55 protein-coding genes and 1 pseudogene (1 of these 56 only partly in view) are annotated in these 56868 nt (G+C 56.8%); 22 read left to right on the forward strand and 34 right to left on the reverse strand.

Translation table 11 applies throughout. The annotated features are described in order from the left end of the window. Positions 1-194, forward strand: a pseudogene (locus DIT72_RS08285) (carboxylate--amine ligase); the annotation flags it as partial. Positions 195-285: 91 nt separating this feature from the next. Here DIT72_RS08285 and DIT72_RS08290 read toward each other — a convergent pair. After that, positions 286-1002: a DUF6639 family protein gene (locus DIT72_RS08290; protein ID WP_323053138.1), complete on the reverse strand. Its 717-nt coding sequence runs from the start codon at positions 1000-1002 to the stop codon at positions 286-288. Positions 1003-1136: 134 nt separating this feature from the next. On the opposite strand from DIT72_RS08290, the gene DIT72_RS08295 reads away from it, so the two are divergent. Next, complete coding sequence (locus DIT72_RS08295; protein ID WP_168355041.1) at positions 1137-1487, forward strand: c-type cytochrome; 351 nt, start codon at positions 1137-1139, stop codon at positions 1485-1487. 92 nt (positions 1488-1579) lie between these two features. On the opposite strand, the gene DIT72_RS08300 is transcribed toward DIT72_RS08295, so the two are convergent. From DIT72_RS08300 to soxC, 12 genes are all read right to left on the reverse strand, one after another. After that, complete coding sequence (locus tag DIT72_RS08300) at positions 1580-2515, reverse strand: MBL fold metallo-hydrolase (protein ID WP_135954780.1); 936 nt, start codon at positions 2513-2515, stop codon at positions 1580-1582. Positions 2516-2556: 41 nt separating this feature from the next. Next, positions 2557-3315 carry a thiol:disulfide interchange protein DsbG gene (dsbG, locus tag DIT72_RS08305; protein ID WP_135954781.1) on the reverse strand — a complete coding sequence of 253 codons (759 nt, stop codon included), beginning with the start codon at positions 3313-3315 and terminating at the stop codon, positions 2557-2559. A gap of 31 nt (positions 3316-3346) precedes the next feature. Further along, positions 3347-3862, reverse strand: coding sequence for a GlcG/HbpS family heme-binding protein (locus tag DIT72_RS08310; RefSeq protein ID WP_135954782.1), 516 nt, complete (start codon positions 3860-3862; stop codon positions 3347-3349). A 28-nt stretch (positions 3863-3890) separates the two neighbouring features. Further along, the gene (locus DIT72_RS08315) at positions 3891-4352 is read right to left on the reverse strand and encodes a DsrE family protein (protein ID WP_135954783.1); all 462 of its coding nucleotides are present in this window, start codon (positions 4350-4352) and stop codon (positions 3891-3893) included. 3 nt (positions 4353-4355) lie between these two features. After that, positions 4356-6113 (reverse strand): thiosulfohydrolase SoxB, encoded by a 1758-nt coding sequence (gene soxB, locus DIT72_RS08320; RefSeq protein ID WP_135954784.1) that lies wholly within the window; start codon positions 6111-6113, stop codon positions 4356-4358. Positions 6114-6202: 89 nt separating this feature from the next. After that, a complete protein-coding gene (locus tag DIT72_RS08325; RefSeq protein WP_135954785.1) occupies positions 6203-6508 on the reverse strand; it encodes a hypothetical protein in 306 nt (101 codons plus the stop codon). Between the two features lie 25 nt (positions 6509-6533). Beyond that, on the reverse strand, positions 6534-7373 hold the full coding sequence (soxA, locus tag DIT72_RS08330; RefSeq protein WP_135954786.1) for a sulfur oxidation c-type cytochrome SoxA: 840 nt from the start codon (positions 7371-7373) through the stop codon (positions 6534-6536). Between the two features lie 51 nt (positions 7374-7424). After that, a complete protein-coding gene (gene soxZ / locus DIT72_RS08335; RefSeq protein ID WP_135954787.1) occupies positions 7425-7736 on the reverse strand; it encodes a thiosulfate oxidation carrier complex protein SoxZ in 312 nt (103 codons plus the stop codon). Between the two features lie 25 nt (positions 7737-7761). After that, positions 7762-8250 (reverse strand): thiosulfate oxidation carrier protein SoxY, encoded by a 489-nt coding sequence (gene soxY / locus DIT72_RS08340; protein WP_206081082.1) that lies wholly within the window; start codon positions 8248-8250, stop codon positions 7762-7764. A 19-nt stretch (positions 8251-8269) separates the two neighbouring features. After that, complete coding sequence (gene soxX / locus DIT72_RS08345) at positions 8270-8623, reverse strand: sulfur oxidation c-type cytochrome SoxX (RefSeq protein ID WP_135954788.1); 354 nt, start codon at positions 8621-8623, stop codon at positions 8270-8272. Positions 8624-8675: 52 nt separating this feature from the next. Further along, positions 8676-9353, reverse strand: a complete 678-nt coding sequence (locus tag DIT72_RS08350) for a c-type cytochrome (RefSeq protein ID WP_135954789.1) — start codon at positions 9351-9353, stop codon at positions 8676-8678. Continuing rightward, entirely contained in the window at positions 9337-10668 is a 1332-nt protein-coding gene (gene soxC / locus DIT72_RS08355; RefSeq protein ID WP_135954790.1) for a sulfite dehydrogenase, read from the reverse strand. The genes DIT72_RS08350 and soxC overlap by 17 nt, the downstream gene beginning before the upstream one ends. A gap of 261 nt (positions 10669-10929) precedes the next feature. Here soxC and DIT72_RS08360 point away from each other — a divergent pair, with 261 nt between their 5' ends. Then, entirely contained in the window at positions 10930-11934 is a 1005-nt protein-coding gene (locus DIT72_RS08360; protein WP_206081083.1) for an MBL fold metallo-hydrolase, read from the forward strand. Positions 11935-11954: 20 nt separating this feature from the next. Here the strand turns inward: DIT72_RS08360 and DIT72_RS08365 are convergent, their stop codons facing one another. The 5 genes from DIT72_RS08365 to DIT72_RS08385 all read right to left on the reverse strand — a co-directional run bounded on the left by DIT72_RS08365 (position 11955) and on the right by DIT72_RS08385 (position 14935). Beyond that, the gene (locus tag DIT72_RS08365) at positions 11955-12659 is read right to left on the reverse strand and encodes an RES family NAD+ phosphorylase (protein WP_135954791.1); all 705 of its coding nucleotides are present in this window, start codon (positions 12657-12659) and stop codon (positions 11955-11957) included. Beyond that, positions 12656-13057, reverse strand: a complete 402-nt coding sequence (locus tag DIT72_RS08370) for an antitoxin Xre-like helix-turn-helix domain-containing protein (protein ID WP_135954792.1) — start codon at positions 13055-13057, stop codon at positions 12656-12658. Before DIT72_RS08370 ends, DIT72_RS08365 begins: the two co-directional genes overlap by 4 nt. A gap of 97 nt (positions 13058-13154) precedes the next feature. Next, positions 13155-13745 (reverse strand): ATP-dependent zinc protease family protein, encoded by a 591-nt coding sequence (locus tag DIT72_RS08375; protein ID WP_135954793.1) that lies wholly within the window; start codon positions 13743-13745, stop codon positions 13155-13157. After that, the gene (locus tag DIT72_RS08380) at positions 13745-14320 is read right to left on the reverse strand and encodes an acyl carrier protein phosphodiesterase (protein ID WP_135954794.1); all 576 of its coding nucleotides are present in this window, start codon (positions 14318-14320) and stop codon (positions 13745-13747) included. Before DIT72_RS08380 ends, DIT72_RS08375 begins: the two co-directional genes overlap by 1 nt. 69 nt (positions 14321-14389) lie before the next feature. Next, positions 14390-14935 (reverse strand): porin family protein, encoded by a 546-nt coding sequence (locus tag DIT72_RS08385; RefSeq protein ID WP_135954795.1) that lies wholly within the window; start codon positions 14933-14935, stop codon positions 14390-14392. Positions 14936-15188: 253 nt separating this feature from the next. Here DIT72_RS08385 and DIT72_RS08390 point away from each other — a divergent pair, with 253 nt between their 5' ends. Next, positions 15189-16604: a TrkH family potassium uptake protein gene (locus DIT72_RS08390; RefSeq protein WP_135955147.1), complete on the forward strand. Its 1416-nt coding sequence runs from the start codon at positions 15189-15191 to the stop codon at positions 16602-16604. A 3-nt stretch (positions 16605-16607) separates the two neighbouring features. On the opposite strand, the gene glgP (DIT72_RS08395) is transcribed toward DIT72_RS08390, so the two are convergent. The 6 genes from glgP (DIT72_RS08395) to glgC form a co-directional block, all read right to left on the reverse strand. Beyond that, a complete protein-coding gene (gene glgP, locus DIT72_RS08395) occupies positions 16608-19136 on the reverse strand; it encodes an alpha-glucan family phosphorylase (protein ID WP_135954796.1) in 2529 nt (842 codons plus the stop codon). A 30-nt stretch (positions 19137-19166) separates the two neighbouring features. Beyond that, positions 19167-19937 (reverse strand): SDR family NAD(P)-dependent oxidoreductase, encoded by a 771-nt coding sequence (locus DIT72_RS08400; RefSeq protein WP_135954797.1) that lies wholly within the window; start codon positions 19935-19937, stop codon positions 19167-19169. After that, positions 19918-20316 carry a PilZ domain-containing protein gene (locus tag DIT72_RS08405; RefSeq protein ID WP_135954798.1) on the reverse strand — a complete coding sequence of 133 codons (399 nt, stop codon included), beginning with the start codon at positions 20314-20316 and terminating at the stop codon, positions 19918-19920. Before DIT72_RS08405 ends, DIT72_RS08400 begins: the two co-directional genes overlap by 20 nt. A 103-nt stretch (positions 20317-20419) precedes the next feature. Beyond that, the gene (gene malQ / locus DIT72_RS08410) at positions 20420-21910 is read right to left on the reverse strand and encodes a 4-alpha-glucanotransferase (RefSeq protein ID WP_135954799.1); all 1491 of its coding nucleotides are present in this window, start codon (positions 21908-21910) and stop codon (positions 20420-20422) included. Continuing rightward, positions 21907-23634: a glycoside hydrolase family 57 protein gene (locus tag DIT72_RS08415; RefSeq protein ID WP_135954800.1), complete on the reverse strand. Its 1728-nt coding sequence runs from the start codon at positions 23632-23634 to the stop codon at positions 21907-21909. The genes malQ and DIT72_RS08415 overlap by 4 nt, the downstream gene beginning before the upstream one ends. Further along, complete coding sequence (gene glgC / locus DIT72_RS08420) at positions 23624-24889, reverse strand: glucose-1-phosphate adenylyltransferase (RefSeq protein WP_135954801.1); 1266 nt, start codon at positions 24887-24889, stop codon at positions 23624-23626. The genes DIT72_RS08415 and glgC overlap by 11 nt, the downstream gene beginning before the upstream one ends. Positions 24890-25079: 190 nt before the next feature. Between glgC and glgB the strand changes: the two genes are divergently transcribed. The 3 genes from glgB to glgP (DIT72_RS08435) are packed head-to-tail and all read left to right on the forward strand — an operon-like array spanning position 25080 to position 31010. Continuing rightward, positions 25080-26966, forward strand: a complete 1887-nt coding sequence (gene glgB, locus DIT72_RS08425) for a 1,4-alpha-glucan branching protein GlgB (RefSeq protein WP_135954802.1) — start codon at positions 25080-25082, stop codon at positions 26964-26966. Next, on the forward strand, positions 26963-28414 hold the full coding sequence (glgA, locus tag DIT72_RS08430) for a glycogen synthase GlgA (RefSeq protein WP_135954803.1): 1452 nt from the start codon (positions 26963-26965) through the stop codon (positions 28412-28414). Before glgB ends, glgA begins: the two co-directional genes overlap by 4 nt. Before the next feature lie 43 nt (positions 28415-28457). Next, complete coding sequence (glgP, locus tag DIT72_RS08435; RefSeq protein WP_135954804.1) at positions 28458-31010, forward strand: alpha-glucan family phosphorylase; 2553 nt, start codon at positions 28458-28460, stop codon at positions 31008-31010. Positions 31011-31029: 19 nt separating this feature from the next. On the opposite strand, the gene DIT72_RS08440 is transcribed toward glgP (DIT72_RS08435), so the two are convergent. Together DIT72_RS08440 and DIT72_RS08445 are read right to left on the reverse strand one after the other, a co-directional pair. Continuing rightward, the gene (locus DIT72_RS08440; protein ID WP_135954805.1) at positions 31030-31689 is read right to left on the reverse strand and encodes an alpha/beta hydrolase; all 660 of its coding nucleotides are present in this window, start codon (positions 31687-31689) and stop codon (positions 31030-31032) included. A 15-nt stretch (positions 31690-31704) separates the two neighbouring features. Then, positions 31705-32910 carry a 1-acyl-sn-glycerol-3-phosphate acyltransferase gene (locus tag DIT72_RS08445; RefSeq protein ID WP_135954806.1) on the reverse strand — a complete coding sequence of 402 codons (1206 nt, stop codon included), beginning with the start codon at positions 32908-32910 and terminating at the stop codon, positions 31705-31707. Positions 32911-33062: 152 nt separating this feature from the next. Here DIT72_RS08445 and recQ point away from each other — a divergent pair, with 152 nt between their 5' ends. Then, a complete protein-coding gene (gene recQ / locus DIT72_RS08450) occupies positions 33063-34922 on the forward strand; it encodes a DNA helicase RecQ (protein ID WP_135954807.1) in 1860 nt (619 codons plus the stop codon). Between the two features lie 9 nt (positions 34923-34931). On the opposite strand, the gene DIT72_RS08455 is transcribed toward recQ, so the two are convergent. Beyond that, complete coding sequence (locus DIT72_RS08455; RefSeq protein WP_135954808.1) at positions 34932-35483, reverse strand: DUF4442 domain-containing protein; 552 nt, start codon at positions 35481-35483, stop codon at positions 34932-34934. 211 nt (positions 35484-35694) lie between these two features. Between DIT72_RS08455 and DIT72_RS08460 the strand changes: the two genes are divergently transcribed. From DIT72_RS08460 to selD, 4 genes are all read left to right on the forward strand, one after another. Then, the gene (locus DIT72_RS08460; RefSeq protein WP_135954809.1) at positions 35695-37242 is read left to right on the forward strand and encodes a bifunctional GNAT family N-acetyltransferase/carbon-nitrogen hydrolase family protein; all 1548 of its coding nucleotides are present in this window, start codon (positions 35695-35697) and stop codon (positions 37240-37242) included. Between the two features lie 144 nt (positions 37243-37386). After that, on the forward strand, positions 37387-37785 hold the full coding sequence (locus DIT72_RS08465) for a hypothetical protein (protein ID WP_135954810.1): 399 nt from the start codon (positions 37387-37389) through the stop codon (positions 37783-37785). A gap of 46 nt (positions 37786-37831) precedes the next feature. After that, positions 37832-38488 (forward strand): helix-hairpin-helix domain-containing protein, encoded by a 657-nt coding sequence (locus DIT72_RS08470; protein WP_135954811.1) that lies wholly within the window; start codon positions 37832-37834, stop codon positions 38486-38488. Then, positions 38488-40764 (forward strand): selenide, water dikinase SelD, encoded by a 2277-nt coding sequence (gene selD, locus DIT72_RS08475; RefSeq protein ID WP_135954812.1) that lies wholly within the window; start codon positions 38488-38490, stop codon positions 40762-40764. Before DIT72_RS08470 ends, selD begins: the two co-directional genes overlap by 1 nt. Here the strand turns inward: selD and senB are convergent. Further along, a complete protein-coding gene (senB, locus tag DIT72_RS08480; protein ID WP_135954813.1) occupies positions 40754-41728 on the reverse strand; it encodes a selenoneine biosynthesis selenosugar synthase SenB in 975 nt (324 codons plus the stop codon). The two genes, selD and senB, sit on opposite strands and share 11 nt — an antisense overlap. A 178-nt stretch (positions 41729-41906) precedes the next feature. Here senB and DIT72_RS08485 point away from each other — a divergent pair, with 178 nt between their 5' ends. From DIT72_RS08485 to DIT72_RS08495, 3 genes are read left to right on the forward strand one after another with little or no spacing between them, the layout of a single operon-like run. Beyond that, positions 41907-42776, forward strand: coding sequence for a putative selenate ABC transporter substrate-binding protein (locus DIT72_RS08485; RefSeq protein ID WP_135954814.1), 870 nt, complete (start codon positions 41907-41909; stop codon positions 42774-42776). Beyond that, complete coding sequence (locus tag DIT72_RS08490) at positions 42776-43426, forward strand: ATP-binding cassette domain-containing protein (protein ID WP_135954815.1); 651 nt, start codon at positions 42776-42778, stop codon at positions 43424-43426. Before DIT72_RS08485 ends, DIT72_RS08490 begins: the two co-directional genes overlap by 1 nt. A 16-nt stretch (positions 43427-43442) precedes the next feature. Beyond that, positions 43443-44909, forward strand: a complete 1467-nt coding sequence (locus DIT72_RS08495; RefSeq protein ID WP_135954816.1) for a PhnE/PtxC family ABC transporter permease — start codon at positions 43443-43445, stop codon at positions 44907-44909. 5 nt (positions 44910-44914) lie between these two features. On the opposite strand, the gene DIT72_RS08500 is transcribed toward DIT72_RS08495, so the two are convergent. Continuing rightward, positions 44915-45397 (reverse strand): hypothetical protein, encoded by a 483-nt coding sequence (locus DIT72_RS08500; protein ID WP_228260769.1) that lies wholly within the window; start codon positions 45395-45397, stop codon positions 44915-44917. Positions 45398-45518: 121 nt separating this feature from the next. Here DIT72_RS08500 and DIT72_RS08505 point away from each other — a divergent pair, with 121 nt between their 5' ends. Genes DIT72_RS08505 through DIT72_RS08515 form a run of 3 tightly spaced genes read left to right on the forward strand, consistent with a single transcriptional unit; the run spans position 45519 to position 47719 of the window. Further along, positions 45519-46439, forward strand: coding sequence for an ABC transporter ATP-binding protein (locus tag DIT72_RS08505; RefSeq protein WP_135954818.1), 921 nt, complete (start codon positions 45519-45521; stop codon positions 46437-46439). Between the two features lie 15 nt (positions 46440-46454). Further along, positions 46455-47216 (forward strand): ABC transporter permease, encoded by a 762-nt coding sequence (locus DIT72_RS08510; protein WP_135954819.1) that lies wholly within the window; start codon positions 46455-46457, stop codon positions 47214-47216. Then, entirely contained in the window at positions 47216-47719 is a 504-nt protein-coding gene (locus DIT72_RS08515) for a DUF192 domain-containing protein (protein ID WP_135954820.1), read from the forward strand. The genes DIT72_RS08510 and DIT72_RS08515 overlap by 1 nt, the downstream gene beginning before the upstream one ends. Before the next feature lie 6 nt (positions 47720-47725). On the opposite strand, the gene DIT72_RS08520 is transcribed toward DIT72_RS08515, so the two are convergent. Continuing rightward, the gene (locus DIT72_RS08520; protein WP_135954821.1) at positions 47726-48517 is read right to left on the reverse strand and encodes an enoyl-CoA hydratase; all 792 of its coding nucleotides are present in this window, start codon (positions 48515-48517) and stop codon (positions 47726-47728) included. A 125-nt stretch (positions 48518-48642) separates the two neighbouring features. On the opposite strand from DIT72_RS08520, the gene DIT72_RS08525 reads away from it, so the two are divergent. The 3 genes from DIT72_RS08525 to DIT72_RS08535 are packed head-to-tail and all read left to right on the forward strand — an operon-like array spanning position 48643 to position 51849. Further along, positions 48643-50109 carry a patatin-like phospholipase family protein gene (locus tag DIT72_RS08525; RefSeq protein ID WP_135954822.1) on the forward strand — a complete coding sequence of 489 codons (1467 nt, stop codon included), beginning with the start codon at positions 48643-48645 and terminating at the stop codon, positions 50107-50109. Between the two features lie 4 nt (positions 50110-50113). Then, positions 50114-50992, forward strand: coding sequence for a DMT family transporter (locus tag DIT72_RS08530; RefSeq protein ID WP_135954823.1), 879 nt, complete (start codon positions 50114-50116; stop codon positions 50990-50992). Between the two features lie 53 nt (positions 50993-51045). Beyond that, positions 51046-51849: an enoyl-CoA hydratase-related protein gene (locus DIT72_RS08535; RefSeq protein ID WP_135954824.1), complete on the forward strand. Its 804-nt coding sequence runs from the start codon at positions 51046-51048 to the stop codon at positions 51847-51849. Between the two features lie 134 nt (positions 51850-51983). Here DIT72_RS08535 and DIT72_RS08540 read toward each other — a convergent pair whose 3' ends face one another. The 3 genes from DIT72_RS08540 to DIT72_RS08550 form a co-directional block, all read right to left on the reverse strand. Continuing rightward, a complete protein-coding gene (locus DIT72_RS08540) occupies positions 51984-52871 on the reverse strand; it encodes a hypothetical protein (protein ID WP_135954825.1) in 888 nt (295 codons plus the stop codon). Positions 52872-53217: 346 nt separating this feature from the next. Next, entirely contained in the window at positions 53218-53991 is a 774-nt protein-coding gene (locus DIT72_RS08545; protein WP_206081084.1) for a hypothetical protein, read from the reverse strand. Between the two features lie 215 nt (positions 53992-54206). Beyond that, a complete protein-coding gene (locus tag DIT72_RS08550) occupies positions 54207-56330 on the reverse strand; it encodes a putative bifunctional diguanylate cyclase/phosphodiesterase (RefSeq protein ID WP_168355042.1) in 2124 nt (707 codons plus the stop codon). Positions 56331-56641: 311 nt separating this feature from the next. On the opposite strand from DIT72_RS08550, the gene DIT72_RS18480 reads away from it, so the two are divergent. After that, positions 56642-56776 carry a hypothetical protein gene (locus DIT72_RS18480; RefSeq protein WP_265937498.1) on the forward strand — a complete coding sequence of 45 codons (135 nt, stop codon included), beginning with the start codon at positions 56642-56644 and terminating at the stop codon, positions 56774-56776. A gap of 76 nt (positions 56777-56852) precedes the next feature. On the opposite strand, the gene DIT72_RS08555 is transcribed toward DIT72_RS18480, so the two are convergent. Beyond that, positions 56853-56868: the end of a M1 family metallopeptidase gene (locus DIT72_RS08555; protein ID WP_135954827.1), read on the reverse strand. It continues 2141 nt past the right edge of the window; the window shows 16 of its 2157 coding nt (coding positions 2142-2157); the start codon falls outside the window, past its right edge; its stop codon occupies positions 56853-56855.

Below are 56868 nucleotides of genomic sequence, written 5' to 3' on the forward strand. Positions count from 1 at the left end.
AGCTGGAAATGCCCAAGGAAACCATTGAGCATCCCTATTTCGTGTCACACGAATTGCATGAGCCGACAGAAGAGACCGTTCCGGATCGGTCAGCCTTCGGCACTCATTGGGGCCTGGTGTTCTTCTTCGGCGACGACCCCATCACGATGCGGGATCTGCTGAAAGCTCAGGAGGATCTGGACTTCTACGTCTAGCGTCCGCCTCGAGCATCGCAACAAGTGTCCACTTATTCTTTAGTGGACACTTATTTTAACCACCTAATTGAATGCCACATCTAACCCCCCATTAATGAGGCGAACTGAGCCTTCTGTTCAGCAGGCGCTGAAAAAATGCCTGCGGATCGGGCTGGGCAACATAGTGCCGGTACGCCTTCACTGCAAAGATTTCCGGGGCCAGCTGCAAAAAGATCCGGCTGATCTGCCTCTCATGCCGGAACGCCGGATTATCGAACGCCTCCAGCAACTGCTCCCTAAGCGCTTCGGGAAGGGTCGCGAGCTGCACCACGTAGGCGATGTATTCATGGGCCTCAAGAGAGGGCTTTGGCACCTGGAAGTTGGCTTGTGCTACCGCGTGAGCTACCTCGTGTGCCACGAAGCTTTGCCACATCGTGTGGCACATGCTCATCCGGAATGGCGGGTGGCGGTGAGCCATCAACTGCGCCTGGCTGAAGTTGGGAACCTCGATATGAAAGCTTCTGGAATCGTAGGTGCCCTTCACTTCCGTGCCATGCAGGCTCAAAGGGCGATCCACCACATCGATGGTAAACACAGTATTGACGAGGAAACCCTGACTGCCCATAAATTCCAGTGTTTTACCAACTGCCTGGCACGCCAACTCGCCGTCCTCCGCCTGGTCGCTGAACACGGTGACGCCCGGAACAGGGCACGCAACTCTGGTGGCAGAGTAGCCGGGAGCATTTACCAGCCACAACAGGGCAACCAGCAGCAACCGCATGCTTATGTCCATACACCTCTTGTTAGCAATTTCGCCGACCTGGCGCATATGATCTCCTTTCCGATTTTTCTACAACTACCACGCTTCCTGGTCTACGTTTATTAAAGAGATGGCAGTATTGGTTAAGACCATTGGCAGTAATCTCGGACGATAAATCGATGATCGAACGAAAGGAAGCCGATATGAAATGGACAATCGTATCAACCGCGCTTGTGAGCTGCCTCTCCATTGGCTCTGCGATGGCACTGGCAGATTCTCACGGTAAGGACATTATGAAACTGGCCGAAGAAAAACAGTGCACGGCCTGTCATTCCGCCAGCGACGATGTGCCCCGCTCGCCCTCTTTCAAGAGCATTGCACAGAAATACACAAAGGACGATGCAGACCGACTGGTTCAGGTCGTTCTCAAAGGTGGCGAAGATCACTGGGGTTCAGCAAAGATGCCTGAAATGGATGATCGCGCTGAAGTCAGCGAGAAAGAGGCAAGAAAGCTGGTGAACTGGATCCTGGACATGCGTTCAGAAAAAATGTGAGTTTCCGGAGAAACTGTAACTGAATCAGGTCAGGCCGGTGGCAAATCAATTGTCCCCGGCCTGAATTTCCACTCAGCAGATTTGATTGAAAATCAGAAATACTCAAACTCCAGGTCCTGATAGACCCGCCCTGCATTCTTTGCAGCAAGCTCTTCGAAGGTATCGAGGTAGGACCACTGGGACTGGTCGATGTTATAGGCATCGTCCAGCCCACCACCCTGCTCCAGAATTTCAATCACAGCGTTGCGCAGGAACACGAGATACCCGCGGGTTTCTTTGGTCACTACATCAATGGTGGTCGGATCCCCATGCCCGGGTATCACAACTTCCGGGTCCAGTTGCGCTGTCATCTTGTCGAAAGACTCCACCCATGAGCCGGTGTCGGTGTCTTCAAACACGGCGAGTAAGCGCTGGTGGAAGCCGAGGTCACCGGTGATCAGCAGTTTTTCCTCGGGAATCCAGAGGGCCAGGTCACCCGGTGCGTGTCCCGGACCGAAATAATGCAGCTCGATCTTTACGTCGCCCATGTCCAGGTCGTACCGGTCTTCGAAACCAATATCGGGTACAGCAACATAGGTGCCTTTGGCTTTATCCTTGTTTCTGCGCTGCATGGAAGCCAGTTTGGCTTCACCCTCGTGTCTGAACTCCTCGATTGCCTCGTTCTGGGCAATGGCCGGAACGCCCTGGTCCCTCCAGTAGCTGTTGCCCAGCATGGAATGGCCCTGGGCATTTTCATTGACCACGTATTTGACGTCTTTGTCGGTGATGCTACGAACTGAGTTGTGGAAGGCTTTCGCCAAAAGGTAATTGTCACCGCCATTGAACACAACCACACCCTCCTGCGTGATGATGAAACTGAGGTTGTTGTTATGGCCGTGGTTTTCGTATGTGCCCGGAGCGGTTGCACCGATAGCCGAATAGACCCGGTCCGTTACTCTGGTAAGCTCCAGCTGCTCAGGAATGCCATTATCTGCGGCAACAAACCCCGGGAGTACCAATAAAGCCAGGAAAAGCCCTCGAAAATTCATAATTGTTCTCCGTTTTGAGCACATTGGAGCGAACGGCGAAGCTATTCAGGATGCCTGAAAACTGCCTCGGACAATGCCGAGTCATCCGGTAGCCCAACGATCTTGCGTAAGTCTCCATCCGGGTCTTTATAAAATACCGACGGTGTTACTGCGACAGCCAGACTTTCCATCAGTTGGTTATTGCTCTGGACCAGTTTCCGAAGCTCCTGCGGTACATTTTCTTCGGATTCCAGCCAGTCTCGCGGGAACTGGCTGTCGTGGAAATCGAGTTTACTGACCGGATCATCCGCGCCGAGCACGCTGGCTGCCTTGGCCAGACTGGAGGGTTGAATGATGCCGACCATGATATGCCGCAACTCGATGCCCCGCTCCAGATAGCGCTGGGCCTTCTCCCGGAAGGTCACACAGTAACCGCAATTGGGATCTGTAAAGGCATAGACAATACGTTCGGCGTCGCTGGGGCCTTCCGATACCCAGGCCGCATCCGCCAGTTTTTGCCAGGCTCCGCTCAAATCCGGCCCGGGCAGCCATTTTCTTATGTGATCAGCGCTGAGGTCCTGGCCAAAACCATCGGCCATCCTGCCGATGACGACGTGCTCGCCGTCCGGCATGAGGTAAAGGGAGACCGGATGTCCGTTCCTGCGGCCGACAAAGCCTTTCACTCCCCCCGGTGCCTCGAAGCTGGCTTCCACTTCCAGACCCTCATCAACCAGTACCTGAACAGCATCCGGATAGGCCGCAAAAGCCATGGAAGGCAACAGTAATAACGCGGAAAAAACTTTAATTATGGAACGTAACATATTGATAACCAATTATTTCCAAAAAGGAAGATCAAAACGACGCCATTTCCAGATCCATTTCCACTGCAGCAACGCCGGCCAGAGCGCAGTTTTCATCAGTCTCGCCGGAAGGTGCGCCACTCACGCCGACACCACCGATGGTTTCACCGCTTGCCTGGATGGGCACTCCTCCGGCGGAGAGCAGAACCTTCTCGACCTTGCCCACGGAAAACGGACCGGTAAAGCGGTCTTCCAGGGCCGAGGTCGGGCTGGTGAACGTCATGGCGGTGTAAGCCTTTCTGTAGCTCACCTCCAGAGACAGATCCATAGCCAGTACATCCCGCAATACGACCTGTGGGTGCCCGCCCCGGTCCACCACCGTAACCGAGACCTGAACGCCCTCCTCCCGGCAGGTGTCGATTGCGGTTTTCGCGATGGTCAGAGCGGTATCCATGGACAGTTTCTTGATCTCAACCATCACCGGCTGTTCGCTCTCCTGCGCAGCGACAATACCAGTGGCAGCAAGGGCTGAGACGAACATCAGGGATTTTGACAGCTTGGTCTTCATGTCACGTTTCCTTTTCAGAGCCAGACGATCATGGGCGAACGAGAACATAGCCTTTCTCAACCTCGTCCAGGATATGGGCCACCCCCACGTCGACCGGGATGCTTTCAGGGTGGAGATCCGGATCGCTTCCGGTTTCTCTCTCGATGGTATTAATGGTGTTCATGCACACGGTGAACCGGACGCCTTGGGCCATAAGGCTGCTGATTCTTTCCCGCCGGCTGTTGTCTGCATACATCAGGCGCACTCCCGGCCCGAAGGTGGTTATCTCGATATCAATCGCGTCCGGGCCGTAGTGTTCCAGAAGGTTGGCAGCAACACTGAGCACCTTGTTCTGCTTCTCCGCTTCTCCATCACTCAGTTGAAGCAGCAGGAATTTCTCGGCAAAAGGCTTGCTCTCGCTCATCGGTTCCGCATAAAGGGTGCCCGCCTCTACCAGAAGCGCCAGGCCCAGCATCACTACCATTGATCCGGTAACGGGGTATCGGTTCATCACTTATCCTGCGTAGTCTTCAATACCCGGATTGCCCGCGACATTCTTGAGGGTCGGTGTATTGAATTTGTCGATCCTGACTGTCTTCTCCGACCTCAGGTAGTCAGCAACCACGTCCCAGATTGGTCGGCCGGGTGCCCGCGAATTCACGGTGGCCCAACCAGCGACCTTGTACATCTTGCTGGCTTCGATCGGCTCGCCGTTATTCAGACGCATGTCCGAAATCCGACTGTTCATGCTGGCCGTTGGATCACAGGTATAATCCATGCCGCCGACACGCACCATGTCACCGCCCTGCTGGTAATACGGATCCTTGTTGAACAGGTTGTCGGCCACATCTTCCATGATCAGCATAAGATCGGCGCCCGACATTTCCCGGACATAGGTTTCCGGATAGGTGATGGCGGTGGCGTTCATGACATCGTCCATGGTGATTGCGTCGCCTGGTAGCACGGTGGTTCCCCAACGGAATCCCGGTGACAGCGATATCTGTGCATCGAGCACCTTTCTCTGGGCGTCGCAGATTACCTGGTCCATGGTGCCATTGAAGTTGCCCCGGCGATAAAGCAGATCGTCGGTGATAGCCAGTTTTTCACCCAGTTTGTCCAGGTACGGTGCCCGGACTTCCTCGATAAAGCTGGTCATGGACGGATCGGGCTTGATCAGATCGGAGAAAACCGGCAAGAGCTTGTATTCGTAGCCCCGGACACCGTTATTGCCAATATCCAGATCCAGTACGGCAACGTATTTGCCGTTGGTACCGGCATTGCCTACCAGGGTTGTACCGCCGGGATTTTTCACTTCGGTGGGTTGCGGGACCGCGTCATGGGTGTGACCGCCCAGGATGGCGTCGATGCCGGTCACACGGCTTGCCATTTTGAGGTCCACGTCCATACCGTTATGGGAAAGCACTACGACCGCATTGACTCTTTCGTTGTCCCGGATTTCGTTGACCAGTGCCTGCATCTCGCCTTCGCGGATTCCCATACGCCAGTCAGGGATGAAATACGATGGATTGGCAATCGGTGTATAGGGGAAGGCCTGGCCGATGATCGCAACGCGCTTGCCACCCAGTTCGCGGATGGTATATGGCTTGAAAACGCGCCCACTGGCCTCGTCGTAGGCTTCCGCACCCATGAACATGGCTTCATCGGACAGGAAAACGTTCTGCGCCAGGAACTCTCCCTTGAAAGCACTCAGATTCTTGCGAATCTGCTCTTCCGGATAGGTGAATTCCCAGTGTGCCGTCAGGATATCAATGCCAAGGCGGTTACTGGCTTCCACCATATCCTCGCCCTGGGTCCAGAACGCGGTGCCGGAGCCCTGCCAGAGATCACCGCCGTCAAGAAGCAGCGAGTTACCCTCACCAGCCTGTTCCCGCAACTGATCAATGAGGGTCTTGAGATGGGCGAAACCGCCCAATCTTCCGTATTCCTGCGCTGCCTCGGTGTAATTGAGATAGGTGAACGCGTGGGACCGCCGGGTATCTGACGGAATACCGAAATGATCCAGGAAGTGGCTTCCGACCAGGTGCGGGACCCTGCCCTTGCTGGGCCCAACCCCCAGGTTCACGTTGGGTTCGCGGAAATGTACCGGTAACAACTGGCCATGAATATCGGTGAGATGAAGCAATCGGACATTGCCGAACTTCGGAGCGTCGTACAGTCCCTCGCCGCCTTTGGCCAACGCAAGTTTCGGAGCAAGCCCTGCTAAGGCTGCCGCTTGCATTGCCATCAGGAAGTCTCTGCGGGAAATTGTCACTGCAGTCTCCTTTCTTTTGTCGTTGTTGGAGTTACCCCGACTGGCCTCCTGCCGTCTCGGGGAAAGCCGGACAGGTCCGGCGTGAGAGGTCAGTTACCAATGGCGACGTTGCGCCAGGCCTCCTGTTGCTTTTTGCGCTGAGCGACCGACTCCTCGGCAAGTTCCAGAGCTTCTTTGGCCATGGCTTTGGCTTTCTCATAGTCGCCGTTGTCGGCAGCGGACTCTGCTGCCGACAACCGGTCCGAAGTGACCGTCCACTGGAAGGTTCCAGCGTCCTTATGGGTGCTTTGTGCCTTCGCGAAGAGATCATTGAAGTCCTCTTCGGGGCCCGCCTGGGCGGCCAGCGGCACAGACAGCCCAAGCGAGATACCGATTGTCAGTAAAGCCTTGTTCATTGCGATTCTCCCTCTCCATTCCCGGCTAAGGCCGGGTTGCCGGTCCGACCACTGGCAGGCCATTGCTCATGTAAGTCAGGAAATACTCAAGATTACGGTATTCCTCGCTTTGCGCCGGCAACGGTTCCGCGCGGACGTTGTTGTTACAGCCGGCGAAACGGCGATGCAGCGTACCCAGCTCACCCCATTTGGAGCGATGTACCGGGAAGTTTGCCGGCTGCCCAAGGGTCGGAGACAGCAGGTCTGCCCGAATCCACTTTCCCGGATTCTGGACATGGCAACTGGCGCAGGAGAAGTTGAGCTGGCCACGCCGGCTGTAATAGAACTCCTTGCCATCCTGGTAGGCAACCTGCGCCTCGGCATCATCCGGGACCTTGATATCAAAGGGTTTGCCCTGGGAGGTGGATGCCATGTAAGCGGAAATTGACGCAATCGGCCCCTTCTTCCACCCCAGAGGCGGCTCGCCGTTGGCTTCGCGGCACCGATTTATAGCAAGTTCAAGCGTGATGACCTCATTCTTCACCGTGTCGAAGTACGGATAGTTCTGACGAATACCAATGCCGTTATTTGCAAAACAGCTGGCGTACGTCTTGCCATTGGCAAAGGGCGTCTCGAACATCACCTTCCCTTCAGCAACCGCAAATTCATAGGGCGGAAAATCCTGCATGGATGCCCACTGTTTGCGGCGATCTTCATCCAGGGCGTACTGGCCGTTGACGAATTCCTCGATCGCAACGTCCGGGAACATCTGCTTGAAGTACTCAACCGTCTCTTTCCGGTCTTCTTCCGGTGTGGAGCCCGCCTGTACCTGAGGCACTGCGAGCGCTACCCCGATAGCCACCAGAATGACTTTCGCTTTAAGCATGTCCAATTCTCCTTTTCGGCGATTCAGGACGTACCCGCCCGCCGACAATCTTCAGGCGATCGTTGCGGTAGTTGAATCGCTTTCGCCTTCGTTATCGATCCAGCTGATGGTCAGCTCGTCACCTTTTTTGGCGCCCTTGAATCGACACTCAAGGAATGGATCTTTGGATACTGCCGGTCCCCAGTTGGCAACAACTACATCCTTGCCTTTGTGGGAAATGGTCAGAACCTTGATAAAATGAGGGGGAATAACATTACCTTCCGAATCCTTTACAAACCCTGAATCCATCGGGTGTCGAACCAGGGCTTTCAGCGACGTCACATCGCCATTCTGTACTGCACGAACTCTGATACTGGAAGCCATTCTTGTTCTCCTGTCCGGTTAGCTGTCAGCCGCCGCAGCCGCCAACGGTCACTTTCACGTTCTGGGTTGCCTTGTAGGCCTTACCATCAGAAATAACGACTGCCACCACATCCGTTGTCTCGGCCATTTTCAGGCGATTCGATATGAAGGGCAGTGCGCCCTCGGATATATCGAAGTAGGCAGCCAGGGCATTCGGATTCTTGGCTACCAGCAACGCGATGCCGGTCACATTGGGGAGCGTAGTTTCGACAGTCACGGGTACTACGGCGCCGTTCTGTGCAATGGTCGGCAGATCCATGGTGATCTGGTCCGATTCACTCGCTTCCATCCCGTACAGTTCAGCAATGGTTTCATCCACCCCCGGGGTATTGAATGCCTTCTCCGGCCAGCCGGACGCATCGGGGGCGGTTGCCGCCTCCACTCTCAGTGGCACGATGCCGGAACCCAGCGCAAAGCCGGCAACTCCTACGCCCAGCATCCCTTTCAAAAAGCCTCTTCGCCTTTGGTCAGTCACGGTAACTCCTCCTCAGCATTTAGAGCGTATACAGGTAATCCATGATCCGGTTGATTTCCTGTTCGCTCAGGATCATGTGTCGTCCGAATGGCGGCATCACCGTCACCGGGTTGAACTGGGTTTCGTCCCAGATGCGTTTGAACAGAATCTCACGGTCGGGAAAGCGTGATTTCATACCCACAAGTTCCGGGCCGATGTTGCCAGTCAGCTTGCCGTCATCCATCTGGTGGCAGGCCAGGCAATTACCATCGGTCCGGCTGAAAGCGAGCTCCTTTCCCCGGTCAATGTCAGCCTGGGTCGGTTCGGCAAACACCGGCCCGGTGGCACTCAGTGCAAGTGTGGTCAAGCACACGAAAATTAATCCTTGGCGCATCACGCAGTCCTCCTCGGCACTCGTTGTGGAGCCTTGCGCTCCTGGTCAGCCTTCACTCTGTTATCCCCTCATCGAGGGGGCCTGTCGTGCTTGGTGTCAGGTTCTTGCCCTCCGCCGAGTCGGATACGGTCACCTCATCTTTGCAATCCTTCATGCAACGCTCGTTGTTCACAACCGGCCGCGGATCGTCCCAGATAAAGCCATCCTGATTGGGCATCTCCACTTTCGGGAGTGTCTCCCTGTTGGCAACAAAGTCCCCGTCCACGATGTAATTGAGATTCAGAACATAGGCGGTCAGGGCATAAACCTGGTCATCCGACAGCGATTGAGGCGCAAAGAAAGGCATGGCTCTGTGGATGTAGTCCCAGAGCGTTGAGGCGTAGGGCCAGTAACTTCCCACCGTTTTTTCCGGGCGGTCTTGGTCGAGGCTGCCCTCGCCGCCCGCAAGCTTGGGGTAGCGCCCCATGCCCTCTCCGAAGGAACCATGGCAGGACGCACAATGAGTCTCGTAAACAGCCATGCCTTCATCGACAGAACCGCTTCCCTCGGGCAGACCCATGCCGTCAGGGCGAATATCAATGTCCCAGGCGGCGATCTGTTCATCCGTCGCGGATTCGCCATACCCATAGTGTCCCGCCTGCTCTGCAGAACCGACAACGGGCACTGAAGCCAACAGGATGCCGCAACAGGTTGCGGCGAACAGGCGTGGTGATTTATGAAAGCTGAACATTGACCACACTCCCGTCTGCGTTGACTTGCCAGGTCTGGATCGAGTTCTTGTGATAAATAGAGTTGGTGCCACGAACCTGCCTGAGCTGAGCCAGAGTCGGTTGCACATACCCGGTTTCATCAATGACCCGGGATTGCAGCAGTGCGGGATTGCCGTCCCACTTCCACTCCAGCGAGAACCGGGTCAGAGATTTGGACATAACCGGCTCCCGCAGTTGCGCCTGCTGCCAGTTCTGGCCGCCATCGACGGAAACGTCGACAGCTTTTACCTTCCCGCTGCCGCTCCATGCGAGCCCTTCAATCTGGTTAATACCCTTGCCACGCAATGGCATTTCCGGGCACGGCGATGTGATAACCGACTTGGCTTCCATAACCCAGGTAAAACCATGGGCTGTGCCGTCTGGCATCAGATCGGTGTACTTGGATGTTTCTTCGCGCTGCATCCACGGCTTGTCGCCCACTTCCAGCCGGCGCAGCCACTTCACGTGGGTATTACCCTCCCAGCCCGGCACTACCAGGCGGATGGGATAGCCCTGCTCGCGACGCAGCGCCTCACCATTCTGGGCATAAGCCACAATGACATCATCAAGGGCTTTCTCGATCGGAATGCTCCGGGTCATGGCGGCACCGTCTGCACCCTCCGCCAACAACCACTTGCCCTCCGTCTTGATGCCGACATCCTGAAGCAGCGTGGAGAGTCGGACACCGGTCCATTCGGCACAGCTCACCATACCGTGCAGGAACTGGAGTGAATTGAGCTGGGCACCCCGCCATTCCATGCCGCCGTTGGCCGGGCACTCGATAAAGTTGACCTGTGAAACACTGGGAAATCGCTGCAGATCTTCCATGGAGAGGATGATCGGGCGCTCCACAAGGCCATGAATCATCAGGCGGTGTTGCTGAGGATCAATTTCCGGTCGGCCAGCATGATGGCGCTCGAAGAAAAGACCGTTCGGCGTGATGATGCCTTTGAGGTGTTGAAGTGGGGTAAAGCTGATTGACGAGACTTTGTCGGCGGTCAGCCAGGGAACATTCCTGCGGATGACCTCTTTTTCAAAGGGCGATGGAACACCGTACGGATCGGCAACCACGCCCGGCCCAAGAGTCCGGGTCCACGCTGGTATCTCGGGCGGATACTGTGTCCCCGCCAGGGCCTTCGGAGCGATGCCTGCGAGGGCACCTCCCACCATGACACCACCGGCGGTGAACAGGCCGCTTCTGAGAAAACGTCTGCGTTCTGCTGAGGGTAAGCGTTCTGACTCTTCCAGGACCACTTTGGACATGTCCCGGTTAAGTCGGCGGAGTTTGCCGAACATATTGGTTTTCTCCTCCTTCGATGCCCTTTCGGAACAGTGGGCCGGCACTCGGTGCGCGGGACTGGCGGGCAATCTTGTTGTTTGTGTTATAAGGATATAACTTATGTATAAACCTCTCAGTGCCAGCTTACAAGTGGTTTTTTATCCGGAGGGGGTACGATCTTCGCTGTAAAACTGTCTTTTTAATGCAGCTAATTTGACATGAAACAAGGCAAATACAGACACTTATATGCTGCGAAAAAACTCCAGGGAGAGGCTGAAATGACGGCAAAAAAAATTAAAACCGCTATCAGATCTACCGGTATGGCTGTCGCAATCCTGATCGGAACAGGAACGCTGGCGGCCGAATCCTCGCCGGGCTACCCCCCGCTCTCGATTACGTTTGAGGCAGAACCAGTGAGCGTGGACAACGTTTACTGGTTTTCCGGCCAATCGGGAGTGCCTGGAAAGCAGAACCAAGGCTTCACAGCCAACGCCGGATTTGTAATCACTGATGAAGGTGTGGTGGTATTCGATGCCCTGGGGACGCCAAGCCTGGGTGCCGCAATGGTTGATAAAATACGCGAACTGACGGAATTACCCATCACTCACGTTGTTATCAGTCATTATCATGCGGACCATGTTTATGGGCTCCAGGCCCTGAAGGATCTGACCGGAGCGCAGGTCATCGCCCACGAAGCATCCTCTGTCTATATCAATAGTCCGGACGCAGGCCAGCGCCTCGAACAACGCAGGCAAGCTCTGTCGCCGTGGGTAGATGACAACACCAGGTTGGTCGCCCCTGATGTCACCTTTGAGGAGGAAACAGTGCTGGAATCCGAACATTACCGATTCCGTATCGTGCATGCAGGGCCCGCCCACGCGCCGGATGACAGCCTGATGATGGTGGAGCCCGCCGGTGTTCTGTTTTCCGGGGATATTATCCAGAATGACCGTGTTCCATACCTTGCCAGCTCCGAGGTGAACACCGGTAACTGGATGAGCGCCATTGATAAAGTCAGGGAGCTGAATCCCCGAATCCTGATACCCGGGCATGGCCAGGCATCGGAAAACGCCATGGAGGCCCTCAACTTCACCTATGACTATCTGGCGTACGTCAGGGATCGCATGGGGGCAGCGGTTGAGGAGTGGACCGAGTTCGAAGATGCCTATGAACAGACGGACTGGTCCCGTTACCAAAATCTGCCGGCGTTCGATGCGTCCAACAAGGCCAACGCCTATCGCGTTTACCTTGAAATGGAAAAGGCTGCACTGGGTGGCGGCTAGGAAATCAGCGCACAGTACGATCAGCCCAAAGTAGTTGCCCGGGTGAACCTGTTCACTGAGCTGATTTCCTTCCCATTCCAGATAAACTCGAAATGGGCACTCTGGACAATACTGCGAACGTGCCTGGGCGTGAACAGCCCCCAACAGGTTGCACCGGGCTTTCTCACCGAGTGATATTGCAGCCCTTCTGAACCTGCCTGGTAAAGCTTGCGCCCGAAAAGCCGTGAAGCTGCATAACTCTCAGCGTGGTAAATCGGGTCTGCAAAGGAAATGGTGGTGGCATCGTGGAGTGCTGTCTGCCCTACTCTGCACTTCAGCCCCCGGAAAACCAGCCTGTCGTAATCCAGGCCATGAACGCCCTGCCAGTAACGTGACTGGTGATAGGCCACTTCGGCAATGGCAGTATCGATGCTGTCGCCCATATACAGAACACCGTACTGGCCATCGCTGAAGCGGCTGCCCTCCGGGTTCACATGGGTGAACGGGCCGGTGGCGTAGGAGCACCCGGGGATTCCGAAGGGGATATCTTCTTTTCGCACCAGGTTGAGGTTGCCCAGCTCGGTCTGCAATCGGGGGTTGGTCATCGCCTGAAGCTCATAAAGAGCCTCGAACTCGTCCTCATCCGCGACATCGTCAAACAGGCTGATGGGCGGGTATTTGGAATTGATCAGGCGATAACCGCTGATGCTGTCGGCTTTGATCAGCGGTGGCAGCTCCTGGCTCACCAAAGCCCCCCGCGCAGTATGTCGATACGCTTGAAGGTTTCATAAAGCGCTGAGAACTGGCCTGTACTGATGATTTCCAGGGGGCTCCTGCCATTAAAGAACGGATTGTCGTTCTTCAGGGCCATAAAACCGTAGACGTTCTTCGGATTCTCGAAGATCGTGCGCAGGCACCCGTGAATATTCACAAGGTAGCTCAGCCGCTCGATCTGGTCGTGGGTCAGGTTGGCCTGCTGCGGATTCTTGCGGTACTTGTAGTACGCCGGGCGTGAAATCTGCAGGATTTTCTGAACCTGTTCCGGCGTACAGCCCCACCGGTCCAGAATTGTGAACACCGTTTTCAGGCCAACGCCAGGCGCTCTGCTTTTCTCAATAGGTTCAAGCTTCTGTGCATGGTTCATGGATATCACCAATATCTGTCTGACCGAATCGATAATCTTTGTATCAGTGTAGACTTTAATTAAAAATTAGTCTACTGGAAGACAGTTCTTGGAAGCCTCAGTCTACATATTTATCGGCCAGTTCGGAGAGGCTTTTGTGTTCGCACTCTTTCTCTGCAAGGAACGAGTCCGATGAGTCGATCAGGATATTGTCGTCACTCATGAAGCGACGACCCAACAGCGCCGGATAGGAAAACTTGCTGCGGTCTGTCAGGGAAAATTCGGTTGTGTGTGAGGTCCCGGCAATACAGAACTCCATATTGACCACGTAACGGTTCTGGGAGGACGCACCCTTGCGTTTGATTTTAACCGTACGTTCAACCGGCAAATTGAATTCCAGGATGACTTCGTCCACCTCTGCCCCGTTGGCATCATCCTGGTCCTTATGGTCAGCCAGCGGTAACTGGAAACTCACCCATTCCTCTTCGCCTTTCCTGAAAGGCTCTACATTAACGGCGTGCAGGGATGACGTTTTGGCACCCGTATCGAGGCGGGCTTTCAGTCGCAGGCCCGTTTCTTCCAGAACAACCCATTCTACAAACCCGAGTGTCTCGGGAACGCTGTTTTGATCAGCCTGTGTTTTGGCCATGACAATTGCAGGGCTTAGCAGAAGCGCTGCAAGAATAAAGGTTATGGGTTTTGACGGCATCACGGGTTCTCTTTGGCAAAGTGTTTGAGTTCGGGAAAGAATCGCAGGAAACGGTGTTCCAGTTCGTCGTTGTGTTCCTCGATTTCTTCAATAATGCCGCTGAAAGCGTTCCTGAAACGGATGCGGCCGGCTACGCGGTCCAGAGCATATCCGATGTTCTCCAACTCCATGTACGAGTGGAACCAGTCGTGACGTACAATCTGTTGGGTCACCCGTTGCATGTGTTCAGGCATCAGTGACGAATGGGCATCCAGTTCCCCGTAGACCTGACTGATAAAGGTATCCGGGTCCAGATGGCTGAATTGCTCCCAGTTTCTTAACAGATAGTGGTCATAAAGGATGTCCAGGGCAACGCCGGCAAAACGCCGCCGCTGGGAGGAAAACAGTTGCTTGCTGGCGATGACCTCAGGGTGGCGATCGGTGAACGCATCCACCGCGCGATGATGGTACAGCCCTGCCCTGACTCTGGCAGGAAGGTCCGCTGGAACGATACCGCGGGCGAAATCCCCGAGCAGGCTTCCGACCCGGGCCTGCGCGGAATCTGGCGAAAGGAAGAGATGGGCAAGGTGGTTCAAACTAACTCCTGCAATAATGGCGGCAGACAGGCGCCTGCCGCCAGAAAACCGGATCCGGAATCGACCGGATCAGAAGCTGAAGGTTATCCCAAGCCCCAGGCCATCAACGGTGGCACCGTTTTTGTCATAGTAACGCATGTATTCAAGGTTGCCAGCCACTTCTGGAGTAAGCTCGACATTGACACCTGCGCCGTATGAGAAGTCGGTTTCATCTTCGGTCGTTGTTCCCAGCACTGATTGTGCCTCCAGTTCGATACGGGTGAAACCGAAAACCAGATAGGGCGTCGCCGGGGATTCATTGGCCAGGTTGAGGGTAGCGTAGCCGCCGAAAAAATTGTCCAGCGAATATTCAACGCCATCAATCCGGTCGTCATCAACGCCAAAGCCTGCCCGGGCTTCCAGTCCGAAATATGGCGATACCAGTCCTCCCACCCTGGCTGAAAGCGCGCCAACATCCACGTCGTCACGGCCGCTTTCAATGTCCATAAAGCTGTAGTTCAGGCCTGCGTACAGGCTGCCACCACCGGATTTGTAGATGTCGGCAGTGGCGGTCTGGGAAACCGCGAGGGTCGAAACAGAGGCAAGGCCTAACATCAGTGCAACTGGCTTCTTCATGATCACTACTCCTTTTGATTTTATAGCCACACTTATAAACGGACAGTGTATCAGCCTGACGATAAACACCCGCCTCAAGATCCCGATTTACGTGGAATTTACAGTGATTTAATTTACCGGTAAGGCCCTGACACAACGGGGGTTCTACCTTGCGAAAGCGCGGGGCCGCCTGTATTCTGTCGCGATCTCTCTGTTCAGCCGGCTTGGGCATCCTTTGAGAAACCTGAACCCCGTCATCTATATCATCAGCGTCATGTTTATACTTCTGAGTATTTTCATGGTGTTGCCAGTGCTTCTTCTGGCAAACTCTCACGCGCCAAACTCCCTTGCGTTTGCCGAGTCTGCAAGTATCTGCTTCGGTGTGGGCCTGCTGGGCATCGTGACCACCTACCGTCAGCCCAGAGACCTCAAGCCCCGGTACATGTTTGTTCTGACGGTATCCAGCTGGTTCATCATTGCCCTTCTATCCTCTATTCCCTTCTATCTCAGTGGCCTGGAGCTGACCGTGGCCGAGGCGGTGTTTGAAGGCACCTCCGGCATCACCACCACTGGTGCAACGGTACTCACGGGCCTGGACACCATGGACAGGGATCTTCTGCTATGGCGCTCGATACTGCAGTGGATCGGGGGCATAGGGATCATCGGTATGTTCGTTGCTGTCATGCCTTTCCTTCGTGTTGGCGGGATGCGGCTGTTCGCGACGGAGTCGTCGGAATGGACGGACAAGGCTTTACCACGGATGAAGACACTCAGCCGCGGCCTGCTTTTCGTCTACGTCGCTTTTACGGCTATTGCAGTGACCACCTATTCGTTCTCCGGAATGAGCCTTTTTGACGCCTTCAACCACGGCCTGACCAGCATCGCCACCGGGGGCTTTTCCACCTCGGATATGTCCATGGGCAAATTCGATTCGAACCTGATTCTGCTACAGGCAACGCTGTTCATGATGATTGGCAGTCTGCCCTTCTTCCTGTTTGTGCGGGAGCTGCACGGCCAGCACGGGGTACTGTTCCGCGACCAGCAGGTGCGTCTGTTCCTGACCATACTGCTGGTCATTCCTGCCTTGCTTACGGTTTATCGCTGGTATGTGGCTCCGGGGGAGTTCGACCCTGTAAACGGTTATGTATCGACTCTGTTCAACGTGACGTCCGTGGTCACCACAACCGGGTATGCCTCCGAGGATTACTCTGCCTGGGGACCTCTGGCTTTTGTGCTTTTCTTCTTCCTGATGTTTGTGGGCGGGTGTTCAGGGTCTACCGCCGGCGGCATGAAAATTTTCCGCTTCCAGCTGTCGCTGATTGTTCTGCGGGAACAGTTAATGCGCCTGCTGCATCCAAGAGCGGTGTTTACCCGCAACTACAACGGCCGCGCTGTGAGTGACGAGATCATCTCGTCAATGATCGCCTACACCTTTATTTTCCTGCTGTGTCTGCTGATCATAACGATTGCGCTGGCAGCGCTGCAGCTCGACTTCATAACCAGTCTGTCCGGAGCCCTGACCGTCCTCACTAACGTGGGCCCCGCGCTCGGTGACACCATTGGTCCGGCCGGCACATTTGCGCCCCTGCCCGAAGCCGCCAAATGGATTCTGTCCGTGGGTATGCTGATGGGACGTCTCGAGATTCTCAGTGTGGTGATTGTTCTTTCGCCGGCGTTCTGGCGCAGTTGATCTCTATTTCAGCCATAGCACGGCAGGGTTCTCCAGGGGCAGATTCAGGCGCTCATCGCACACCCTCAGTCGTGGGGTATAGTGCCCTTCCGGACGTGACGGCACTGAGCATTCGTAAAGGTAGCTGTGGGCGGATCCACTCAGCGGGTGCTGCATTGGCATGGCAGTCACTGTTCTTGGGCCGTATTCAGAGGCCTCGGCCACCAGTTCCACGGCAATTCTCTGTTCATCAATGCCGTCCAGGTAGACCTCTACTGTGTAAGTCTGGTTATCATCTGAACCAGTAACATGAAAAGAGCTGAAGCGCAGGTGTGGCCAGCGCTTTCTCAACTCCCGCTGCTCACCGAGAATTTCTGCCGCCGTCTCCGGGCTTCGCAGCTTCCCCTGTTCCGCCATCGGCAGATAGAACCGCTCCACGTATTCACGAACCATACGGTTAGCTGAATAGGTGGCAGTGAGCCGGTCCATGCTGGCGCGGATCTGCTGTAACCATTTGCGCGGCAGGCCTTGCCTGTCCACATCGTAGAAACCGGGAATCACCTGGTGCTCCAGCAAATCAAACAGTTCCCGTGAGTCCGCAAGATCATGCTCGTTCGAACTGCGCAGTTCCTCGAAAGTGGCGCCAGGGCGAATGGCCCAACCCACGTCAGCATTCCAGGCCTCTGCCCACCAACCATCGTATTGGGACAGGTTGAGTCCGCCATTGACCAGCACTTTCATGCCGCTGGTGCCGCAGGCTTCCCATGGGTGGCGGGGGGAATTCAGCCAGACATCCACACCCTGGATCAGCTGGCTGGCCACGCCCAGATCGTAGTCTTCGATAAAAACCACTTTGCCTTCCACATCCGGGCGCCTTGAAAAGGCCTTCCATCGCCGGATGATCTCCTTACCCCGGTGGTCATAAGGGTGGGCCTTGCCTGCAAGGACGATCTGTAATGGCTGGTCGCGGCTTGCCAACAGCCTGAGCAAACGCTCCTGGTCCTTCAGCAGCAGGTCGGGCCGTTTGTACTCTGTGAAACGCCTGGCAAAACCGAGCGTCAGCGTTTCATGATCCAGCAATAACCCACAGGCGGCCGCGTGATTGTTGGCCGGGTTCTGCTCGCAATGCTGGCCTGAAAGCCGTCGGCGGAGGTAATGGATCAGCCGGTTGCGCTGCAGCCGCCTCATTTCCCACAAGTCGTCATCAGATACTGCCGACATCGGGCAGGAGAGCTGTAACGGATGGCGCCATCGATCTTTGCCACAGGCCCGTGTCCAGACAGCATCCGATTCCGGTGAATCCCAGCTCGGCGTGTGTACCCCATTGGTCACGAAGTCAGTTGGAATATCCTCGGCCGGCCAGCGCGGGAAAAACGGCTGAAAAATTCTTTGCGAAGCTTTTTGATGGATGCGGCTGACGCCGTTGATCCGACCGCTCATATTCAGTGCAAGCAGGGCCATATTCAGGCATTGTCCGTCAGCATCAACTCCGGCTATGGCGCTCTCACTACCCAGGTTGACCAATTGCTCAGTGGTCAGGTCCCAGGCTTCCAGCCAGGGGGCCAGGTAGAGCCGCAGGAGGGACCGCGGAAAATGATCGAACCCGGAGGCCACCGAAGTATGGGTAGTGAACAGGTTGGTCGCACGGGTCGCTGTACGGGCAGTCTCAAAATCTGTCTGGTGTTCCTGCTGCCAGCTGAGTGCCCGCTCAATGAGCGCCAGCGCACAATGTCCTTCGTTGAGGTGGCATACGGTCGGATTAATGCGCAGTTGGCTTAACAAACGCCAGCCACCGATCCCCAGCACCATTTCCTGTTGCAGTCGTTTTTCAGGGTCACCGGTATACAGTTCGCTGGTGATTCCCCGGTCGCCGGGTTCATTGCGTGGGTCATTACTATCAAGCAGTAACAGCTGGCAACGGCCCACCTGGGCTTTCCATGCCCTCAGTCGCACGCTTCGGCCCGGAAACGGGACAACCACCCTCACCCATTGGCCGTCCACGTCCCGTAACGGCGAAACAGGTAACATCGTTGGATCATTGTAGGGGTAGAATTCAAGCTGCTCGCCATCGTTGCTGATGGCCTGGCGGAAATAGCCTTGTTGGTAGAGCAGTCCCACTGCCGTTACCGGCACGCCCAGATCACTGGCGGCCTTGAGGTAATCCCCGGCAAGAACCCCCAGCCCGCCGCTGTACAGGGGTAGAGATTCACTGATGCCGTATTCCATGCAGAAATAGGCGACGCCCTGGCCCAGATCGCCGGTGCAATCGTCTGAATACCAGGTGTTGGCATGAACAAACTGGTGATGGGCTGCGACCTGTTCTCGGTAGCGTTCCTGAAAGGATGGCTCTTCAGCGAGCTCTTCCAGCCTGTCCCAGGACACACTGTTCAGCACCAGCCAGGCATTGCGGGTGGTTTCCCAGGTCTCTTCGTCCAGCGCCCGCCACAGCTCGTCGCTGCCGTGATGCCAGGTCCACCGCAGATCCAGTGCCAGCTGGAACAGCCCGCTCAGGGCCTCAGGCAGGGATCGCGGTGAGTAGGCTGCCAGCGTCACAAATCAACTCCGATCATGCCCGCGAAGGCATCAACGAGCGGTGTAACCGCCATCAATGACCAGTTCGCTGCCGGTCATAAACTTTGACTCATCCGAGGCAAGGTACACTGCGCCCCAGGCAATATCGTCGGGTTCCCCCATATGGCCGACCGGATGAAGAGCGGCTGTGGCTTTCCTTGCTTCCTCAGGATCCTGGCCGGTTGTCTTGAGGTGGCCTTCGACCAGTGGTGTCCAGATAAACCCGGGATGAATGGAGTTGACGCGAATGTTTTCGGTGGCATACATCATGGCATCGGTTTTGGACATCAGCCGCACCGCGCCTTTGGATGCGTGGTAGGGAGGAATGTCCGGGGCGCTGACAATACCGTAGATGGATGACAGGTTGATAATGCTGCCAACACCGGCCTTTTTCATATGGGGGATAGCGTGTTTGGTGCAGAAAAACACGCCCTTCACATTCACGTTCTGCACCTCATCCCACTCTTCTTCGGTAAGTTCGTGGGTGGGTTTGTTCGCCCCCGCGATGCCGGCATTGTTAACCAGCACGGTCAGGCCGCCGAAGGTATCAGCAACCTCGTCCAGTACCTGCTTGACCTGGTGCTCGCTGCTGACATCACAATGCCAGTAGCCGGCCTTGAGACCGCGATCCTTGAGCTCGCTGGCAAGGGCCTCGCCCTTCTGGTCCTGACAGTCAAGAATGGCAACGGCTGCGCCCTCTTCTGCCATGCGGGTTGCGGTGGCGGCTCCGATTCCCACCCCGCCGCCTGTTACGACGGCAACCTTACCTTTGAGTCGTTCCATAAAGACCCTCCCTGAGATTTTCGTTGGCTTGCTGGCGAACGGGGAAATGGCTCGTCAATCTGTGGTGTTGTTTAAGCCATTCGAGCAGTGAAAGTATGGTGAAACTGTCGTTTTCAACTCCATCGAAATCGATGCCAATCCCATTTTCCGACTTGCGGACAACAAGACCTTTAAGCTGGCGAAACTGCTTTTCCTGTTTGTCAGGAAAGTGGAACTCGATATCCAGGGCCTGGTTCAGCTGAACGTCGGTATAGTCCGTGACAATAAAGAGGCCCCGGTTTGATGCATTCCGGATCTGACCGGTTGCCACCGGCATTCCGCGCTTACAAACCAGCACGCCAAGCTTCCCGTTTGTGCGTTTACTCAGTCTGTGTTCCATGTTTCCTCCGTGATTCCGTAAGTCCGTCAATTTCTGACACTGTCTGTACGGTATCGCACATAGAGCAACGGCTTTTTGATGTTGATCAAAAAATCACCTGAGTTCAGGGCATGCGACCATGTCGTTGCACGGATTCCTGAATTTTTTCAGACAGTCCTTGCCAGCAAAGATTCCAGTCCAGTTGCCACACCCAGTTGTTCACCACAGTTCCCGGCGTGTTGAATCTTGCCTCTGATCCAAGCCCCATGAAATCCTGCATGGGGACCATAGCCAGGCAGCAGACCGAACGTAAAGCGGCTTCTATTACCGGCCAGGGCATGTCCTCCTCCCCTGACACGCCCAGGTAAGCATTGACGTAGCGCCGGGTAGTATCGTCAAGGCTCTGGTACCAGCCAAGCGTGGTGTCGTTATCGTGGGTTCCGGTGTACACCAGGTCCCTGCCATGGTGGTTGTGTAACAGGTGGGGGTTATCCGGACTGCCGTCAAAGCCGAATTGCATCACTACCATTCCCGGCAGCCGGAAGCGTTTACGCAGTTCTTCCACTCCGTCGCTGATCATGCCCAGGTTTTCTGCAACCAGTGGCAAGTCCGGAAATCGGTTGAAGCAGGCCTCAAGAAAATCATCCCCCGGGCCCGGCACCCAATAGCCGTTTATGGGCTCCGGTGTTTCTCCGGGAATCTCCCAATAGGCCTCCAGTCCCCGGAAATGATCGATGCGGATCAGATCAAACAGGTGGCGCTGGCTTTCGAGCCGCTCCAGCCACCACTGATAGCCGTCCCGGGCCATCGCCTCCCAGTTGTAAAGCGGGTTTCCCCAGTGCTGGCCATGGGGAGAAAAATAATCCGGTGGAACCCCGGCAACCACCGTGGGCTCGCCCCGTTGATCAAGCTTGAACAGATGCCGGTTGGCCCAGACATCGGCGCTGTCGTGGGCAATAAAGATGGGGATGTCGCCGAACAGTAATACCTCTCTTTGCCGGGCATAATCTCGCAGAGCCTGCCACTGGTGATGGAACATAAACTGCTCAAACCGGATCCGGGCAAGGCGTTCCGGGTTCTGTTCAATAAAGTCCTGAAGTGCGACGGTGTTCCGGTCCCTCAGGGTACCGGGCCACTGAACCCAGCCGGATAACCCCTGAACTTCCCGGATCGCGCAGAACAGGCAGAAGTCATCCAGCCAGTAGTCATTGGCTTCGCCGAAGCGTTGATAGCCGGCCTGGTCGAGGCCTTTCAGGCCCCCGGCACTGTTATCGAAAAATCGTTCCGCAGCGAGGGTCAGCAGGCGCTGGCGCGTCCCGGGTGCGCTTTGTGACAGTTCCCGGGTTGCCAGCAGGCCAGCCTCAACCAGTTCCAGCAGATCGATGAAATCCGGGTTGCCGGCGTGAGCGCTCAGGGACTGATAGGGAGAAAGATCCCGGTGAGTGGGCCCCAGCGGCAGCGTCTGCCAGATACTCAGGCCGCTGTCCGCCATAAAATCGACAAAGGTGCGGGCGCTTGCACCGAGAACACCCCAGTCTGCCGGCAGGCAGGTCGGGTGCAGTAAAACTCCGGCCCGGCGTGTATTGAACAGATCACCGGAGCTGCCGCCAGTCATGCCGGCTTATCCGCTTCGTGGCCGGGCCTCATGGCACCGCCGCGCGCCGGTTCGCCGCTGCCCTGGCTCAACTGCTGGAATACCGAGGCTGGCGCAGGATACCCGATCTTCTCGTACAGGTTCACCAGATGTCGGCGGTAAAGATGTTCAAAATCGCTGACGATCTGGGCCGGGTTGTAGTCTCCGAACCACCAGAACCAGTCGGATCCCTCGCACACCGCCAGTTGTTCCCGCGCAGACTCTTTCCGTTCCGCACTGAGGCTGCCGTTATCCATCACCCGGTCGTAGTGGGTCTTTGCCTCACAGAGCAGATCCCAGGCGCGGTTCTTGTCCGGGTCGCCTATCCAGGTGGAGAAGGTTCCGTAAATCCAGCTGCCGGCCACCAGATGAGGTAGCTGCGTCGGTTCGGCCGGCGGCTGTGCCACCAGATCGCTGTAGGTGGTCAGTTCAAGTCCGGGGTGGTGAGCAAGTACCCGGTAAAGCTCGTCCAGAAAGTGGAAACCATTCTCCGGGTAGTATTCCCAGGCATTCTCGCCGTCCATGATCACGGAAATGACCGGAAAGGACTTGTCTTTGGCCTCGCTGGCGATGTTTTCCATGTGATAGACCAGATCACCCACGGCATCCTCGGCGTGCCAGTCGGCGTAGGTAAAGCCGATGAGATCAGACAGACCATCATCGCGGAAGAAAACGCTTACTGCAGAATCACCAAACGTGTATGGCTGATGAATTCCGCTGTCGGGCAGATCGGGATTCTGTTCCCGGGCCTGGTTGAGGCTGTTATGAATCACTGAATCACCACTGGCGGTCCAGCGGAAGTCCTGGTCATCCAGTAACGCCAGTGTGGCCTGGCTGAGGCCGCCTTCGGAAGCCCAGCACCCGGCAGGCTCAATGCCAAAAAAGCGCTGGAAGACCGTCTTCGCACGCTGGAGCTGCCAGCCAGCACGGGCCTCACCGCCGGGATAATGGCTGTGAGCCGGTAAGGCGATATCCGGCATTGCCTCCCGCGCGGATTCCAGTTCCAGCAGCAGCGGCAGCATGGCGTGGGTATAGGGGCTGACGGAGAGCTCTACCTGGCCTTTCTGGGCCAGGTGCCGGTATCGTGGCCCGATACCGGACAACACCTCGAAAATAACATCCAGCAGGGCACGGCGGTCGTCCATGGTGAAGTTATAGCCTTTCTCCTGAAGGCTCTGAACGCAAAGGTTTTCACGGCGTATGGTTTCACCCATCCAGCCCAGGTGATACCAGACCAGTAGATCCGACAGGAAGCGGCTGGAGATGTATCGCTGCAGTTCCGGTTTCTGTCGGTAGACATCAGCAAGTTCTGCCAGCCGTGCATACGCCGGATAGCGCCTGATAATGCGCTCCGGGTTGGCCCGCAGGCATTTTTCCATCAGGCTCAGAAAAGCCGGTGAGCCGGCCTCCGGCAGCTCATCCGCCACCAGGGCGGCAAGCAGTGGATCACCGATTTGCCCTGCGCCATAGCGCCAGTGCTCGATCTGAACCAGATAGGTTTCAATCTGCTCAAGCAGAATCGGCGCGAAGTTGACCACCGCCCTTGCCCCGGATTCCTTCTCCAGATGGGCCGCCATATCGCTGTAATCCTTGATGGTGTGCAGATACACCCAGGGAAACAGGAAGTGGCCCGTACTCATGTCCTGATAGGAAGGCTGGTGCATGTGCCAGCATAGTACGACCGGTGTTCTGGCGTCAGAGGCCATGAGGGTAATCCTGCCCGAGCATCTCGGGGGTGATCAGCACAATACCTTTGGGAGAAACACGGAACCGCTTGCGGTCTGCCTCCTCATCGAACCCGATCTGTGAACCCTCCGGAATACGGCAGCCACGGTCAATCAGTGCATTGCGGATCCGGCAGTGGCGGCCAATCTCGACATCCGGATAGATGACCGAGTCTGATACCTCACTGAAAGAATGTACCTTGACCTGCGAGAACAGCAGGGAACGTCTCACTATGGAACCCGAGACAATACAGCCTCCAGCGACCATGGAGTCCACCGCCATGCCTCGCCGGTTGCCGTCATCGAACACAAACTTGGCAGGCGGCAGTTGCTCCTGGCAAGTCCATATCGGCCAGTGGTAATCGTAGAGATTGACTTCAGGATTGACCCCGATCAGTTCCAGGTTGGCCAGCCACAAGGCATCGATGGTGCCCACATCCCGCCAGTAGGCAGGCTTGTCCTGAACCGGATCGCGGAATGGAAACGCCACCACCCGCAGGCGGCTGATCACAGACGGAATAATATCCTTGCCGAAATCGTGGGACGATTCGCCATCCAGCCTGCTATCACGTTTCAGTTCATCGAAAAGCACCCGGGTGCTGAATACATAGATGCCCATGGACGCTAACGCCGTGCCGGGCTTGCCCGGCATGTGCTTCGGGTTCTCCGGTTTTTCGAGGAATTCTGTAACGTTGAGCTCATCGTCTACCGACATGACCCCGAATGCCGTTGCCTCCTCGACCGGAACCTCAATGCAGCCGACGGTGATATCGGCTTCACTTTCAACATGGGCGGCCAGCATGGTTCCATAGTCCATCTTGTAGATATGGTCGCCGGCCAGGACCAGCACGTATTCCGGATTGTGGCTGCGGATAATATCGAGATTCTGCAGTACCGCGTCCGCGGTGCCTTCGTACCAGGAGGTCTCGATGCGCTGCTGCGCCGGCCACAACTCGACAAATTCGTTCAGTTCACCGCGCATGAAGCCCCAGCCCCGCTGAATGTGCCGGATCAGCGAGTGGGATTTGTACTGGGTGATCACACCGACCTGACCGATGCCGGAATTGATGCAATTCGACAGTGGAAAATCGATGATACGGAACTTGCCACCAAACGGAACCGCGGGCTTGGCACGCCAATCGGTAAGTTCATGCAGGCGCGAGCCCCGGCCTCCTGCAAGCACCAGGGCAAGAGTCTGGCGAGTAAGACGACTGACATAACGTTTGGCTGTATCCATAACTGTTTCCCTCGAAAAACTTCCCTGAGCCCGGTTATCCAACCGCAGGGAATTCCATGAATTTGACGTCTTTATCCATCTTAGAACACTATCACGGAATTATGACGTAAGATTGCCATGGGTCATTTTTAAAATAGGCCCTGTCGTGTTCAATAGATAAACGTTTCACCGGATCAGGAAAGCAAGGTCTATGGATAGCCCAACGCTCAGCGATTACGACCTTCATCTCTTTGCCGAAGGCCGGCATTGGCACATTTACAATGTTCTTGGCGCCCACGTCTGCAAAAGCCAGGCTACCGAGGGCGTTCGATTTGCGGTCTGGGCTCCGCACGCCCGGGTGGTCAGTGTTGTTGGAGATTTCAATGGCTGGGATCCCGACGCCCATCCCATGAGCCCCCATGACAGCACCGGCGTCTGGTCGTGCTTTATTCCGGGCATCGGCAGTGGAAACCTCTACAAGTTCTCGATCACCACCGAGGCAGGCGAGCAGCTGTTGAAAACCGACCCCTATGGCCAGGCCTTTGAGCTGAGACCCGCTACGGCCGCGATAGTGACCGAGCGCGGTCATTTCTGCTGGGGCGATGGTGACTGGCTGGCCCGGCGTGGCCGTTGGAACTGGCAGCAATCCCCCATTTCGATTTATGAGGTCCATGCCGCTTCCTGGCGCCACCATGGCTCCGGGCGATGGCTGACCTATCGCGAGCTTGCTGACCAGCTGATTCCCTACGTGACCGAGCTGGGCTTCACCCACATTGAGCTGTTGCCGTTGACCGAGCACCCACTGGACGAATCCTGGGGCTATCAGACCACCGGCTACTACGCTCCGACCAGCCGCTTCGGTACACCGGACGACCTGCGCTATCTGGTGGACCAGTGCCACCGGAACAATATTGGCGTTATCCTCGACTGGGTTCCGGGGCACTTCCCCACTGATGAGCACGCCCTCGCCCGCTTCGATGGCAGTGCCCTGTACGAGCACGAAGATCCCCGCCAGGGCCGCCACCAGGACTGGGGCACCCTGATCTATAATTATGGCCGCCATGAAGTCCGCAACTTTCTGATCGGCAGCGCCCTGTTCTGGCTGGAGGCATTCCATATCGATGGTTTGCGCGTGGATGCTGTTGCGTCGATGCTCTACCTGAACTATTCCCGCAAGGAAGGCGAATGGCTGCCCAACATCCATGGTGGCAATGAAAACCTCGAAGCTATCGACTTTCTCAGGGAACTGAACCGCGTCTGCCAGAGTCGTTTCCCGGGAACTCTGGTCTGCGCGGAAGAGTCCACCTCCTGGCCCCAGGTCACCCGCCCGCCGGAAATCGGCGGCCTCGGCTTCAATCTGAAATGGAACATGGGCTGGATGCACGACACCCTGGATTACCTGCAGCAGGATCCGGTATACCGCCAATACCACCACGACAAACTGACCTTTGGCCTGGTCTACGCATTTACCGAGAATTTCCTGCTGCCGTTGTCCCACGATGAGGTTGTGCACGGCAAAGGCAGCCTGATCAACAAGATGACCGGGGACGAGTGGCAGCAGCGCGCTTCCTTACGTACGCTGCTGACCTATATGTATGCTTATCCCGGTGCCAAGCTGCTGTTCATGGGCGGCGAGTTTGGCCAGCGCCGGGAATGGAGTGAAGCCCGCGAGCTGGACTGGTCGCTGTTGGCCTATCCTGAGCACGAGGGCATCAAACGCCTGGTGCAGGACCTCAACGGTCTTTATCGCCGGGAAGTGTCGTTGCACGGCGACTGTTTCCGGCCCCAGGGGTTCGAGTGGATTGACTGCCATGACTCGCCCCAGTCCGTTATCAGCTTCCTGCGCATCGCTAACGGCGAAGCCACGGTAATTGTGGTCAATTTCACTCCGATGCCCCGCCATAACTATCGGATCGGATTACCCGAGGGCGGCACCTGGCGGGAAATTTTCAATTCGGATTCCGAGTACTATGGCGGCAGCAACCTGGGCAATCCCTTGCCCATGCCGGCGGACGAACAACCCTGGATGAACCGGGACTGGTCGCTGGAACTGACTCTGCCACCACTGGGCGCGATTATGCTGAGGCCAGCTCCATGACCCGGGTATTATTCGCCACCAGTGAAGTCTACCCACTGGTGAAAACCGGTGGTCTCGCAGATGTGTCTGCCAGCCTGCCGGAAGCACTTTGCAGGCTGAATTACGATGTCCACATTCTGCTGCCGGGCTATCCCGATGCAATCAAGGCCGCCAGGGCTGCCGGTTCCCGTCGAAAATGCCGGTTCCGGATCGGGCAATACGAGGTCAGCCTCTGGCGGACCCGGCTTCCCGGCACCGCGGTCACTCTCTGGCTGGTGGATTGTCCGCCGCTGTTTGACAGGCCCGGCAATCCCTATCAAAACGAAAAAGGACAGGACTGGTGGGATAACGCCCACCGGTTTGAGTTGTTTGCCAAAGTCGGCGCCATGATGGCCACGGGTGAAGTGGGGCTGAACTGGCGGCCGGACCTGGTGCACTGCAACGACTGGCAGACCGGGCTTATTCCGGTGTTTCTCGAGCACTGCCCCCAGCGGCCAGGCACCGTGTTTACCATCCACAACCTCGCTTACCAGGGCCTGTTCTCCCACGAAACCTTCCGTGCCCTGGGATTGCCGGATTCACTCTGGCACTGGGACCAGCTGGAATTCCATGGTCAGCTGTCCTTTATCAAAGGCGGTCTTGTTTTCAGCGATCGCATTACCACTGTCAGCCCCGGGTATGCGCGGGAGATCCAGACGCCGGAATTCGGTAACGGTCTTGATGGTTTGCTCAGGCACCGGCAATCCCGGTTGACAGGCATACTCAACGGCATTGATACCCGGGTCTGGAACCCGGAAGATGACCCCGAACTTGCATTTCATTACGGGCCCGGTCACCTGAAGAACAAGGCCCAGTGCCAGGCTCATTTGCAGCGGGAACTTGGCCTTGAAGTCAACGGTGGCCCGTTATTGGGCTTTATTGGCCGCCTGGTTGGGCAAAAAGGTGTCGACTGGCTGATTGAAGTGATGCCCGAGTTGCTGGAACGGGGATGCCAGTTTGTCCTCCTCGGTTCCGGTGAGGCAGGCTACCACGAAACTTTAATGGAACTGGCGCGGCAATGGCCTGGACAGATGTCCCTGACAATTGGGTACGACGAGGGGCTTTCCCACCGGATTACCGCCGGATGTGATATGTTCCTGATGCCCTCCCGGTTCGAGCCTTGCGGGCTCAACCAGATGTACAGCCTGCGCTATGGCACGGTGCCCGTGGTTCATGCAGTTGGCGGACTTTCCGACACAGTGCAGGATCCGGAAGAGGCAGGTCTCATCAAGGCCAACGGCTTCCGCTTCAGCGAAGCCAGTGCCCAGGCACTGCTTGCGGCCGTAACCCGCGCTCTGGGCTATTTCAGGAGTCGCAAGCAATGGCGCCGGCTGCAGGAAAACGGAATGGCAGCGGATTATTCCTGGAAACAGCGGGCCCACGACTACAGCGATCTTTACCAGAGCATTCTCAAAGAGCGCGAAACCTAACAGCTGGATCAGTACGAGCGCCCTGCGCCCGGAGACAACCGATATGCACAAAGCAACCGAATTCCGACTTGAAGCCCACCCCCTTATCCCCGAGGCTCTCGAGCGTCTCGAAGAGCTGGCCAATGATCTGTTCTACAGCTGGGATCACGGGGTTCGCAGGCTGTTTGCCCGGATTGACCTTCGGCTGTGGCAGAAAGTCGAGCACAACCCGAAACTGTTTCTCCGGCGTGTTGCCCAGGACAGGCTTGATGAAGCGTCGGAAGACCGGGCATTCCTGTCCGAATACCGGCAGGTTCTGAGTAGTTATGATGCCTACCTGGAAGCAGGTCCCGGGCCGGAAGTGACCGAAAAACTGGATCCGGAAACCGCACTGGTGGCCTACTTCTGTGCCGAATTCGGCTTTCACGAAAGCTTTCCGATCTATTCCGGGGGGCTTGGCATTCTGGCAGGGGATCACTGCAAGGCAGCAAGCGATCTGGCGCTACCGTTCGTGGCTGTGGGCCTGCTTTACCAGCAGGGCTATTTCATCCAGAGCATTGATCCCCTTGGTCAGCAAGTCGCCCGCTACCAGTCTCATTCCAGTGACGAACTACCGATCACGCCTGTAGAGAAGGATGGAGAGGTACTCAAGGTTTCCGTGCCCTTCCCGGGTCGCGACATAGTCGCTCGGGTATGGGAAGCGAGAATTGGTCATATCCGTCTGTACCTTCTGGACAGCCACACGGAGGAAAACAACGCGGAAGACCAGGAGTTGACGCTGCAACTGTACGGCGGCGACGAGTCCACCCGCATCGGCCAGGAGATGCTTCTTGGTATAGGAGGCACCCGAGTGCTTGAAGCGCTGGGGCTCAAACCGACGGTGTGGCACATTAACGAAGGCCATGCGGCATTCCAGATTCTCGAACGTTGCCGGCAGACCATGGCGGCAGGATTGACCTTCGATGCCGCACTGGAGGCCGTTGCCGGGGCGACCCTGTTCACTACCCACACACCGGTAGCGGCAGGCCATGATATTTTCCCGAGGGATCTGGTTCAGCATGCCATGGGCCGCTATCTGGAGGAGTCCGGGCTGGACTTCGGGAAAATATTTTCCCTGGGTGACAAAGATGACGGCGTAACTTTTAACATGACAAGCCTCGGCCTGCGTGGTTCCCGCTTCCACAACGGCGTCAGCCGGATTCATGGCGGTGTGGCCTCACTTATGGAAGGCGACATATGGCCACAGGTGCCTCCGGAAGAAAATCCGATCGGTTATATAACCAACGGCGTGCATGTGCCGACTTTTCTGGCCCCTGAGTGGTCAAGCCTTTTTGACATCCAGGCCTCGACCTGGAAGAGCGAACTGCGTAACCCAGACTTCTGGGAATTTATTGACGAGATTCCGGATTATCACTACTGGAGCGTGCACAAGGCCCTCAAACAGCAGATGGGCGAATACATTGTTCGCCGCCTGAAGCGCCAGCACAAACGCAACGGTACCGGCCATTCCGTCACACAACGGATGACCCGCCCGCTGGTCTCCACAGAAAAAGACACCCTGGTGATCGGTTTTGCACGGCGGTTTGCCACCTACAAACGCGCCACACTGATCTTTTCCGATCTTGACCGCCTTCAGCGCATCCTCACCGACCCGGATCGCCCGGTGGTGCTGGTGTTCGCCGGCAAGGCACACCCCCGGGATACGCCCGGCCAACAGCTGATCAAGGTCATCCACGATCTTTCCATGCATCCGTCCCTGATGGGACACCTGATACTTCTCGAAGACTACGACCAGGCCATGGCGAGGCGCCTGCTCAGTGGCGTGGACGTCTGGCTGAATACGCCGGAATATCCCAAGGAAGCAAGCGGAACCTCCGGCGAGAAAGCGGCGGTCAATGGCGCCCTGAACCTGAGCGTGCTGGACGGCTGGTGGGGTGAAGGTTACAACGGCAAGAACGGCTGGGCTATTACGCCACGGGATACCGGCCTTGATCCGGAATTCCGTAACCAGGAGGAAGCCCGGGATCTGATTGATCTGCTGGAATTCGAGGTAGTGCCGCTTTACTACGAACGGGACTCCCAGGGCTATTCCAGGGGCTGGGTGAAACGCTCCAAAGCTTCGATGAAAACGATTACGCCACAGTTTAACAGCCAGCGGATGGTGATGGACTACGTAACCAACTATTACCAGACCGCATCCATCCAGGGAGCCAGGCTGATGGCCGGGGGTGGCCGGCTGGCGACCGAACTGGCGGACTGGAAAGCAAAAGTCCGGGAAGCCTGGTCGGGCGTTGAGCTGAATGTTGCCGGATGTATCGAGTGTCGCTGTCCCCACGATGGTGCTGTGGAGCTTCGCGTGGAGGCGTTGCTCAATGGTCTGAGCGCTGACGATGTGCGCGTGGAGTGCCTGGTCAGCCCGGAATGCACCGGCACCCACAAGACGCCTGGTCCTGCAAGCTTCTTCCTGGAGCGGGAAAGCGAGGCGGACGGCAGAACGGTATTCGCGACACAGGTCCAGCCTTCCTATCCCGGGCTCCAGACTCTCAGGCTGAGAATGTACCCATACCATGAGGCGCTGACACATCCTCTGGAGATGGGCGCCATGCTCTGGGTCTGAGCCCGGGCATGGCCCGATCCTACAGTACGTGTTTGCGGATAAAGCGGCCAATATCCTGCACTTCCTCAAGGCACACACTGTGTTCCATGGGAAAGGTCTGATAGGACGGCTCGAACCCCATCTCCTTCAGCTTCTCGACACTCAGCCGACCGAGTGACTCCGGCACCATGGGATCGCGGGTGCCGTGGTAAATGCTGATGGGGATGTCGCGGTTGGCGTCGGAAACTTCGACGGTCTTTGCAGTAGCGAAGTAGGTCGACAGCGCAACAATGCCGCCGAGCCGTTTGGGATAGCTCAGGCCCAACTCGTAAGCCACTGCTCCACCCTGGGAAAAACCTGCGATTATAATGTTTTCGCTGCGGACACCGCGCTCGATTTCCCGGTCCACCAGCCTCGCAACCGCGTCGGACGAGGCCAGCAACTGATCGGTATCCACCACGCGGTCGATGTCCATCGCCTTGATGTCGTACCAGGCTGGCATGGTCATACCACCATTGATGGTCACTGGCATGTCTGGCGCATGGGGAAAAATGAAACGCACCGCCGCATCTTCCGGCAATCCAAGTTCGGGCACAACCGGCTCAAAGTCGTGGCCACTGGCACCAAGGCCATGAAGCCAGATTACCGCTGCGGTCGGGTTGGGTCCGGTTTCAACCTTAATATATTCGAGTTCTTGCACAAAATACCTCGGGTATCAGGAATGTTCCGTTGTTGAATGGGGTCTGCGATTGTTGGCCTCTAAAGCGGTCACAACGGGGTTTGCGTACATGTCCAGAAGGTACGGACGAACAGCCGGGTCGCAGGCATCGAGTCTCCGCTCCATTTCTGCTTCGGCCGCCGCTATTTCTGCCTCTGACCAGGCCTCTGCTGTCACCACTGCGTCACTCACGGTTTCCCGGCTGGCATGGGAATCCGGGTGGATGCCCCTTTGCTGGTAGGCCACCAGGTTTGAGGTGTGCAGGTGGTAGTTGGCGTGCATCTCACGGTCGATCCGTGCGGCCAGATCTTTCGGGTTGTCTTCCGCATCGGCTATGGGGGCACCAAAATGCACGTGTACATGCCCTTTAAAGCCGGTCAGACCCTTCATGATCTGGTTGGTATCCTCCCCTTCACTCTTGATGTACTCACCTGTGCGGGCCCGGGTTTCCAGTTCGCGGGCCTTATCCAGGTCACAGGGGTCGTATTCATAGGCGATGGATACCGGGACAATATGCAGCCTGTTCATGGCCTCACCGAACGCCAGCCCACTCTTCTTACGGCTCATGTAGAACATCTTGATGATGGCGGGGTCGGTAAAATCAAGGCCGTTCTTGGCGCGGCCCTCCCGCTGGGCAATCCAGATACTGTCGTTAGTGTCGATGCTGTGGTTTATGAACGAGGACAGCATGATATAGGCATCCCGCATTTCCCTCGGGCTGGTCATGCTGCGGCGAACCACAAAACTTTTATTCAGCCTCATCATTTCAGCGAATACCCGGTTTGCCAGCAGATTGTCGCCGATCGCAATGCGGGTGGTTCTGAAACCGTTCATGAACAGCAGGTAGTTCACCACCATGGGGTCAAAGACAATGTCCCGGTGATTGGAAATGAACAGGTGAGCACTGTGTTTATCGAGATTTTCCAGGCCACTGTGGGTTACCCGGGTGGTGGTGTTGTCCACCAGTTCACCCACGTAGCCTGATAACCTTGCCTGGAGATCGTCGATGCGGGTAATGCCCGCAAAATGGCTGATCAGCCATCGCTTTACCCACAGCCGCAGCATGGCAGGTGCCCATTTCGCCAGCACTGGCGACTTGAAGCGGCCAACCATATCCAGAAATTCCCGGTCCCGGACCAGATTGTTGATGGCGGTTGGGGTTTCCTCGTCCGAATACGGACGGATCGCATCAAATTCCTGCATGGTCTTCCTGTTTGTTGGGTGCAGAAAAAAGTCGCATTGTAGCCGTTAAAAGGTTTGTTTGTCTCCGCCGATTCCGTGACGGGATTCTGGTATCATGGCTCGCCTGCCAGAACGACTGGTTTTTAACATTAACCAACACCAGCGGCCAAGTCATGGATTTTGCACAGCTAAGCACAGAGCGCCCCCGTGTTTCAGACCAGGACCCGGAAGAAGTCCTGCACCGTATTTTCGGCTATGAGACCTTCAGGCCCCTGCAGGGTGACATTATCCGTGAAGTGGTAAACGGTGGCGATGCGCTGGTGTTGATGCCCACCGGCGGTGGTAAGTCACTGTGTTATCAGGTGCCGGCTCTGGTGCGCACCGGGACGGCGATTGTGATCTCTCCCCTGATTGCGCTGATGCAGGACCAGGTGGCTGCCCTGAAGGAGCTTGGTGTCCGCGCCTCTTTTCTGAACTCCACCATGGATTTCGAGCAGGCCCGGGATACCGAAAATGCCCTGATGACCGGCGAGCTGGACCTGTTGTACTGCGCACCGGAACGGTTAATCCAGCCCCGTACCCTGGACCTGCTGCACGACGCTTCGATTTCCCTGTTTGCCATTGACGAGGCGCACTGTGTCTCCCAGTGGGGCCATGATTTCCGTTCCGACTACCTGGAACTGAGCCGGCTGGCGCACGAGTTTCCCGACGTGCCCCGTATCGCACTGACAGCCACCGCCGATGAGCGCACCCGCAAGGAAATTGCCGACAGGCTCTCGCTGACCGAGGCCCGCCACTTCATCAGTGGCTTTGATCGCCCCAATATCCAGTATCGGATTGCTCCGAAAACCAATGCTAACAAGCAATTACTGGACTTTATTAAAGCAGAGCATGAGGGCGACTGTGGCATCGTTTATTGCCTGTCCCGCAACAAGGTAGACGCCACAGCCAAAATGCTACGTGATAAAGGCTACACCGCACTGGCCTATCATGCCGGCCTCAATTCGGGAGACCGGGCAAGGCATCAGGAGCGGTTTCTGCGCGAAGATGGCGTGATCATTGTGGCAACGATTGCGTTCGGGATGGGTATCGACAAACCGGATGTGCGCTTTGTTGCACACCTGGACCTTCCCAAAAGCCTGGAGGCCTACTATCAGGAAACCGGCCGTGCCGGGCGCGACGGAAAACCCTCAACCGCGTGGATGGTCTACGGTCTGCAGGACGTGATCAAACTGCGCCAGATGCTGGAAGGCTCCATGGGCAACGACCATTTCAAGCGTGTCGAGCGCCAGAAGCTGGATGCCATGCTGGGCCTGTGTGAAGTAACGAGCTGCCGCCGCCAGGTGCTGCTACGCTATTTTGGCGACACCCTCGAACAACCCTGTGGCAACTGCGATACCTGTCTGTACCCGCCGGAAACCTGGGATGGCAGGGTTGCCGTCCAGAAAGCCCTTTCCTGCGTGTTCAGAACCGGCCAGCGGTTCGGGGTTACCTATCTGATTGATGTTCTGCGGGGTTCGGAGAACGAACGCATTCTCCAGTTCGGGCACCAGGCGGTATCCACCTACGGCATTGGCACCGAACTGTCCGCCAACGACTGGAAATCCGTGTTCCGGCAGCTCGTCGCCAACGGCTACCTGAGGGCAGATCCGGAAGGTTACGGCGCGCTGCAGCTCACGGAGCAGTGCCGGCCGCTGCTGAAGGGCGAAGTGCCCATCCAGTTGCGCAAGGACCCGGTGATCACATCAGCCGGCGGGCGCGGTTCTTCCGGCTCATCGGGACGTCGCAGGATTGCCGATCAGATCACCGACACTGCCGGATGGGAAGCGTTGCGGGCCTGTCGCAAGGCCCTGGCTGAGGAAAAAGGCGTACCGCCCTATGTGATTTTCCACGATGCCACGCTGTTCGAAATCCTGGAAAAGCGTCCGAACAGTCTGGCGGAAATGGCTGAAATCAATGGTGTGGGTGCCGCAAAACTCGAGAAATACGGAGATACCTTCCTGGCCGCCCTGGAGGAGCTGGACGGCCTGTGAGCGGCTGCATTACGAAGTCCTGAATCCCTTCTTGCGAACGCGGTACTGGGCAATGGACGTGGCCACGTGGTTGCCCTCCTGATCGTACAGCATGCCTTCCAGAGCAAACGCTGCCCTGCCCGTCTCGTCAGCTTCCGCCTTGATAGCGGCCACGGCAGCGTCATCCAGAGAAAACTCCACAGACACATCCGAGTTGGCCGGCTGCAGGAATTGCAGCGTCATCTCCTTGAGAACAGGCGTATAGGCCGGCCCCAGATCAAACAGGGCCAGTACCCCTCCGGGAATCTCAGCAACCAGGAAATAGGCGCCGGCATAAAGACTGCCAAAATGGTTCTTGTTGCCCTTCAGGCGAATCCTTGCCTTCACGAAGCCGGGCCGGACCTCTTCCACACTGAAGTTGTTGCGGGGCGCAAACGGGATCGACAGCCCGATAATGCGGTTGACAGCGGCATAACCGCTGGTTTTCCGCAGCCAGGCCAGCGGCTGTGTGATTCGCGCTTCCGGATCGGATGAGGACACCCATTGCCCCGTCGCCCCGATCAGACTATCAATTAACGCCATGTATTTGCTCTCTTGTGAGTTCAATCTTTTCCGGCGATCCGGACCAACAGTCGTAGATATTTACAGCCCCGGGAAAGCCTTCGCAAGTGCTGTGCGGATTTGTTTTTGGCTTTCGTTGCGAAGTCTTCCGTATGATCTGGTAAAATGCCGCCTTTGAATCTCGGATTTTGCGGAATGTTCCTGCACCCACACTTAACCGGAGCCGCCGTATATGGCCCACGAAGACCTGCATCTCAACCTTCGTAACCTCACCGTTGATGACTACCCGCAGCTGGAACGGCTGATGAACAGGGTTTACGATGACATTGGCGGCGCCTGGCCCGAAGATACCATCAAGGCGCTGGTTGAGCAGTTCCCGGATGGCCAGATCTGTATCGAGGAATCCGGAGAACTGGTCGCAGTGGCACTGACGGTAAGCGTCCAGTATGAGCGTTTCAGCAACCCTCATACCTACGATGACCTGATCCTGCGCAATGAGAAAATCTGGCATAACCCCAAGGGTGACTCCCTGTACGGGCTGGATGTATTCATTCATCCTGACTACCGTGGTTACCGCCTTGGCCGTCGCCTCTATGAAGCCCGCAAGGAACTCTGCCGCTCGATGAACCTGCGCGCCATTCTGGCGGGTGGCCGGATTCCGGGGTACCACAAGTATTCCGACCAGTACTCCCCCGAGGAATACATCCAGCGGGTGGACCGTAAGGACATTTACGATCCGATCCTCAGCTTCCAGTTGTCCAACGATTTCCAGGTCACACGGCTGATGCACAAGTATCTGCCGGAGGATGAAAAGTCCCAGGGCTACGCCACCCTGCTGGAGTGGCGGAACATTCTTTATACCCCGCCCTCACCGGTACTGAGCGTGAAGAAGACCCAGGTGCGGCTGGGTGCTGTTCAGTGGCAGATGCGCGAATTCACATCCGTGGATGAGGTGCTCGAACAGGTTGAGTATTTCGTGGACGCCCTGTCTGATTACAAAAGCGACTTTGCACTGTTTCCGGAATTTTTTAACGCCCCGTTGATGGGACTTACGGATCAGATGGATCAGACCAGAGCCATCCGCTTCCTGGCCGGGTTTACCGAGCAGTTCCGCAACCAGATGTCGGAAATGGCAGTCAGCTACAACATCAACATCATTACCGGCTCCATGCCATTGCTGGAAAATGACCGTGTCTACAACGTGTCCTACCTTTGCCATCGGGACGGCCGCGTGGACGAGCAGCGTAAGATTCACATCACGCCCCACGAGCGGCGCGACTGGGTTATTGAAGGTGGTGAGAAGTTCCAGGTGTTCGAGACAGACGCCGGCCGCGTTGCCATCATGATCTGCTACGACATCGAATTTCCGGAACTCGGGCGGCTGGCTGCCAGTGACGAAGTGGATATTATCCTGGTGCCGTTCTGGACGGACACAAAGAACGGGTATTTGCGGGTCCGGCACTGCGCCCAGGCACGGGCCATCGAGAACGAATGCTACGTGGTCATCACCGGCAGCGTGGGCAACCTGCCCAAGGTTGAAAACCTGGATGTACAATATGCCCAGTCGTCGGTCTTCTCGCCCTCGGACTTTGCATTCCCCCATGATGCGGTGATGGCGGAAACAACGCCGAACACCGAGATGATCATGTTCTCGGATATGGACCTGGAAAAGCTGAAGCTGGTCCGTAACGAAGGCTCGGTCACCAACCTGAAAGACCGGCGCACGGACATATACGCGCTCAATACGCTCAAAAAGGACGAAAAAGATTCAGGCAGTTGATGAACTGTCTGAGAGCTTTATCGTATGACACTGAACACATTGCCAAACCGCGGGAGTGTGGCTATTGTTTAACCATACACTTTCAAGGTCATTCCCCGGGGTGTCTCCCGGCCATGCCCGGAGCACAACAGAGACTGCGTTTAGATGAACGAAGCACTGCCGGATCTTGTTGCACACTTCCACGTCAAGCGTGGCCTGTTCCGTCGTGAACGGGTGGAGGCGGCGCTGTTCGAGCTTGATAATTTCGGGTGTGTGATCAAGACGGACAAGGTGTTCAACCCTGGCGATACAATCGTTCTGAGTCTCGTGATGGAAATGCCGTTCGATAATATCAGGGCCGATGGTATTACCGGCCTCATCACGGAACGTAGAAAACACTGTAGCAACTTCTTCTATTCGGTTGATTTTGCAGAACTTAATAACGAATCTTCTTCTGCCCTGGCAGATAAGTTGCGCCGCATACGGGAAGTCGTTATTAAAAAACAGACGTTGAAATCAAGACGTTCCCAGGGGCCCTCTTCCAGTATCCGGCAAATGGCCTGACGCCGCACTTAACACCGTTAAACCGCACCGTAAGGAGACAGTCCCCATGGCCAAGAAAGCCAACAAGCAAAATGTTGATAAAGTCGTCAAGAAAGTGAACAAGGAATTCGACAAGACGTCCTCACGCATTGAAAAGCTGATCGATGAAGCGCTCAAACAGTTCGACGGCGTTCAAAACCAGATCCAGGAGCCGGTTCGCAAGCTGCTGAAAGAACTGGACGAACTCCGTGACCGTGAAATGAAACGCTTCAGTGAAGAGTATGAGCGCCGCCTGGGAGAGTTCCAGGAGCTGCAGAACACCGTGATGGACCGTCTCGGCGTCTCCAGCAAGGAAGTGAAAAAGGCAGCGAAAAAGCCTGCCAAATCGACTAAGAAAAAGTCCGCCTCCACCAAGACAGCGGCGAAGAAAACGGCCAAGCCCAAAACGGATTCCGGCAAGAGTGGGGCTTCTACCGCGAAAGCAGCCTCCGGGAAGACGACGACCGCTGCCAGGAAAACCGCTGAGCAAAAGCCGAAAGACAAGAGTGACCTGACCCGGGTAAAAGGTATCGGGCCAGCCACGGCCAAAAAAATGAAAGAGGCAGGCATCACGTCGATTGAGCAGATCGCCCATCCATCTGCAGAAGATCAGGAAAAACTGCAGGCCTTTTCAGGCGTGAAGGGCTTCAGCACCTTCAGCGATGAAGCCAAGAAAATTATTTGATGCAACAGTCTGAGCAGCCTGTACTACGGGACATTGTCCTGGTTGGCGGCGGGCACAGCCACGTCGGGGTTCTGAAGCAATTCGCCATGAACCCCGTTCCCGGTGTCCGCCTTACCCTCATCTGCAGAGACACCCACACCCCTTACTCCGGCATGCTGCCTGGCTATGTGGCCGGGCACTATTCCTACGACGACGTTCATATCGACCTGAGCCGGCTGGCCGAATTCGCCGGTGCCCGCTTCTACCGGGATGAAGCCATTGGCATTGACCGTTCCCGCAAGCGGGTAAACTGCCGGTCCCGGCCGGATGTGCCTTACGACATTCTCTCTGTGAACATTGGCTCTTCACCCCGCGTCAATGACGTGGATGGTGCCAGGGACCACGCGGTGCCGGTCAAACCGATCAATGGCTTCAATAATCGCTGGTTGTCCCTGCTCTCGCGGCTGGAAAACCACGAAGGCCCGATGTCGGTGGCCGTGGTCGGCGCCGGCGCCGGCGGAGTGGAGCTTACGCTTGCCATGCAGTTCCGGCTCCGCAACGAACTGAAAATGCGTGGCCACGACCCGGACCAGCTGCATTTTCACCTGTTTGATGCGGAAAACCAGATACTGCCTACCCACAACGAAAAGGTGCGGGCGGTTTTTGCCGACAAACTTGCAAGCCGTGGCGTAAAGGTTCACCTGGGAGCGGCTGTTACCAAGGTTGAAGCGGGGCACCTGACCACCGAATCCGCTGACGTACACAGCGTGGACGAGGTGCTCTGGGTTACCAGGGCCGGCGGCCCGCAGTGGCTTGAGGAAACCGGCCTGGCACTGGACCCGGGTGGCTTTATCCGGGTCCGGGATACGCTGCAAACGGAAACGGATGACGACATTTTTGCCGTTGGCGACATTGCCAACGTGGTCAATCATCCCCGCGAGAAGGCCGGCGTATTTGCCGTGCGCCAGGGCCGCCCGCTGGCAGACAACCTCAAGCGTTACGCACTGGGCAAAGCGGTCAGGGCCTTCAGCCCCCAGAAAAAGTGGCTGGCGCTGATCAGCACCGGGGACAAGTTTGCGGTGGCGTCCCGCGGAGATATGTCCTTTGCCGGCAAGTGGGTGTGGCACTGGAAAAATCACATTGATAAGCGCTTCATGGCAAAGTTCAACGACCTTCCGGCGATGGAAGAGAACTCTGCCCTGCCCGACACCGGCGCGGCACAGAATGCCGAGGAAGCGTCCCAGGCCATATCCGCCGTCGCCATGCGCTGTGGCGGGTGCGGCGCGAAAGTGGGCAGCACAGTGTTGTCCCGGGCGCTTGGCGAATTACGCCCGATTGAGCGGGACGACATTCTGATCGGCCTGCATGCGCCGGATGACGCCGCGGTACTGACAGTGCCTGCGGGCAAGGCCGTGGTGCATACCGTCGACTTCTTCCGGGCATTTATCGACGACCCCTACGTGTTCGGCAAGGTTGCGGCCAACCATGCGCTGGGAGATGTGTTCGCCATGGGTGCCGAAGCCCAGAGTGCCACGGCGGTCGCAACCGTCCCTTATGGTATCGAATCCAAGGTGGAAGACGTTGTTTACCAGATGATGTCAGGGGCCGTGGAAGTGCTCAACGAAGCGGGTTGCGCGCTGGTGGGCGGCCACACCGGTGAGGGCCGTGAGCTGGCACTGGGGTTTGCCGTAAATGGCTTCATCGACCCCGAAGAAGTGATGAGCAAAGGCGGCCTGCGGGCCGGTGATGTGCTGCTTCTGACCAAGCCCATCGGTACCGGCACCCTGTTTGCGGCCCATGCAAAACTGGAAGCGAAGGGGCGCTGGATTGATGCCGCACTGGCGTCAATGGTGCAATCGAATAAAGCGGCCGCGCAATGCCTGCGCCGGCACGGTTCGAAAGCCTGTACCGACGTAACCGGTTTCGGACTGCTGGGGCACCTGGTAGAAATGACCAGGCCCTCGGGTGTGGACGCGGAGCTGGATCTGGGAGCGATTCCGATTCTGCCCGGCGCCGAAGAAACGGCAGCTGCGGGCATTCTCAGTTCTTTGCAGCCCGCCAACATCCGTCTGCGGCGCGGTATCCGCGATCAGGAGAAGTGGGTCAAGCACCCCCGCTATCCGTTGATCTTTGATCCCCAGACCGCGGGTGGTTTGCTGGCCAGCGTGCCGGCCAATCAGGCCGAGGCCTGTGTTGACGAGCTCAGGGCGCTGGGTTATCCGCACACAGCCGTCATCGGCCGCGTGCTACCCCAGGATGAGAGCGGCCCTATCGAGCCGATCACCCTCAGGGATTGAACCGGGCATGGCCGGCCGCTGCCCGTTCAATGGCGGCCAGCAACGAAGCCTGCTCCGCTTGCGGGGTGAAACGGCCGGCCAGCTCCTTTACGCGAACTTCCAGTTCCCCCAGAAAATCGGGGGATTGCTCTATCCGCTGTAACATCCTGGCCAGTTCCGTGTCATCACCCACAGGGAAATAGCCCGGGTAATCGTCGCCCAGAAGCCCGATATTGCCGGAGATATCCGAGGCAATGACCGGAAGGCCCGCACGGCAGGCTTCAGACACAACATTGGCGCCGCCTTCCATGAACGAACTGATCACCATGGCACGGCAGCGGTTCATCAGCTGGTGGACGGCGTACTTGTCCACTTCCCCGAGCCACCGAAATCGGGAATTGGTGTTCTGTTCAGCCAGAGCTTTGTCTTCCCACTCCGGGTTGTGGGCCTTACCGGCGTTGATCACCCGGATGGCGGAGGTTTCCGGCAGCTGTCGGGCGGCCAATGCGGCACGCAGAGGGTCTTTCTCGTCGCGGAGGTGGCCGATAACGCAGATATCAAAGCCTGCTTTGGGCCCTGATGGAGGCGCAGGCCTGTCCGCAGACTGCAGTACCGTTGTCAGTTTGCCGGTAAAGCGTGCGGGGATGTCCCGGCCGACCCGGTGATGAAGCCCGATCAGGCAGTCAGCGAGTATCATGGACTCATGGGTAATATCTGGAAACCGGTGCTGATGGTCATAGATATCGGTGCCGGTGAGCACAACAATCAACGGGGTGTCCGGATGCGTCGCCCGGAAACGCACAACCGCCGCGGAACTTCGCCAGGCGTGAAGTGCGATAAACAGATCGCAGGGTTCACCGTTGTATTCCGTGACAATGTTAACGCGGTGCCCGGCCTGTTCCAGCAGCTGGCTCCAGCGCTCGGCCGTGGCCCGATTACCGGCCCTCGAGCCCGGCGGCGCTGGCGTGATCAGGGTAATATTCATGGATGACCGGCTCCGGAAAAAATCTTCATTTTTGATGGATATCCATAACCTGTTTATCCGGTTGAATCGTATAGATGTTCAGAGTTGGGGTAAATCACGTTATCCTGAGCCGCTTTAAGCAGCAGTCCACTCTGTTCATTCATCGAAACACATTTTTTCAGACACAAGGAAAATTCAAATGACCCTGAATTTTATACGGAAATTGGCGCTTGTCAGCTTTATGGCACTGACAGTGTCTGCAGCAGCTTCAGCACAAACCCTCGTGTTCACTGCAATACCGGATGAAGACGAAACCAAACTGGTAGAGCGTTTCAGGGGAATTGCCGATTATCTGTCCGGCGAACTGGATGTAGACGTTCGCTATATCCCGGTAAAGTCCTATGCTGCAGCTATTTCGGCATTTCGAAACAATCAGGTCCAACTGGCCTGGTTTGGGGGGCTTTCAGGCGTTCAGGCGCGGGAACTGGTCCCGGGCTCGGAAGCCATTGCCCAGGGCGTAGAGGACAAGGCGTTCTACTCACACTTCATCGCCCATAAAAGCACCGGCCTTGATGAAATGGAGAAGCTGTCGGACGAGCTCCGCGGCAAAACCTTCACATTCGGTTCCAAGGGTTCCACCTCCGGACGCCTGATCCCGGAATATTATATCCGCGAAGCCTTTGACGAGAGCCCGGAAGAGGTCTTCAGCCGAGTTGGGTTCAGTGGCAACCATACCCGCACCCTTCGACTGGTTGAGGCTGGCACCTATGATGTTGGCGCAATCAACTTCTCCGTTTGGGACAAGGAAATGGAGAACAACAACATTGACACAGATGCCGTTAAAGTGATCTGGACAACGCCTTCCTACCCTAACTATCAGTGGACCATTCGGGGCGACGTCAATGAACGGTTCGGCGAGGGCTTTTCACAGCGCGTTCAGGAAGCACTGCTGGCAATGGATGATCCGGAGCTTCTGGAAAGCTTCCCACGCAGTGGCTTCATTCCGGTTTCCAATGACGCCTATGAGCCAATCCGGGTTGTCGGCAAGCAGATTGGAATCATCGATTAATGTCGGGATTTGATCTAACCGGCCTGACAGCATCGTTTGGCGGAGAGCGGGTCATCGGCCCGCTCTCGCTCAGCGTCAGGGAGGGCGATCGGGTCGCCCTCGTTGGCCGCAGCGGTGCCGGCAAGTCAACGCTGATCAGCCTGATACACCAGCAGGTACAGGGTCACTCATCCCTTGTTCCCCAGAATCTGGGCCTGGTGAATGCTTTGCAGGTTTTCCATAACGTGTATATGGGGCGCCTTGACGCCAATGCCACCTGGTACAACACGCTCACACTGATACGTCCGTTTGCAAAGGACGCCCGTGAAGTGAAGGCGCTGCTATCGGAACTGGGCATGCCCGAAAAGGTCTGGATTCCGGCCGCCTCGCTCTCGGGTGGCCAGCGGCAGCGGGTTGCCATTGCCCGGGCACTGTACCGGAATTCCGACCTGTTACTGGCCGACGAGCCGGTCTCGGCACTGGATGGGCCTAGTGCCCACATGGTCATGAAACTGCTCAAGCAGCGTTTCCGCACCAGCGTTATTGCCCTTCACGATGTGGAGCTGGCGCTGGCCTATTGCACGCGGATTGTCGGGATCCAGAATGGACAGATCGCTCTGGATGAGCCCAGCGAAAAGCTGACCCCGGCCGATATCATGCCGCTTTACTGAACCAGAACCCCTATTTATGTTGTCTTCGCCAACCGTAAGAGCCAGCCTGATTTTTACCGCCGTTGCCCTGGTCGGTCTGGTGTTTGCGGATATTGCCATCACCGCGGCAAATCCCTGGAAAGATCTGGGACGGTTCTTCCTGGGCGTGGTGACGCCCGATTTCTTCAGCACCGAAGGGCTGGCCACCGCCCTGCTCCGCACCGTCGCGTTTGCGTTCGTGGGTGTGGCCCTGGGCAGTGTGTGTGGATTTCTGTTGGCGCTGGTTTACCGCGCCTATCCGGTACGGATTTTCTGTGCCTTTATTCGTGCCATCCACGAGCTCTTCTGGGCACTGATCTTTCTGCAGTTCTTTGGTTTTCACCCGCTGACCGGCGTACTGGCGATTGCCATTCCCTACTCGGGTATTTTTGCCAAGGTCTATTCCGAAATCCTGGAAGAGGCGGACCCCGAGCCGGGGCGCCTGTTGCCACCGGGCACCGGCGTGGTCTCTGCGTTCCTGTATGCCCGTATCCCCGACTGCTGGGTGCAGATGCGCACCTACACCGCCTATCGTCTTGAGTGCGGTCTTCGGTCCAGTGCCATTCTCGGGTTTGTGGGATTGCCGACGCTCGGCTTCTACCTGGAATCTGCGTTTTCCCAGGGGCACTATTCCGATGCCGGCGCCATGCTGATCCTGTTCTATGTGCTGATCGCTACGCTCCCGCTGTGGGTCAGACCCAAACTGTTACCGGTATATGTTCTTGGTGCCCCCTTCTTCCTGGGTGACGGCATGCCCATTGTCTGGGGCAACGTGGCGCGGTTTTTTACCCAGGACATTGTTCCGGCGCCCCTTAAAGGCGAGGAAGGCTGGTCCGGCATGGGCACCTGGCTTGGCGACCTGTTTATCACCCAGGCACTGCCCGGCATCTGGAATACCGTGATACTCACCCAGATTGCCCTGGTTGCCACGGGGATCATTGCGCTGTTGGCGTTCCCGCTGATTTCCACGCACTTCGGCGGGCCGGTGCGCCGCACCAGCGGCCACGTGTTCCTGGTCATCCTGAGATCAACGCCGGAGTACATCCTCGCCTACATTCTGCTGCAGTTATGGGGCCCTTCAATGCTGCCCGCCGTGGTAGCGCTGGCATTGCATAACGGCGGCATCATCGGCCATCTGATCGGCCGCCAGTCCAGCTCCATTGTGCTGCGTCCCGACGCACCAACCGGTCTGGATCGATACACCTATGAGCTGGTGCCCCGTGTTTACCGGTCGTTTCTGGCATTTCTGTTCTATCGGTGGGAAATCATCATGCGGGAAACCGCCATCCTGGGCATTCTGGGTATCTATACGCTCGGTTTCTATGTCGACAGCGCCATCCAGAACATCCAGTTTGACAAGGCCATGGTGCTCATCCTGATCACCGCTTCCCTGAATATTGGTGTCGATATTCTCGGCCGGTTTATCCGCAAAAAACTCGCACTGCAGACCATGCCGACCTGCTAGCGCTTTCAGCCGCGGCCCTCGGCCTCAAATGTCAGTTTCACCGGCATCTGAGGTTTCATATCGACAGCCTGTTGCAGGTCGATTCTCCAGGTCATTTCCGGATCAGTAGTGCAGAAGGGCGCAGTAAACCGGGCCTTCCAGAGCTGGCTGCTGCCATCCGGCGCTACCCCTGCCCTGGTCATCGGCACCGGATATTCACCCAGGTACATGGATTCGCCGCGCAGCACCGCCAGTAATCTCGGCAGGTTCCGGTCAGTGCTTACCGTCAGCCGATACTCGGTGCCTTCCGCCTGGACACCATTTTTTACCAGGCGGGCATCCCAATCATTGCCCTGTTGCGTCCATTGGCACGTATCATTGAGCAGGTCGCATACAGCCCCGCTGTTATCAGGCTGGTTATCGGCTTGCGTCATAAGCCATCGCGGCCCGAAAAACCCGAGGATGCCCACGCCCGCGATGGCAATGACAGTTACAACGGCTTTCAACACATCCATTCCTCCAGGGTAAGCACTCATTATGGGGATCATTGCTACCGAGGCAAAGCTTTCTAATGCAGCACCGGTCGTGAGAAAATGCTGCGCTCTGATTCACCACCAACAGGATAAGCCCGTGCAACCGGATATCTCCGTAAAGCACCTCAACAAAGTCTATGCTGATGGTTTCAGGGCCCTCAACGATATCAACCTCGACATTGAACGTGGAGAGATTTTTGCCCTCCTCGGCCCCAACGGCGCCGGCAAGACGACGCTGATCAGCATCATCTGCGGCATCGCGAACATCTCCAGCGGCGAAGTAAAAGCTGCGGGGTACGATATCGTCAAGGATTACCGCAAGGCCCGGGAAAGCATTGGCCTGGTGCCCCAGGAGCTTCACACCGACTCCTTTGAAACCGTCTGGGGCGCAGTTTCCTTCAGCCGCGGCCTTTTTGGCAAGCCGCCGGCACCCGATCACATCGAAAAAATCCTGAAGGAACTGTCGCTGTGGGACAAGCGCAACAACCGTATCATGTCCCTGTCCGGCGGGATGAAACGCCGCCTGATGATCGCCAAGGCCCTGTCCCATGAGCCCCAGATCCTGTTTCTGGACGAGCCCACCGCAGGCGTGGATGTGGAGCTGCGGCGGGACATGTGGGACATGGTCCGCAAGCTCAGGGAAAAGGGCGTTACCATCATTCTCACCACCCACTATATCGAGGAAGCCGAGGAGATGGCCGACCGCATCGGCGTTATCCGCCAGGGTGAAATCATTCTTGTGGAGGACAAGGCACAGTTGATGAGCAAGCTCGGCAAAAAGGAACTTCGCCTGCATCTGCAGCACCCACTGGAGACAATTCCGCGCCAGCTTGCGCTGGAGCCGGTGGAACTGTCGAAAGACGGCTATGAGCTGATCTACACCTTCGATTCGCAACAGGAACAGGCCGGGGTAGCCAGACTGCTGCGAACCCTTGGCGATCTGGATATCGAGTACCGGGACATTCAGACCAGGGAGAGTTCCCTGGAAGAGATCTTTGTAGGCCTGGTCAATGAATAATGCGGGAGTGATGCAATGAACCTGTACGGTGTCCGTGCAATCTACAATTTTGAAATGGCCCGCATGCGGCGCACACTGATGCAGAGCGTGGCATCGCCGGTCATCTCCACTTCCCTGTATTTCGTGGTGTTCGGTTCCGCCATCGGCAGCCGCATGGGCGAGATCAACGACATCAGTTACGGTGCATTCATCATCCCCGGGCTGGTGATGCTGTCCCTGTTGATGCAGAGCATTTCCAACGCGTCTTTCGGCATCTACATGCCCAAGTTCTCCGGCACTATCTATGAGGTGCTGTCTGCGCCGGTTTCCTATGTGGAGGTGGTGCTGGGCTATGTCGGGGCGGCCGCCACCAAGTCGGTGATACTCGGGGTCATCATATTAATGACCGCCCGGCTTTTTGTGGATTACGAGGTGCTGCATCCGTTCTGGATGTTCGCCTTCCTGGTACTGACCGCGATCACCTTCAGCCTGTTTGGCTTCATTATCGGTATCTGGGCAGACGGTTTTGAAAAACTCCAGATCATCCCGCTGATGATTGTTACCCCGCTGGTGTTTCTCGGGGGCACCTTCTACTCCATCGACATGCTGCCGGAAATCTGGCAGACCATCAGCCTGTTCAACCCGGTGGTGTACCTGATCAGCGGCTTCCGCTGGGCGTTCTACGGGGTGTCGGACGTGCATGTGGGTATCAGCGTGGGAATGACACTGCTGTTCCTCACCGCCTGCATGGTGGGCGTGTGGTGGATCTTCAAAACCGGTTACCGGTTGCGTTCCTGATGAACAGGCGGTCGCTGGCGCTCAGCTTGCGGGTCATCGCCTCGCTGACGGCGCTGCTGTTCTCCGGTTGCCTGGCCGCCTTTCCGGACAATGACCCGTTGCCCGTGCAACAGGCCTGCCTGATAACCACGGAAGGGGCAATTCCCGTCACGCTGGAAATGGCCAAAAGCCCTCAGCAACGCAGCCGCGGGCTGATGGAAAGAGAATATCTGGCGCCAGACGCCGGTATGCTGTTTGTGTACCGCGACCAGCGCCGGGCGGACCATGGCTTCTGGATGTATCGTACACTGATCCCGCTGGACATTGCCTACCTGGACCATGACGGCATCATTCGCGCCATACGCCAGATGCCACCCTGCCCGCAAGCTCAGGGCAGGGACTGCCCAACCTATCCGGCAGGAGTGCCGTTTTATCGGGCACTGGAAATGAACCACGGCTTTTTTGAAAGCCGGGGAATTGAAGAGGGAGACCGGCTTTCACTGGAACCTTCGGACTGCCGCTAGCGAGTCTTACTTGTCTTTCCAGTCCGGCTGGCGCTTCTCGAGAAAGGCGCAGATACCTTCCTGGGCGTCAGCAGCCTGCATGTTATTGGCCATGACTTCCGACGTGTAATCGTAGGCATCGGCCAGCCCCATTTCCAGTTGCCTGTAAAATGCCTGCTTTCCGATCTTGAGGGTAAAGCCTGATTTGCCCGCAATGGTCTGGGCCAGGCCGTAGACGGTTTCATCCAGTGCCTGTTCATCGACCACCTGGTTGACCAGCCCGATCCGCTCCGCTTTGATAGCACCCACCATCTCGCCGGTCAGCAGCATTTCCATGGCATGCTTGCGGGATACATTGCGGGACAGCGCCACCATCGGTGTGGAGCAGAACAGGCCGATATTCACACCGGGTGTGGCAAATCGCGCTGTATCTGCCGCAACCGCCAGATCGCAACTGGCCACCAGCTGGCACCCGGCAGCGGTAGCAACCCCGGCGACACGGGCAATCACCGGCTTTGGCAGGTTCACTATCTGCTGCATCACCTTGCTGCAAAGATTGAACAGCTTGAGCTGGAACTCATGGCTGTCGAACTGTTCGCGAACTTCCCGCAGGTCATGCCCTGCGCAGAACACGTGCCCTGCGGCTGCCAGCACCACCACCCGGGTTTCGTCGTCGTCCGCGACGGACTCAAGCTCCGCGGACAAAGCCTCCAGCATGGCTACGGACAGGCTGTTTTTGCGCTCCGGCTGGTTCAGTGTGAGCGTGGTGATTCCGTTTACTGTATATTTTTTTACCAATACGTCGGTCTGTTCGCTCATTATATTCCCCCTCTGTCCTGCTCTAACGGCGGACGATGATCAGATTCTGCACTATCGGTCAGCTTAACAGAAGTGTCGAAGCGACTTTGGTCGGAGTATTAGCCCTTGTGATGTATCCTGTCAGCATGAAAGATATAAAGAAACAGCGACGGGAACTGGAAAAACAACTCACCGAGGCCACATCCTATGAGCAGTGGCTGGCCATGGCCGGGCAACTGGATGAGCTGGAGGGGGCGCTGACGTGGCGGGGGGAAGGCGGCTGCGAGCTTCTGCACGAGAAGCTGATCCGCGAACACATCGACGCCATGGTGAACTGCCGTAAAAAGGGCGACACCCGTGGCCTTACCCGTGTGCTGCAGGAAAGCCTGTACCGCCACCTGGGCGAAATCGCCAATCCGGACCTCTACGCCATCGCCTGGACAGGTACCAAGTACCTGGTCACCGAATTCCTGGATGAAGTGGAACGCTCCATGAACTTCATCTGTGACCACGACATGCCGGGGGTGACGGACCAGCAGAAACTGCGGCTGTTCCGCGATGCCGAGCGGGTTTACGGTCGCCCTGCGCTGATGCTCAGCGGCGGCGCTGCATTCGGGGTTTATCACATCGGTGTGACACGCGCACTCTGGCAACAGGGCCTGCTGCCAGATGTAATTGCCGGCTCCAGCATGGGCGCGATTGTGGCCGGCGCTATCTGCACGCGGAACAATCAGGAGCTTGAACGTTTTTTCAATGAGCCCGGCGAGATCCATCTCGACGCATTCCGCTGGCTGGAACCCGGCCGTATCTGGCGGAAACGCCACGCCATGGACCAGTCGCATCTGCTCCATCACATCCACACCAACATTGGCAGCATCAGTTTCCGGGAAGCGACAGAACATAGCGGGCGCACCCTCAACATTTCGGTATCGCCTACCCGAACCCGCCAGAAACCCAGATTGCTGAACAGCCTTGCATCGCCGGAAGTACTGGTGGACTCCGCAATCCTGGCTTCCTGTGCGGTTCCCGGCATTTACCCGCCGGTAACACTTCAGGCAAGGGACAATGAGCGGGGCAAAAACGGTAAAAAACCCTATATGCCGACGGAGCGCTGGATTGACGGCAGCGTACACGGCGACCTGCCGCTGATGCGCATGGCCCGGCTCCATAATGTGAACCGCACCATCGTCAGCCAGGCCAATCCCCATGTATTGCCGTTTATCAGCCATCATCATGAGCGCGGGGCAGGCGCGTCCGCCAAACAGGCGGCAGCCTCAATACTGCACGCCCAGGTAGCGACCGCGCTGGAACTGACCCACAACCGATGGTCATCAGGCATACTGCGGCCACTGCTGGAGCAGGCGCACGCCATGGCAACGCAGACCTACCTCGGGGACATCAACGTGCAGTTCCCGTTCCGGCCGTTGCTGTACCGCAAGGTGCTCGCCAATCCCAGCCGCAAGGACCTGGAAATGTTTATCCGGCTGGGTGAGCAGGCCACCTGGCCACGATTACCGATGATCCGGGACCAGACCCGTATCAGCCGCACCTTCAGCAACTGCATTGCACGGCTCGAGAAGGCCTGCGCCGCGAACGACAAACCCCCGGGGTAGCCGCTTGCAGACCACACGGATAAAAGGCCTGACCATTGCCGCCCTGGGCGTACTGTTTATCGTGCCCGATGCGCTGCTGGTCAAGATCACCTCGGTGGAACCGGTGGTCTTCCTGTTCTGGCGTGGCCTGCTGCTGGCAATCAGTTTCCTGGTGATCAGCTGGCTGAGATACCGCTCCCGGCTGACCACCGAGATCCGGCGTTGCGGCTGGAAAGGCCTGTTCTGCGCCGGTGCGTTCGGCATAAGCACCCTGGGCTTCGTGGTGGGCATGAAAAACACCGCGGCGGGCAACGTACTGGTTATTCTCAACACCGCGCCGGTGATCGCCGCGCTTATTGCCTGGCTGGTGTGGAAGGAAACCCTGCCCTGGAGAACCTGGGTGGTAATCCTGGTGTGCGTGACCGGCGCCACCTTCATGGCCATTGGCGAATGGGGCAAAGGCGATCCACTGGGGCTGATGATGGCCGGCGTTGCCGCAACCGCCCTTGCCGCCAACCTCAACGTGGCGCGCTCCCGGCCCGACTGCGATATGAGCGTGATGCTGATGTTTGGCGCCCTGTTGCTGGCCATCGTCGCGGCATTCATGGGGGGTGCCGAAGCGCTCTCGGCACGGGACGGCTTTTTCATTGGCCTGCTCTGCCTGGTCTTCCTGCCTACAGCGTGCATCCTCATCCAGATCGGCCCCCGCTACATACCGGCGGCGGAAGTCAGCCTGATGCTGTTGCTGGAAACCGTGCTGGGGTCTTTTCTGGTGTGGCTGTTTCTGGGAGAGGTGCCGCCAGACCTCAGCCTGATTGGCGGCGTGATTGTATTCTCGGCGCTGGCAACCCATGGCTGGATAGAAGTAAGACGCTACCGCAGAGCCCGGGTAGCAGTTGATTAACCGTGCCCCGGGACGCGAAGATACGCGCTGACTGAAAACAAGGAACCCTGACCATGGCCACCGTACCGACCCTGACCGATGCCCTGCTCACCCTGGAAAACCGGGTAGCCACCCTCACCCTGAACCGTCATGATCTGCGCAACGCTCTGACAGGTTCCCACCTGATCGAAGACATCGTCACCACCGCAGAATGGGTGAACCGGTGCCAGGACGTATCGGTACTGGTGATCACCGGCGCCGGTTCTGCCTTCAGCGCGGGCGGCAACATCCGCGACATGGCCAACCGCAGCGGCGACTTCGCCGGCGATGTGGCCGAGTGTGCAGAACGCTACCGCAAGGGGATCCAGCGAATACCCCTGGCCCTGCAGGCGGTGGAAGTCGCCATCATTGCCGCGGTAAACGGCCCCGCCATCGGCGCAGGCTTCGATCTGGCCAACATGGCCGATATCCGCATTGCTTCGGAAAACGCAAAGTTCGGCGAGACCTTCCTCAACCTCGGCATCATCCCCGGTGACGGCGGCGCCTGGTTCATGCAACGCCTGATCGGCTACCAGCGCGCCTTTGAACTGACCCTCACCGGCAGAATCATTGATGCGAAGGAAGCACGGGAGCTGGGCATTGTGCTGGAAGTGGTACCCGCCGACGAATTGCTCAACACCGCAAACACCATGGCCAACCGCATCGCCAGCCAGCCTCCGAAAGCCACACGGCTGACCAAAAGGCTGATGACAATGGCACCGCGGATGGAACTGAAAGATTTTCTGGACGTGTGCGCGAATTTCCAGGGCATGTGCCACAACGAGCCGGAGCATCTGGAGGCAGTCAATCGGATGTTGGAGGCTATGGCTAAGAAGTGATGATTAAAAAAGCCCGGGTGGTCTGAGCCATCACCGGGCTTCTTTTTCTTATTGACCAATGGCGGAGTTACCTGCCTCTTCGGTCATACTTATTCCGATCATATTGACCAGGGATTTACCCGGTCGAATTTTCGTTATCTGGTGCCAATAAACACCGACCTGACGTCATCATTAGTACCGGCGAATACAAGCTCCTTACCGCGCTCCTCGGAGCTTTGTATATAACCGACGATCTGATAATCGCCATTCCGCTGATCGCTCGTCACCCCGTTTAAAGGGGGGCATTCGGTGAACGAAAGGGTGCCTTCGAATATGTTATAGGCCGGATCAGGTATGCTGATGGCGCCGCTGGGCCCACTAATGACGCAGCCCGTAGTGTCAGATCCCGTGACGGACCCGTCAAGACTTATATTGACCTCCGTGGTAATCTCACCGGCTAACATGGAATAAGTTGCGTTGAGATCTTCCTCCATTGTCAACTGTTGATCACTTAGCGCATTAAAGCGCTTCCCTGTTATGCTCAAATCGACGTCAGAGTCCGCAGCGTCTCCAGTGAATGCGGCGGTGAATTCCTCCAAACTGGCAGCGCTACCTTTAAGAGATCCATCAATAGACCTCCAGATGCGGGATTCATCCAAGAAAACGTAGGTTCCCTTTTCTTCTTCCTCAACATCTTCAGAAAATGTATCGTCGCTTTGAAACGTCAGTCTTCCGAATGTTCCAGCTTGAGTCTCGGTGGAGAAAACTGCATATTCCCCAGTCGAGCTAAGCAGCGCCAACGCTGATTGGTCGGGCTCTCCAGACTCGGTAATGGTTGATGTGAAAATACCCGGTTTAACGACGGTTTCCACAGCCACTGGATCACTGCCATCATCCGGCGTTGAACCACTTCCGCCATCGGTTCCCCCACCGGTTCCATCGTCCGATGACGATGACCCGCCGCCACCACCGCAGGCAGCCAACGAAAGTGCAATGAAGAGCACTGAAAATCCTGGTAATACGTTTCCGGTGAGCTTAGACATCCTTTTTTCCTTATTCTCGACTTCGGCCAAAGTCCCTTTTCCGTCAGGTAATGCCGGAGCCCGGCGGTGAGCCAGGCAGGCAAAGTGGGACTGCTGTTTTTTACAAACCACTCTTGGTCTACTGCTAACTTTAGATTGTAACGGTTGTTAATGCAAAGGTAACAGTTTGTTACGTATGTAGCATTATTTTACTCAAAAAGGCCGATTAAGCTTGCGCGTTGATTACCCGAAATCTGAGTTGATTGAAACAAAATGCAGATACGGGTGGTTCCTCTGCCCTGCGACAGGTCCCTGGCAGGGCAGAGGAATTTGCGGTAATTCCGGCACGCTAATCCTGCGCTCTGTATTAGCGCCGCCTGGTAACCACCAGTCCCAGGAGCCCGAGAATCATCAGGCCAAAACTGGCCGGTGTCGGCACCGCTACGGGGGTTTCACCATTCCCGGTTCCGGGATCCGGAGCTTCCTCTTCGGTTATGCCGGCGTAAAGTACCTGAGGCTGTGAAAAGTTATAGAAACCAAAAGACCCGTTCTGGAATGCCCCACTGATATCGAACTGAAGAACATCATCCACCAATACCTTGATGTTGCTCTCGGTGAAGATAATGTCGAAGAGGTACGATGTATTATCGTCCCAGCCCGTATTACCGAGAGTCCGGGCCCGTTCAAGGAACGTCACATTGCCAGTATGGGTCCAGGCGTCGGCTGACGTGTCTGTGCCACCGGCATCAATCGATCCTGTCACTCTCGAGACAGACATACCGGCATCCCAGCCGCTCTGGGTACCCTGCTTCCAGTCAACCAGGATGTAGTCCGCCGTGTCGGCGAACAGGTCACCGTCGTTATAGCCCAGTACAAACCCGACAAAATCATCATCACCCGGGGTTTGTACTTCAATAGACCCTCCCAGTGCGGTGCCCTGACTGTCCCTGTTGTTAAAAAACACGGTTGGCCGGCTGTTCAGGCTCTGCTTTACGGCATCATTCGATGCCTGCAGCGTCCAGTTTCCGCTGCCATCAATCTCCCAGTCAGACAGATCCGCAGGCACTGCGTGCGCCAGCCCGACAAAGCCGGAAAGCATTGGCAAAGCCAGTAAACAAAGCAGTTTGTTACCAAAGTACATAACATGAACTCCTTTCCCTTTTGTTATAAGAAATCATTTGCACAAAACCGCCGTTAGGTCATCTACATCTCTTTCCTGATCACACCATCGGCAAAAATTTAATCAAGCACACTCTGTACCGTTGAAATTAAGTGCGGGGTTATCAATCAGTTGGAGTTCGATGGAGTGGTAGAGCGTAAAAAACGCTGACGCACCGTTGGTGCTGCGGAACGCTGTCAAGAAGCCGCTTTCTGGCGGTCCCTTGTCAGCAATGCCCCGAAGTCATCCGGGTGAAGTGGCCGGGAGAACAGGAAACCCTGGGCATAGTCGCAGCCGGCACGGGTGAGGAACTGCAACTGCTCGTCGTTTTCCACGCCCACGGCGACCACCTGGACGTCTATCGCGTGAGCCATAGCGATGATGCCTTCCAGTATGCGGTCGGCATCGCCACCCTGCCCGGCGTCCCTGATCAGCTCCCTGTCAATCTTGACGCTGTCCATCCTGAACTCCTGAAGTGCCAGCAGGGAGAAGGGTTCGATACCGAAATCGTCGATTGCCAGGTGTAGCCGCAACCCTGCCAGGCCCAGGCTCCTGACCGGATTGAAACCGGAGGCATGGATGTTGTTCAGGGAGTCCGGAGTCAGCTCCAGGGTGATCCTGCTCTCATTGAGGCCAATTTCTGTCAGCCGCGCTCGCCATTGGTCCACAAGGCTTCGGGTCACAAACGACGCCGGCGATTCATTGATGTTGATGGGAAAGGCCTCGTTACTCAGGTCGCGCCACTGCAGCGAGCAGGTCACCGCCTGCTCCAGTACATACGCGGTAATGCTGTCGGTCAGGCCACTTTGCTCGGTGATGCCGAGAAAGGCGTCCGGAGCCAGCAGTCCTCTTTGCGGATGATTCCATCGCAGCAACGCTTCTGCCCTGGATATGGCTCCGGAGCGGATGTCGATTATGGGCTGGAAGTAAACCTCCAGCTGGTTTTCCCTGAGGGCATCATCCAGCTCCCTCCTCAACTGCAGATCCTCTGACTCGCTCTGCTCCATGGACGACTCGTAGACCTGAATCCGGTGACCTCCCGCCTCTTTGGCGGCGAACATGGCCTGATCGGCATTGTGCATCAGTCTGTCGGCATCCGCGCCGTCACCGGGGAAAACTGCCAGGCCAATGCTGGCCGAAATGTGTACCCGGTGAGAGTCAACGTCAAACATCTGTTCGAGGCTGCCAAGAAGTACCTTTGCCGCTTCCATCGCGCCATTCCGGTCGGTCTCTTTCAGGATCAGTGTGAATTCGTCTCCGCCCAGGCGGGCGACAGTGTCCATGGCCCGGACCTTGGTGTTTATGCGTTCGGCGACTTTCACCAGAAGCCGGTCACCGCCCCGGTGACCAAGCTGGTCGTTGGCCTGCTTGAAGCGGTCCAGATCGATGAACAGCACAGCAAAGGAGCTGCCTTTTCGTTGGGCCTCCAGCAGGGTCTGCTCAAGCCGATCGATGAACAGCCGCCGATTGGGGAGGCTGGTGAGCGCGTCAAAATTGGCACTTCGCCAGACCTGATAATCAGTCCGTTTACTTTCGGTGATATCCCGCGACGTCTTGATAACAGCCTCAATTTCTTCCCTGTCATTAAAAACCGGAACAAATTTGCAGTCCAGATACAACTCGGGACCTGACGGAGAGCAGTGGTGATACTCTCTGTGGAGGGTCTTGCCGGTGGTAACGGCAGTAGCGATCGCGTCGTGCAAGTCTGTGGCCAGGCGCAGACCCAGCTCGTGTGGCGTTTGACCAATAACGTCCCGGGCCGTGGCATTGACCAGATTGGCCATCGCCGCATTGAGAAACAGGTATTTGCCATCGGGGTCGAAGATGGCGGCGGGGTCGGAAGACGTTTTGAGCATGGCTTCGATCAGGTATGTTACCCGATCCTTGAGTGCTGAGAAGCTGGATATTGAGGTGGCAATCAGTTGGTCGATAGCCTCGTTGAAGCGCACCAGTTCATCAATGTCTTTTTCGGTAAGACCCCGCTGTTCAACGCCCCAGGCCTTGGTAACCCGGGCACGGAGGGCCCTGAGTTCCTGCACCATCTGGAGCATGGACATACCCTGCCCCAGACGGTGTTTGCCATGCTTTCCTCCGAAGTCGGAACCGGAGACTTTGCCTTTGCCAAGGGCCTTGCGCGCAGACTCGTCCCCGGTCTGGAAGGTACTGAGGTCGTCGGCGACGAAGCCCAGCATCGAACGGGCGTGATCCCTCAGGGCACGGCTGTCTTTGCCCCTGAATTCCGGCGCGATTTCCAGCGCGGCTTCTTCCCAGTCTTCAAGCAGTCGCTCCATGTTGGTCTGGATAAATCGGGCCAGCTTCATAGCGTGGGCCTCCTCCGTGGTATGTGGGCAGGGGCTAATCCGGGTAGCCATATCATTCTTTTCCGGAAAAAACGACGCTTCCGGGAGCGAAAAGCCGGAGTATGCGCGCAGAGATCCTATTCGAAGTTCTTGTAAAGTGTGCGTTAATTACACGTTATCAGTCACAGCTGACGTTCGTTTGTGCGGTAACAGACCGGCGTCCGCTTTCGTCTTTTTTGCGCTCTGTGCGACAGCGAACAGACCGGCCAGGGCCGAAAGCCTATTGTGGATCCAGATGAGGCAAAGGAGATGCCTGAACAGGACGTTACATCATGCGCCGCAAGGATGGGGGCGTTACCAGAATTCAGGATTTTGAAGAAAAGGATCTACACATGAACAATATAGTCTATATCGTCGGTGCCGTGGTTATCGTTCTGGCGGTTCTTTCCTTTTTCGGCTTTCGTTGAGCCGGGGCTGTCAGTCGCCCCTCTCTGGCAGTCAGGTTATGGCCTCCAGAGCCTCCCAGAGCCGTATTTTATGCTGTTATTCCGGCGCAGCC

Origin of the sequence: Marinobacter orientalis (assembly GCF_004792665.1) — a bacterium.
GTDB lineage: Bacteria > Pseudomonadota > Gammaproteobacteria > Pseudomonadales > Oleiphilaceae > Marinobacter > Marinobacter orientalis.

What these genes read in the sequence shown, in the direction of transcription:
- DIT72_RS08290 (WP_323053138.1), bottom strand. Translation starts at nt 1,002, where the DNA reads ATGCGCCAGGTCGGCGAAATTGCTAACAAGAGGTGTATGGACATAAGC.
- DIT72_RS08295 (WP_168355041.1), top strand. Translation starts at nt 1,137, where the DNA reads ATGAAATGGACAATCGTATCAACCGCGCTTGTGAGCTGCCTCTCCATT.
- DIT72_RS08300 (WP_135954780.1), bottom strand. Translation starts at nt 2,515, where the DNA reads ATGAATTTTCGAGGGCTTTTCCTGGCTTTATTGGTACTCCCGGGGTTT.
- dsbG (WP_135954781.1), bottom strand. Translation starts at nt 3,315, where the DNA reads ATGTTACGTTCCATAATTAAAGTTTTTTCCGCGTTATTACTGTTGCCT.
- DIT72_RS08310 (WP_135954782.1), bottom strand. Translation starts at nt 3,862, where the DNA reads ATGAAGACCAAGCTGTCAAAATCCCTGATGTTCGTCTCAGCCCTTGCT.
- DIT72_RS08315 (WP_135954783.1), bottom strand. Translation starts at nt 4,352, where the DNA reads ATGAACCGATACCCCGTTACCGGATCAATGGTAGTGATGCTGGGCCTG.
- DIT72_RS08325 (WP_135954785.1), bottom strand. Translation starts at nt 6,508, where the DNA reads ATGAACAAGGCTTTACTGACAATCGGTATCTCGCTTGGGCTGTCTGTG.
- soxA (WP_135954786.1), bottom strand. Translation starts at nt 7,373, where the DNA reads ATGCTTAAAGCGAAAGTCATTCTGGTGGCTATCGGGGTAGCGCTCGCA.
- soxZ (WP_135954787.1), bottom strand. Translation starts at nt 7,736, where the DNA reads ATGGCTTCCAGTATCAGAGTTCGTGCAGTACAGAATGGCGATGTGACG.
- soxX (WP_135954788.1), bottom strand. Translation starts at nt 8,623, where the DNA reads ATGCGCCAAGGATTAATTTTCGTGTGCTTGACCACACTTGCACTGAGT.
- DIT72_RS08350 (WP_135954789.1), bottom strand. Translation starts at nt 9,353, where the DNA reads ATGTTCAGCTTTCATAAATCACCACGCCTGTTCGCCGCAACCTGTTGC.
- soxC (WP_135954790.1), bottom strand. Translation starts at nt 10,668, where the DNA reads ATGTTCGGCAAACTCCGCCGACTTAACCGGGACATGTCCAAAGTGGTC.
- DIT72_RS08360 (WP_206081083.1), top strand. Translation starts at nt 10,930, where the DNA reads ATGACGGCAAAAAAAATTAAAACCGCTATCAGATCTACCGGTATGGCT.
- DIT72_RS08370 (WP_135954792.1), bottom strand. Translation starts at nt 13,057, where the DNA reads ATGAACCATGCACAGAAGCTTGAACCTATTGAGAAAAGCAGAGCGCCT.
- DIT72_RS08375 (WP_135954793.1), bottom strand. Translation starts at nt 13,745, where the DNA reads ATGCCGTCAAAACCCATAACCTTTATTCTTGCAGCGCTTCTGCTAAGC.
- DIT72_RS08385 (WP_135954795.1), bottom strand. Translation starts at nt 14,935, where the DNA reads ATGAAGAAGCCAGTTGCACTGATGTTAGGCCTTGCCTCTGTTTCGACC.
- DIT72_RS08390 (WP_135955147.1), top strand. Translation starts at nt 15,189, where the DNA reads ATGTTTATACTTCTGAGTATTTTCATGGTGTTGCCAGTGCTTCTTCTG.
- DIT72_RS08400 (WP_135954797.1), bottom strand. Translation starts at nt 19,937, where the DNA reads ATGGAACGACTCAAAGGTAAGGTTGCCGTCGTAACAGGCGGCGGGGTG.
- DIT72_RS08405 (WP_135954798.1), bottom strand. Translation starts at nt 20,316, where the DNA reads ATGGAACACAGACTGAGTAAACGCACAAACGGGAAGCTTGGCGTGCTG.
- malQ (WP_135954799.1), bottom strand. Translation starts at nt 21,910, where the DNA reads ATGACTGGCGGCAGCTCCGGTGATCTGTTCAATACACGCCGGGCCGGA.
- DIT72_RS08415 (WP_135954800.1), bottom strand. Translation starts at nt 23,634, where the DNA reads ATGGCCTCTGACGCCAGAACACCGGTCGTACTATGCTGGCACATGCAC.
- glgC (WP_135954801.1), bottom strand. Translation starts at nt 24,889, where the DNA reads ATGGATACAGCCAAACGTTATGTCAGTCGTCTTACTCGCCAGACTCTT.
- glgB (WP_135954802.1), top strand. Translation starts at nt 25,080, where the DNA reads ATGGATAGCCCAACGCTCAGCGATTACGACCTTCATCTCTTTGCCGAA.
- glgA (WP_135954803.1), top strand. Translation starts at nt 26,963, where the DNA reads ATGACCCGGGTATTATTCGCCACCAGTGAAGTCTACCCACTGGTGAAA.
- glgP (WP_135954804.1), top strand. Translation starts at nt 28,458, where the DNA reads ATGCACAAAGCAACCGAATTCCGACTTGAAGCCCACCCCCTTATCCCC.
- DIT72_RS08445 (WP_135954806.1), bottom strand. Translation starts at nt 32,910, where the DNA reads ATGCAGGAATTTGATGCGATCCGTCCGTATTCGGACGAGGAAACCCCA.
- recQ (WP_135954807.1), top strand. Translation starts at nt 33,063, where the DNA reads ATGGATTTTGCACAGCTAAGCACAGAGCGCCCCCGTGTTTCAGACCAG.
- DIT72_RS08455 (WP_135954808.1), bottom strand. Translation starts at nt 35,483, where the DNA reads ATGGCGTTAATTGATAGTCTGATCGGGGCGACGGGGCAATGGGTGTCC.
- DIT72_RS08460 (WP_135954809.1), top strand. Translation starts at nt 35,695, where the DNA reads ATGGCCCACGAAGACCTGCATCTCAACCTTCGTAACCTCACCGTTGAT.
- DIT72_RS08465 (WP_135954810.1), top strand. Translation starts at nt 37,387, where the DNA reads ATGAACGAAGCACTGCCGGATCTTGTTGCACACTTCCACGTCAAGCGT.
- DIT72_RS08470 (WP_135954811.1), top strand. Translation starts at nt 37,832, where the DNA reads ATGGCCAAGAAAGCCAACAAGCAAAATGTTGATAAAGTCGTCAAGAAA.
- selD (WP_135954812.1), top strand. Translation starts at nt 38,488, where the DNA reads ATGCAACAGTCTGAGCAGCCTGTACTACGGGACATTGTCCTGGTTGGC.
- senB (WP_135954813.1), bottom strand. Translation starts at nt 41,728, where the DNA reads ATGAATATTACCCTGATCACGCCAGCGCCGCCGGGCTCGAGGGCCGGT.
- DIT72_RS08485 (WP_135954814.1), top strand. Translation starts at nt 41,907, where the DNA reads ATGACCCTGAATTTTATACGGAAATTGGCGCTTGTCAGCTTTATGGCA.
- DIT72_RS08490 (WP_135954815.1), top strand. Translation starts at nt 42,776, where the DNA reads ATGTCGGGATTTGATCTAACCGGCCTGACAGCATCGTTTGGCGGAGAG.
- DIT72_RS08495 (WP_135954816.1), top strand. Translation starts at nt 43,443, where the DNA reads ATGTTGTCTTCGCCAACCGTAAGAGCCAGCCTGATTTTTACCGCCGTT.
- DIT72_RS08510 (WP_135954819.1), top strand. Translation starts at nt 46,455, where the DNA reads ATGAACCTGTACGGTGTCCGTGCAATCTACAATTTTGAAATGGCCCGC.
- DIT72_RS08515 (WP_135954820.1), top strand. Translation starts at nt 47,216, where the DNA reads ATGAACAGGCGGTCGCTGGCGCTCAGCTTGCGGGTCATCGCCTCGCTG.
- DIT72_RS08520 (WP_135954821.1), bottom strand. Translation starts at nt 48,517, where the DNA reads ATGAGCGAACAGACCGACGTATTGGTAAAAAAATATACAGTAAACGGA.
- DIT72_RS08525 (WP_135954822.1), top strand. Translation starts at nt 48,643, where the DNA reads ATGAAAGATATAAAGAAACAGCGACGGGAACTGGAAAAACAACTCACC.
- DIT72_RS08535 (WP_135954824.1), top strand. Translation starts at nt 51,046, where the DNA reads ATGGCCACCGTACCGACCCTGACCGATGCCCTGCTCACCCTGGAAAAC.
- DIT72_RS08540 (WP_135954825.1), bottom strand. Translation starts at nt 52,871, where the DNA reads ATGTCTAAGCTCACCGGAAACGTATTACCAGGATTTTCAGTGCTCTTC.
- DIT72_RS08545 (WP_206081084.1), bottom strand. Translation starts at nt 53,991, where the DNA reads ATGTACTTTGGTAACAAACTGCTTTGTTTACTGGCTTTGCCAATGCTT.
- DIT72_RS08550 (WP_168355042.1), bottom strand. Translation starts at nt 56,330, where the DNA reads ATGAAGCTGGCCCGATTTATCCAGACCAACATGGAGCGACTGCTTGAA.
- DIT72_RS18480 (WP_265937498.1), top strand. Translation starts at nt 56,642, where the DNA reads ATGCGCCGCAAGGATGGGGGCGTTACCAGAATTCAGGATTTTGAAGAA.